This is a genomic window from Spirosoma arcticum (genome assembly GCF_054779955.1).
The window spans coordinates 230,686-288,356 of record NZ_BAAGXG010000002.1 but is presented as its reverse complement, the minus strand read 5'-3'; the positions used below and the strand labels follow the sequence as shown (position 1 = coordinate 288,356).

Here is a 57,671-nt window from a genome sequence, read left to right as displayed (position 1 = left end):
AGGGCTGTCCTTTACGGTTAAGCCAGTGGTGAGACCCGTTACGACGACCTCCTGAAGTAGTCCGGCTTCGGGTTCAAGCACAAAATCGGTGATCGTCTCGCCGTCGAGCAGCCGAACGGTACGCACCTGCGACTTGTAGCCTAAGTAACGGATTTGCACTTTATGAGAACCGGCGGGTACATCGGTTATCCGAAACCGGCCGAGCGTATCGGAGGCACCCCCTTTTTGCAAAGCGGGGAAATAAACCGTCACGCCATTGAGCGGTTCACGGGAGGCTTTGTCAGTGATGAGACCACTAAAAATGGCCTGAGCCGTCGCCAGGCCCGGTAGCAACGTAAAAAAAAGGAGTAGTCGACGCATGAAACATTGGAGAGCAGTTGGAGAATGAACCAGCCGTACGCACGCCCAGACCTTTCCTTCCCAGATTTCTGGTAGAGAGTAGTTAGGATGTTATACACACGGAAAATGCAGGAATCAACCCAAATGCACCGGTGGCCCCCGATGTCTGAACGCAACGTGCGTAGCCCCAAATGAAGCGGGTACGGGTGCTTCACCGTTCACCCTGGGCAACAGAATGACCGCAATTAACACATGCCAAGTGACAGGGTCCGAATTGGCATACAGCGCATTAGCGAATGCATCAAGCCAGATTAATTCGTCGCTGCTGTGGGCATGATTAGGAAACTGGGTGCCCGGCGATGATTTGTACGGGTGAGCGTGACAAATAATAGTTCCGTCAGCCAACCGGTGAGAATGGCGAAACACAACCCCGTTGACCAATACAGCAACGTACAGGCCAAGAAGAAGTCGGGCAATCCCAAACCGATATTGTTTCAGACGAAACACTCGAACGGTGTTAAAATTGATTGATGAACAAAAGTAAGATGATCTTACCAGTTCTTAACGTCTTGGTAAAATAACAGCTTTAAAGACCACTTTTGGCACTAAAATTGATGGAAAGCGTCGGATGAAGCGTAGACTTTAACAAGGGGTTATGTGAAACAACAAGTTGGGAATAGACAGTAAATTTTCTACCCTTCTCTTGGTTTTGGATTAAGTCAAGGTTAATTTTGAATATGAAAGGAGCACAGACAATTAACTAAGCCCAATTTGCCTGTTACGAATAAGTTACCGTATGCTTAACCATAAAAACCTTTGAGCTAATGAAAAATGTTCGTTTATACATGATCTTCCAATGGATCTTTTTCTTACCGGTCATTTTACCCCTTTGTTTAATCTATGGCGCGTTACGTGGTGCAGCCCAAATGGCGGAGCGCGTTTTAGAGCAGATACTTACGGATATCGCTCCGCAGCGTGAAGCACGCCCTACAATAGATTGAATACCATATTACAAAGGCAAAAGCCGGATACATAGTTAAATGTGTATCCGGCTTTTGCCTTTGTAGCATGTTTGTACCATGATAGACTACCCAAATATAAAGTCGATGTTCTTGTCTTTATAATTTTCATCATCCAACGCCAGGAACTCCTCCCAGAAGGGATCGGTTGGCAAGGCAGCTTTGCAAACGATAGGTCGGTCGGGCGCTCCGGCTTGTTTAACCGGATGCATGAAGTAAAGCCGCCGGGCATGTAAGTATATTTTCTTGTCAGGAACCGCTCGGTCGTATCCATACTTAACGTCACCCCGAATTGGGCACCCGATATGCGCCAGTTGAGCCCGAATCTGGTGCGGCCTCCCCGTGATAGGGTTTACCTCAAGTAGATAATGTTCATTTATTTTGCCCAGCATACGGTAGGACAATTCGGCCTTCTGCGAATTGGGAGCTTCATAATCGTACACCGTTACCTGGTTCTTCTGTTCGTCCTTCACCAGCCAGTTTATTAGTTTATCAGCATCTACGGGCGGTTTGCGCCGGACAATCGCCCAATACGTTTTTTGTACCTGCCGCTTCCGAAAAATCTCATTCATCCGCTCCAGCGCTTTTGACGTCCGGGCAAACACCACTAAACCGCTCACCGGCCGGTCGAGCCGGTGAACCAGACCCAGGAATACTTCCCCCGGTTTACCGTATTTTTCTTTAATATAATCCTTCAATACATCGAGCAGCGTTACATCGCCCGTGCGGTCGCCCTGCACCAGAATTCCAGGTACTTTATTGACAATCAGCAGATGATTATCTTCGTATACAACTTGAAAGGGATCTTTTTTCATAATCAATTCTATAGGATAAAGAATGAATAATGCATCTGTGGACGATCATTATTCATTCTACATTCTGCGTTATTCATTCTTTAGTAATCAACTCAATACGCTTCTTTCTCGTTCGGGAAGTCGTTGGCCTTCACATCGTCGACGTAATGCGCAATGGCTTCCGTCATAGTCGTGTGCAGATCGGCGTAGCGACGCAAGAAACGGGGCTTGAATTCATTGGTAATCCCCAGCAGATCATGCACTACCAGAATCTGCCCGTCGGCGTCCGGGCCAGCGCCAATACCGATAGTTGGAATTGTGAGACTTTGAGAGACTTTCTTCGTTAACACGGCCGGAATTTTTTCGAGTACTATTCCAAAACAGCCAATGTCCTCGAGCATGTGAGCGTCGTCCATCAGCTTTTGGGCTTCGGCGTCTTCCTTTGCCCGCACCGCATATGTACCAAATTTATAGATCGACTGGGGCGTCAGGCCGAGGTGGCCCATGACCGGTACACCCGCGCTTAAGATTCGGACGATGGACTCTTTGATTTCAAGGCCGCCTTCCATTTTAACGGCGTGTGCGCCAGACTCCTTCATGATCCGAATCGCCGACCGCAACGCTTCAGTCGAATTACCTTGGTATGAACCAAACGGCAGATCGACTACGACCAGCGCCCGTTTGACCCCCCGCACCACCGAACCGGCGTGATAAATCATCTGGTCGAGCGTGATGGGCAGTGTGGTTTCGTGACCCGCCATCACATTCGAGGCTGAGTCGCCCACCAAAATTAACTCAACCCCGGCCGTGTCGACTGCCCGAGCCATGGAGAAGTCATAGGCTGTCAGAGCCGAGATCTTTTCGCCTTTATTCTTAAGCTCCTGAATAGTATGCGTCGTAACGCGCTTGATATCTGGGTTATGGATGGACATGGAAGGCAGTCATGGGGTTGTTTAGTCGATCAGTCAACGAAGACTGACAAAATTACGCCAAACTTACTGACTTACTGACTGGCCAACGGTGTAAGTCATCTTGGAACGAGCCACGATTCCGGATTGAGTTTTGTGAACTCTTTCCAAATCTGGAACTGGACTTCCGATACGCCGTTTTTATCGGTCGCTACGGTACCGATTGATTCGCGGGCTTTTACGCGTTGCCCCGCCCGAACCGATACACTGCGCAGTTTAGCATAGATCGTGAAGTAATCGCCGTGCTGAATGGCCACCACGTTGTTCATACCCGGCATACTGGTCACATCCTGCACAATGCCGTCGTAGACTGTCCGGACACCTTCGCCCGCCGTAGTTTGAATATCGACTCCCTGATTTTCGACGTAGATTCCTTTAAGAACGGGGTGCGGCTTGCGGCCAAACCGGTCCGAGATGAATCCTTTTGTCACAGGCCAGGGCAGCCTGGCCCGTGATGCGGTAAACGACGACGCGAGGGCCGTTTCCTCATCGTTCAAATTGTTATTTCGGCGTTCGTCGGCTTTGCGGGGGGCGGGTTCATCAACCGGCTCAATGGGGCGCTCCGCTTTTGCTACATCGGCGGGTGCGGGTTTCTCACCCGCTTCTTTAGCAGCCGCCACGGCTTCTTCCGCCCGTTTCCGTTCCGACGCCCGGCGGGCCACTTCTAAGCGAACCACCCGCTCCCGTTCCCGCCGTTCAGCGCGTTCGCGGGCTTCACGCGCAGCCCGCTCCCTTGCCTCGCGGGCAACAATGCGGGTAATCATGGATTCGAGCCGGTCGACAGCCCGCCGACTTTCGGTTAGTTCGGCACGGAGTTCTGTTTCTTTTTGACTTAACTCTTTCACTACCTGGTTTTTCTCGCCTTTAAGCGTCTCCAGCTTCTGAGTTTCCTTTACTTTCACAACCAGCGTACCACGCTGTTGCTGGCGCTTACGCTGAGTAATCTGCTGCTTGTTTTGCAGCATCGTCTGGACGCTGTTCATCTGGCGCACCTGAGTCTGACGAGCGTCGGAGTATTGCCGCAGATACCGATACCGGGCCACCAATTGGTTGAAGTTGTCGGCGGCAAATAGAAAACCCAATGGATTGACTTGCTGACGGCGCTTGTCGGCTGCGTAGATCATTGAGCCGTATTCGGCCCGGAGTTTGTCTAAGTCGCGCGTGAGTGCAGTACTGGTCTGACGAAGTTCGGCAATTTCAGCTTCGGTCAGTTGTAGGTCTTTGTTGAGCAACCCAATTTGCTGCGATTGCGCCTGAATCTCCTGGTTTAAGGCTTTCAACTGACCCAACCCCACCTGTTTTTCGGAAGCGGTTCGCTTCAAAACCGTCCGAATCTGATTCATCTTTTCTAAGTTCTGCTTCTTCTCTTTCTCCAGCATCTGTCGGCTGCGTTGTGTTTGCTGCGCCCACGCTGGTGTCAACAGCCATGCGCTACCGACGAGCAGTAGTACTACCCATTGACTAAGGCAATTAAAAAGCGGATTACGGGTGTGCATAGATACTAAAACCACGAATTACTTAAGGTCGACGGGAGTAGTTGACCGGAATAGTAAATGGAAACCCCGGATTCTTGTCGACCAGTTCAACTTTATTGTGCTTTATGCGGAGCAGCGTCTGGTAAAACTGGCCATCTGTCTTGGATTTGTAATCTAACGTTACCAGGCTGGTATACGGAAACAGAAAGTTGTTGAGCGAGGTAAAATCTTCGTAATCCAGCCGCAACGTATTTTTTGTCGGCTGCTCGGTTACCATCAATTTTTTGAGCTTCCGGTCCTGCTCACCAATGTAGTTTTCGACTAGAACCTTTCCTTCGCTTTGGCGCAGTAACAGGTAGTCGCGTTCGTTCTTGATTTTTTGCGCCGGGCGTTTGGGCAAGGGAAGATTGCCAACGATAAGCGCCTGCAAGAGAGCGAAATTCATCTCGAAATTGAACTGACGGCTCAGTGTCGGAAAGTCGTAAACGGCGTATTCGCGGTGAATTTTGTCGATAATTGTGATTGAGTCACGCGTGATTAGCCCCCGAACGGCTTCAATACCCAACTTATTGACCGACAGCCAGATCAGACTGTCCTTACGGACCCGAATATTAATGTTAGCGTTATCTATATCCTGTTCCGGGCTTTTAAACGAGATTTTCGATTTGGCAGTCAGATACCGAAAATCAATTTCGGCAACGTTGGTACGGGCTTCTTCAATGCCGGGCCGGGCCGGACGGTTCAGGCTAGAGTCAGTAGGGGTTGTTTCAGGTGGGGTAATACCGGTAGAATCCGTTCTGGTGGGGCGGGGTGCTGACGCAACTGGCCCTTTTTCTGCCGGTACAGCGCCTGTAGTCTGCGTTTGCGACAACCGCCGACGTCGGCAACCGTCCGAATAGAGTAATACGCTCAGCAGCAACGCATAGAGCAGAAATTTATTCATACAGTTTTCCGGTAGCGATTTTCTTGTCTAAGTTGGGACCAGCGCCACCTTTGGTTTTTGCCAGCTTCCACTGTTCAACCGCTTTGGGAATCTGTCCAAGCTGATAGAGAACGTCACCGTAGTGTTCAATAATTGTCCCGCTAACACTGGCCGGGTTAGCTAAGGCCTTCTCTATATACTGTTTTGCTTTGGGGTAATCCTTTGTGACGTAAAGCACCCAGGCGTAGGTATCCAAATAGGTAGCATTGGTGGGATTGCGCTCCGCTAATTTTTGCGCCAACTGCACCGCCCGTGACAGGTTTTGCTTCCGCAGCGACAGAAAATAACTGTAATTGTTAAGCACGTGATCGTTCAGCGGGTCCACTTTTAACACCGCTTCATAGGCCTCATCCGATTTGGCATGTTCACCTAAGCCATTATACGCATCGCCCAACTGAGCACCAATTCCATTTTTCAGTTCATCATTGGTTGTGGCCACCAATAACTTCTGGCTTTCTTCAAGAGCGTCGACTGCTTGCTGATAATTGCGTTTGTTGAGGTTTGCGGATCCATTAGAGTACCAGAACAGTCCCTGCGTCGGGAACACGTCAAGTGCCTGCTGAGAGTGGCTCAGTAAGCTGTCTACCTGGTTTAGTTCGTGATCCAATTGCAACAGTGCCTCCCATACTTCGTAGATCGAACCATCTAAACGGGCGGCTTTGGCGTAGGCGTCGCGGGCCTCTACTTTTTTTCCCTGCTGCATGAGCAGGTCAGCCATCATCACCTGTGTTTTGGGGTCGTTGGGGGCTGTTTTGGCCAAGTTCTGCGCCATCGTCAACGCATCCTGCTGAGCCGCCGGGTTCTCGCCCGTTATGCCCGCGTAATTCGACAGAATCCGCGCTTTCAGCCCTGCTTCAAGGTTGGGACTGGCAAATACCTGATTCAACTCCTTCGTGACGCGGGCCATGTCGCCCTTCTTACGGTAGATATCGGCCAGCAGAACGTGGGCCTGCGGCAGATCGGTCGTTAGTTTCAGCGCCCGGTCAATCCAGGCGATGGCCGGGTCGGGGCGGTCGTTGGCAATGAGTAGTTCGGCCCCTTCGAGCAGATAGTCCGGGTTGCCGGGTTCTGACTGCACTAACTTTTCAGCTTCCTCAATAGCCTTATCGATTTTATTCTGCTTGAGGTAAATCCGCTGCTTCTGACGAATAATCTCTTCGTTCAGGCCTAATTCGCGTTCAACCTTGTTGTACGTATCCAGCGCTCGGTCGGGCTTTTCGTCAAACAGGTAGATAGCGGCTAACTCAACGCCGTATTCCGCATTCTCAGTACTCTTTTTGAGCAGCGCTTCATACAGTTCTTCCGCTTCGCCGTAGCGCTTTTGTTTCACGAACAGTTCAGCCAGCAACAGCGCGTAGAACTTGTTGTCAGCATCCAGCGAATGTGCTTTGGCCGCATAAGGAACCGCTTCGGCAGTTTTGCCGGTTTTCGAGAGCGCAGTGGCGGTGGCATACTGCGCAGCCGCATTGGCCGGATTCTTCTGCAGCACCTTACCAAACTGGGTAATTGCTTTCGTCGGCTCGTCGGTGATCAGGTAACGCATTCCCTCAGCAAACATCGTTTCCTCTTCCATCCGGACCGTCGTTGTTGAGACCGAACTGGGTTTAGTAGCAGGACTATTTGTTTTGTCGCGTTTGCGTTGCGCTACTGCGGGTGTCATGCCAAGCCATAGCACGAATCCAAGACCACCGACCCACCCAAGTAGCAGCCGGGTCCAATGCAATCTGTAATGTATAATCATGCTGGTCAGCATATTGGAGTGCGTATGTATGAAAACGCGGCTCAACTCGATCTATTGCGGCTTTGGGGTGATTGAGCTTATCAAACAAAGGTAGTTCAAAATCTTGAATCAGAAATCTGTGAACAAGTGAGCGTTATGGGGTTTATACGGTGGGGATTTGCGGCAAACGGCTCTATGAAACAGCCACGCAGTTCCCATCGGAATATCCCACAAAAAACAAACCAATAACACATGGAAACGCTGTATACTGCCACCGTCAGCAATGTCGGTGGGCGCGAGGGTGACGTTAAATCACTTGATGGTGTCTTGGAATTAGACGTAAAACGACCGGTCGAGATGCACGGTACAGGCGGGGCCACTAACCCCGAAATGCTGTTTGCAGCGGCTTATAGTGCCTGCTACAACGGGGCGCTGATGGCGGTGGCCGAACGCCGTAAAGTTATCCTGCCAACACATGCCGTGGAAGTGAGCATCTCGCTGAACAAGGACGGCAACAACATGTTTTTGTCGGGCAAAATAGTCGTTAAAGCGCCTGGCATGGATCACGATCAACTTCAGCAATTAGCCGAAACGGCCCACGCCGTCTGCCCCTACTCTAAAGCCATAAAAGGCAACATGGAAATGGGTATTGAGGTGATGGTGTAAAACCAGTCGTAAGTAGCTGACGCATTCATTATTCGCGCGTCAGCTACTTACGACTTATTCTACGACTTACGACTAATCTTCACTAACTCACTGCATCATACACCTGCACCCGGTTCCATAAATGGGCGCATTCGGCCACAAACTCTAAGTGAACTGGGTGAACCTGGTACGCATCGTGCGCGGCCCGGTCAGCGAAAACGAGTGTAATCGAGAAGTCGTAAGTGTGATCGATAACCGAGCGTCGGGTGTCAGCCGGTTTACCAATGTAAGCCGTGGCGATGTGGTTTACGCCTTTCAGTGATTCGAGACCGGCGCGTAGGGCATCGCGGTCGGATTGACTTTCGGGATGGGCAAGCCAGAAGAAAACGGTATGAACGAACATAGACGATTAGTTGGTCGGTTAATAAGTCGATCAGTCGGCAAGTTAGTAAGTCACTGATTAACTGACCAACTCACTGACCCACCAACTGAGCGAAACTGATTAAATGAATTTCTCCAACTGCTTCACCAATGTGCCAAAATCCTTGGGGTAAGGTGCCACGAACGTTTGCTCAGTGCCGTCCAATTGCTTAAACGTCAGCGAGTGGGCGTGAAGGGCAACGCGGTTAATCAGTGGTAGTTCTTCGGTTCCCTGTTTCAGATTAAACTTGCGTTTCACATCCGACAGAAAAACAGGTTTCCCGCCGTAGGTAGCATCATTAACAATGGGCGCTTTCAGGCACATTAAATGCACCCGAATCTGATGCATTCGCCCCGTAATGGGCATACACTCTACTAACGTTGTATTCCGGTAGGCCTGCAAGGTGTTGAAAATTGTTTCGGCTACTTTACCATTTTCCCGGTCGATCCGCACCGCCGTACCGTCTTTAACGGGCGAAATGGGTAAGTAAACCGAAATGCCTTCAAAATCATGCACTCCGTTCGTAATCGCGTGGTAGCGTTTCGTGACTTCACGATGTTCAAACTGCATGGCTAAATGCCGGTAGGCTTCCGGGTTCTTGGCGATGGCCAGAATGCCCGACGTTTCTTTATCTAAGCGGTGCCCAAGCTGCGCATCAGCATGATACGCTTTGGCCAAACGCAAAATACTTTGGCCGCTTCGGTCGGTGGTGCGCTCGTCAAGTGAGGCAACACGGGGCGGTTTGTTGATGAGTATGTAGTCATCGCTTTCAAAAACGATGAGGTCTTCAAAATTTAGTTTCACAGTTAATGAGTCGATGAGTCGGCGAGTTGATGAGTCGGTCAGTCAGTGAGTGGCTGACTGACCGACTCATCAACTCGCCGACTGTAAACAAACACAAAAAGCCTCCCCCAATCGGAAGAGGCTCACTACACGATATGTGGTGTAAACGGTTACAGCGACAACGTGCCGCGCTGGTGGGCCTTGCGAAGCGTGGCTTCCAAACCGTTCTTATTGATGGTTTTAATGGCCGACGTAGCCACCTTCAGCGTGATCCATTCGCCCGTCGATTCAACAAAGAACCGCTTCTTTTGCAGGTTCGGGAAGAATTTACGTTTCGTCTTATTGTTAGCGTGGGAAACATTATTACCCGTCCGCGTGCGTTTTCCTGTGATCTGACAAACTCTGGCCATTACCGTACTATTTTCCGTATGAGGGCGCAAAAGTAGCTAATTCTCTCGTACTGTGCAACTCATCATCAGCTTTTCTTGAATCCGTAGGGGCAGTGCCGACACCCGTTTTTGCAGCAATAGCCGCGTTTGCTGTGGTAGGAAGCCGTAAAAACGATGAATCCTTCCGGTGTGTAATAATAGTCGTCGTCGGCTAAGCCAGGTAGTTTCTTTTTCTTCGGGTGGGGTTGCATTAGTCGTTTGGGCGTCTGCCGGAGAAGCCTTATTTTTGAGAGAAACGGACCAGCTTTCCCGTTGGTTGCAAAGTCCGCATCTTTCTTCATCAACGCAGCCTCAGTTACTAAATTCGCTACATACCATGGAAACGATACTGCCACTCACCGCCACCGACCAGGCCATGCAGTTGGAATGGAACTACGGTGCTCACAATTACCACCCCATCCCGGCTGTGCTGACGCGGGGCGAGGGCGTCTACGTTTGGGATGTGGAAGACAAACGTTATTTCGACTTTCTGTCGGCCTACAGCGCTGTGAGCCAAGGGCACTGTCACCCGCGTATTATCAACGCCATGATTCAGCAGGCTCAGCGCCTGACGCTTACCTCACGGGCTTTTTACAACGATAAAACCGGCCATTGCGAAAAATACCTCTGCGAGTTTTTCGGCTACGATAAAGCGCTCATTATGAATTCCGGGGCTGAAGGTGGCGAAACTGCCCTTAAACTCACCCGCAAATGGGCGTACTTAGTCAAGGGGATTCCGCAAAATCAGGCGAAAGTCGTGTTCGCAGCTGGTAATTTTTGGGGACGTACGCTCGCGGCTATCTCCTCATCCACCGACCCAAGCAGTACCAACGACTTCGGGCCGTTGCTGCCAGGTTACGTAATTATCCCCTACAACGATTTGAACGCCTTGGAGGACACGTTTAAGCGCGACCCAACCATTGCCGGTTTCATGGTTGAGCCAATTCAGGGCGAAGCGGGGGTGGTGGTGCCGCACGAGGGATATTTAACCGGTGTTCGCGACTTATGCACCAAATACAATGTGCTGTTTATTGCCGATGAAGTGCAAACGGGTATCGCCCGGACGGGCAAGCGTGTTGCCTGCGACCACGAAGGCGTAAAGCCGGACCTGCTGGTGCTGGGCAAAGCGCTGTCAGGCGGGACCATGCCGGTGTCGGCCGTGCTAACGTCAGACGAAGTGATGTTGACGATTAAGCCCGGTGAACATGGCAGCACCTACGGCGGTAACCCACTGGCCTGTGTGGTCACTATGGAAGCCCTACAAGTGGTGGAGGACGAGAAATTAGCCGAGAACGCAACTACAATGGGCGAAATTTTCCGCACCCGCATGACAGCCCTGAGTCAGAAAACGGAGTTGGTAAAGTCTGTGCGGGGCAAAGGGCTACTCAATGCTATCGTAATCACCGAGCGTCCCGATCTTGGCCACGAAACGGCCTGGGAAATCTGCCTGAAACTGAAAGATAATGGCCTGCTCACCAAGCCCACCCACGGCGACAAAATCCGCTTTGCGCCCCCACTCGTCATTAATGAAGACCAGATGCACGAAGCGTGCGATATAATTGAGAAGACGGTAATGGAATTTTAATGTAAAATGAACGATGGTTAATGTATAATGTGAGCTAATGGGTCCCCGAGTAGCTCACATTATACATTAACCATCGTTCATTTTACATTGTCTACCTCACAGGCTGGCCGTTTTTGAACATACCCGCAATGCGTTCCCCATCGGCGAACGTGTAGGTACCTTTACCGTTGGGTACGTTGTTTTGAAACCAGCCCGCGTATTTATCGCCGTTGCGGTAGAAATATACCCCATAGTCGGCGCGGAGGTTATCGCGGAAGTTGCCCTTATATTTCAATGTGCCATCGGCGTAATATTCTACTCCCTCGCCGTGCTTGTCGCCCTCTTCAAACTCGCCGACGTAGCGCTCGCGGGTTGGATAAACAAATACCCCTTTCCCGTCTTCGCAGTCGCCCGACAGGCAACCCACCGTGGCCCGAATCGGAGCCTTCGGCAGAACGACGGGTCGGGTTGCTACGGTAGTGTTGGACGCGGTTGAGATAGGTTTAGGCGCAACGGCAACCGCCGGTTTGGTCGTCGTGCGGGACTTTGGATACATAGCTTCGGCCTCTAACCAACCCTTGCGGATGGCATCGACGCGGGCGGGTTTGGCGGGGTGCGTGGCCGTAGCGTGTTCGTCGCCCAGCGCCCGGACGGCTACCACCGACTCATTAAGCGACGCGCCCAACTGGTGCAGCACAAATCCAGAAAACTTGTCGGCCTCGATCTCTTTGATGGGCTGCCCACCGCGACCGTCAATGGTATGTCCCTGCAAATGGTGACCAATTTCGTGCGCCATGATGCTGATCGCTGACCAGTCAGTCTCGGTTTCCTGCACAATTTTCGACATGAAAGCTCCGTCATACACAAGAAACCGCTGTCCCTTCAGCACCGTGGCAAAACAGTTGTCGGTATTGGAACACTCAATCACTTTAAAATTGCGCATCAGTCCAATGGGGCGTAGGATGCGATCTACAACCTTTTCAGCGTAACCATTGGATGGCGTTTTGGGGGAGCAAACCACCTCAGGACTCATGCCCCCGCCGGTATAACTACAAATAAATGCTCCGGTCGGCGTTCCGACGGTTGGCGCTCCGGCCATTGGCGTTCTGACTGGTTGCGCCGGCAACGGGCTGCTGAGAGCCGCACTAAGCAGGAAGAGAGAGAAAGATAGGGCCGTTTTCACTGGTATAACCGGGTGGGTTAATCGTTCAACACGGCAGAATAACGACGAAAAGCGGTTGAGGATTGTAGGCTTACTTTAAAGTCAGCAGATTGCCCGCGCAGGATTAGCGAAAAACCTGTTTGCTAACTTTTCCCTTCGCTCCCACGGCATAACAAGTGGCTTTGGCACAGGCAACCGAATGATAGCCGTCGGTGTCGAGCGCCTGCCACGTTTGTCCCTGATCGGCGGAGAGACTCGTGCCTGATGGCCCTACTGTTAGCAACCGGTCGCCGGGGAGCAGGGCAACGGCTTCTTTCAGGCCGGGTGGGTTGGTGGGATTGACCGTCTGCCAGGTTTGGCCGCCATCACGTGTGATGGCCGCGTTTGGGCCGGGCTGTTGCTCCTGCTTGTAGTTGCCACCCACCACCATACCCACTTTGACACTAAAAAACCGCATTCCGAACAGTCCCGTAGCTTCTCCGGCGGGCAGGGGCGTGGTACTTACGGCCCATGTACGGCCTCGGTCCGTAGAGCGAAACACCCGCCCAGATAGGGCTCCACCCGACGCAATCCAGACGTTTCGCTTACCCTGCACTACCAAACTGGTGCCACTGGCCGCAAAGGCCGCTTCGTTAGGCTGCATGAGTGGCAGCGCGGCTTCGGGTACGCGTTGCCACGTTTTTCCGCCGTTGGCCGTCGTCAGAATATACCACTTGTTATCAATCGGGTCGCTGAACACCAGGCCATTGTTCTTATCCCAGAAATCCATTCCGTCGAAGAATACCCCTACCTGTTGCGTTTGGTAAAGCAGCGACCAGGTTTGGCCGCCGTTGGTCGTTTTATAGAGCCGGGCCTGACCTTTTTCGGCGGGTCCGGCACTCATCAGGTAAGCCGTTTGGGAGTCGATAGCCTGAACATCGCGGAAGTCGCAGGTCAGCGCGTCGGGTACGGTGCCAGTTTGCCATGTTTGACCGCCATCAACGCTACGGAGAAACGTCCCCTTTGTCCCCCCAATCCAAACGACATCCGGCCCGGCAACACTGACCGCCCGAAAACTGGCATCGGTACCAACTACCTGCGGCTGCCACTGGGCGAACGTGGGGAACTGAGCCAGCAGCAGGTTGACAAACAAACATACAAGGGCGTGTTTCATGAACGCAAGATAGGCACTCAGCAACGAATCAGCCGCGTAGTGCGCCTGCCACTCCATTAACCCACTGTCGGCTACGGCGTTCTGCCGCGTGGCAGCGGTGCCAGTTGCTGCACGTCGGCTTTGAGTCGCCTAATCTCCTGCTCCTGGCTGTCGGATTTAAAATAATAATAGAGACCAAGAATAAGAAATACTTTCGACAGGATGAAGATAGCAATGAATGCCGTTCGCCAGTTTTTATGCACCCGAATATGGGTGTTGCTAACCTCAACGTCGATATAGCTCGGCCGGGGTGATTCCGTATCGGCAGTCGGCTGGTCAAACCGGGTGTGAACATCCGGCTCTTTTTTTTGAATCTCAGTCCCGTAGATGCGTTGCTCAATGGCAACTTTTATGCCCGGTGGCGGGGGCACGGCATTGGTCAGAAAATACTGCTCCATCTGGACTTCGAGTTCATTGAGTTCGGTCAGCACGTCTGGGTCGGTGATTAGCACTCGCTCCAGTTCATCCTTTTCTTCTTTGGATACCAAACCCAGCAGGTAACCTTCTATAATGCCACTTGTCAAATACTGATGATTCTTCAATGTCGGATAATTAATGGGTACGCATAAACTTAACATGTTCGCGCAGGGCTTTTAGCACATCCCAATACGTCATCTCCAATCGCTCAGCAAGGGCTTCCGGGTTAATCCCTCTAATAAATGATAGATCGAAAATGAGTTTTGGTAAGTTGTCGGTAGAGCCGGACTGAGGTTCAGCGCTAATCGATACGGACGACTGTGCTGATTTTGCTTCAAGGGCTTTCATCCGCGCCATACGGACAATGGCGCAGGCTGTGTTGGTTGGCGATTCACGCACCAGTTTTACCTGCGTTGAGGTGAATAAGTCAATGAGCACGGTCTGGGCAATAGCTGGCTGGGGAACGATTTGTATAATAATACCATAGGCCATTGCTCCGTACTGATCGTACAGCGTCAGTTGGTCAGTATACGAAACGGGTTCATTAGCAATTGATTTTCTATTAAATCGTTTTAGAAACCACATAACTTCACTAGTGTCATTGATAAAACACAGGTAAAGCTAAAAAACCAATTAAATCATTCCAATTAAATGCGTAATCAGAACTATCAAATAGCGTTAAAGTTTATCCAAAAGTTCATATGTAAACTTGGGTTCTATTAAGTATTATACATTCGCCGAATATTGGTTGATAGCAACGCGTAAACTTCGGCTAATTGGGGCTGAGTTGTTAACAACGACAAATGCGATTCAATGGTCGAAAGATCATTTCGGCGGGCGGGGCCAGTTTGTACGTCAGCCGGATTGTCAGCGGCCAGACCTTTACGCAACGTTTCCCGGATAAGGGGACGGAGCAAGTCGAATTCCAGTCCGTCGCCTGTGGTCAGGTCGTGGGCAATGGCAAGCAGGTGATTCGTGAAGTTACAGGCGAAAACGGCCGCTGTATGCAGTACTCTTCGCTCATCGGACGTAATCAGGTAAACAATATCGCTGATTTCCTGCCCGATGCCCACTAACTCATCTTCAACTACTTTTTCGGCTGCCTCAATGCAGATCGGAATCTCGTCAAAGGCCATAAACGGTTGCCCTTTTGTGAACGTTTGAAGGGTATAGAAAACACCCGTGTAAACCGGTACATCGCTGTAAACGGCCATCCAGCGCGTGAGGTCGCTCAACGGCCGACTACCTGATGTGTGCGCAATCCGGGCGTTCTCGGGCAATACTAACCGGGAGCATACACCTTCGAGGGCGTCGTCGGGAATGGCCAGCACGAACAGTTTCGATGGACTATTGGCAAAGTTAAGATCGGAATGGGTCTGGGCGTCGTACAGATTACTGACCAACTGACGGGCGTGCTGAAGTTGCCGACTGTACACTTCGCTGATGTGATGTCCTGCGTTTTCGAGGGCTGGTGCCAGGTGCCAAGCCAGATTACCCGCGCCGATAAAGGATATTTCCATTGTCAAGTATACTACATTTCAATTAAACTCAGCACCGTACCTTTGGGATTGAGTAGTCGTAAGTCGTGGAAGTAGTAAGTCGGTAAGTCAGTCGCTTAGACTTCTGTGACTTCTACGACTTATAACTTCTACGACTTACGACTATTTTGATTTTGGCTTCCATTCTTGTTATCATTCCGGCGTTCAACGAAGAAAACTCCGTCGGCAATGTCGTGCGCGACATTCCGGCTGGCCTGGTGGATGAAGTTATTGTTGTCAATAATAATTCCAACGATCAAACGGCGGTAGAAGCGGCCCGCGCTGGGGCTACCGTTTTAGACGAACCCATTCAGGGCTACGGGCGGGCGTGCCTGCGCGGGATTACCTACGCTCAGAATCGGCAACAAAAACCGGATGTGGTTGTTTTCCTTGATGCTGACTACTCCGATTATCCGGGCGAAATGAAGGCGCTGGTAGCCCCTATCCTGTCGGATGAGGTAGATATGGTAATCGGATCGCGGGCGTTGGGCAACCGGCAGCGCGGCTCCATGACCCCTCAGCAGGTAGTTGGCAACTGGTTAGCCACGACGTTGCTGCGCTGGCTCTATGGCGTTCGGTACACTGATCTGGGTCCGTTCCGGGCCATTCGGTTTGAGAATCTGCTGGCGCTGAATATGCAGGATAAAACCTACGGCTGGACGGTTGAAATGCAACTAAAAGCCGCTAAACAGGGATTACGGGTTAGAGAAGTGCCGGTCAGCTATCGCAGGCGTATTGGTTTTTCAAAAATCTCAGGGACAGTTAAGGGAACGGTGCTGGCTGGTTACAAGATCATTACAACGATTTTCAAATATTTATAGCGGTTAGTCAATCCCCACTAAATTAAATTCCGGAGAGCGTATTACTAACGCGTACTCAGTTGATAATTGAAAAGGACATCGGATAAGTAAGTGAACTCAACGCAAAGAAAATTTCGTTTTTCGTCAACATGGAAGTTTTGGTTCTAATTCTGTACGGGCTGGCTTTGTTGCTGTTGTTTCTATACAACTGTGGTCAGCTAAGTCTAATTATCGTGTACCTGCGCTCGGAGCGAAAACGCCGGGCGGCCGCAGTATCAGTTGCCATCAACCCCGCTGATTTACCGCGTGTGACGGTACAGTTGCCGGTGTATAATGAACTCTACGTTATCGAACGCCTGATCGACGCAGTAGCCTCATTAAACTACCCCCGCGATAAATTTGATATTCAGGTTTTGGATGATTCGAGCGATGAGACGGTTGGGGTCATTGCCGCCAAAGTAGCCGAGTACCAGCAACAGGGATTGGCTATTGAGCACATCCAGCGACCGGAGCGCACGGGCTACAAAGCGGGGGCGTTAGCCTACGGAACGGCGTTTGCCAAGGGTGAGTTTATTGCCATTTTCGACGCCGACTTCGTGCCCGATCCAGATTTCCTGCTCAAGACCATACCGCACTTTAGCGACCCTAAAGTGGCCATTGTACAGACCCGCTGGGAACACCTGAACCAGGACTTTTCGCTGATAACGCAGTTGCAGGCATTTGGTCTCAACGCTCATTTCACCATTGAGCAGAGCGGGCGATACGCAGGCGGGTTCTTGGCTAACTTTAACGGTACGGGCGGTGTCTGGCGTAAAGCGGCCATCGCCGATGCGGGCGGCTGGCAGAGCGATACACTTACGGAAGACCTCGACCTCAGTTACCGCGCTCAACTGCGCGGCTGGAAATTCGTTTACCGCCAGGACATCGGCTCTCCGGCCGAATTGCCGGTGGCCATGAACGCCATGAAGTCGCAGCAATATCGCTGGATGAAAGGCGCGGCCGAATGCGCCCGCAAGTTGTTTAGGCAGGTTCTCCGAACGCCGGGCGTATCGCTGTCCATGAAAATTCACGCGTTCTATCACCTGTTCAGCAGTGCTACGTTTATTCTCGTGCTGTTGCTGGGTATCATGAGTGTACCGTTGATTTACATCCGCAGCCGACACCCGGAATGGGAATGGGTCTTTTTCATCATCAACCTGTTTCAATTCAATCTGTTGATTCTCCTGCTATTCTACGGCATTCCGTTCTGGCTGCTGAAAGAAAATGAGAACAAAGCCAAACTGGCCTGGTACTTCCCTCTGTATTCGTCATTGATGATGGGCTTGTCACTGCACAACACCATTGCGGTAATCGAGGGATACCTTGGCCGTAAAACGCCCTTCGTCCGAACGCCTAAATTCAACGTTAAGGCTTCTACTGATAACTGGGATGCGAACAAATACGTCAGCCGTCAGCTTGGCTGGCTGGCTGTTGCCGAGGGGTTGCTGGCTATCTATTTTCTGGGTGGGCTGGCACTGGCCTTCTACGTTAACGACTTCCGAATGTTCGCCCTGCATATCATGCTGATGATTGGGTTCGGAATGGTGTTTGGTTATTCGTTCATGCACGCGGGTCGTCGCCGTCCGGTTGGTCAGCAGGTTGGTTCCCCGCCGTTGCAGTCGGTGAGCGCATGACCGGCGATTGGCCGGAGCTGTCACGTTGGATGAGGTCGCGAATACCAGCGTCCATGCTTCGTATTCTTTGGCTTATTTTATCAGCCATCTTTTATCTCGTACTGGCTTATGGCGTACCCCGCCAGCAATTCGGTCTGTTGATCGGTTTGCTGGCGGGTTTGTTTTTGGGGTATGGCTGGGTAACGCGAGTGGATGGCGTGATTGACATCGACCGCTTTCTATTTCTATCGGCCATCCTCTTCCGACTGTCACTGCTTTTCGCTATCCCGCAACTGTCCGACGACGTATACCGCTTCGTGTGGGATGGCCGGTTAATGGCGCACGGTTATAATCCATACCTGTACCTGCCGAGTCAACTCCTGAACACACCCATTGCGGCCGTGTGCGGATTAGACGAATCGCTGTTCCGGCAACTCAACTCACCCAATTATTTCACCGTCTACCCACCGGTCAACCAAGCCCTGTTTGGCTTGGCCTCCTGGTTCTCACCGAATAGTCTATTAGGGAATATCACCTGGTTGCGCCTTCCAATCATTCTGAGTGAAATTGGGTCGCTGTGGCTAATGGTAAAGCTGTTACGTCGGCTCGGGGTGAAACCGAATCTGGCTCTGCTCTACGGCCTGAATCCGCTTGTGATTATTGAACTGACCGGCAATCTACATTTTGAAGCCGTCATGATCTTTTTCTCCCTCCTGGCAGTCTGGCTACTGATACAGAATCGACTCGTTCTGTCGGCAGGGGCGCTGGCACTGGCCATCGGTACCAAATTACTGCCATTGCTGCTGCTGCCCCTGATTGTTCATCATATAGGCTGGCGAAAGGGGATTTGGTATGCCCTGCTGGCATGTATACTGACGGCAGCACTGTTTATACCCTTTGCGAGTTTGGAACTGGTTCGCAACGTGTTTTCAAGTATCAACCTGTACTTCCAGAAATTTGAATTTAATGCCAGTGTGTATTACGTACTGCGGACCGTTGGCTACTGGATCAAGGGTTACAACGCCATCGAACGAATCGGCTTCTGGCTGTCGATCACCACAACGCTAAGTGTGCTGTGGATTGCCTTCCGCTGGCGTACCGTCCCGGCATCGGTTCAGTTATTAGCCACGCTGACGCTCTATTTCGCCTTCGCTACAACCGTTCATGCCTGGTACATCACGACACTAATAGCCGCTTCGGTGTTCACCCGGTTCCGCTATCCGATAGTCTGGTCGGCCCTAATTCCACTAAGCTATTTTACGTATCACGCACAGCCGTATGCGGAAAATTTATGGTTAACAACGGCTGAATACGGTGTTGTAGCGGTCGTGATGATTGTTGAGATATTGATATACCCAAAGCATTACCCTACTCCCGGCCGAAACGTCGGAGGTGGGGTAGATTAATATCGATCAGAACGAGTACCGGGCACCCAACTGCACCGAGTAGGGCGTACCGTTCCGTTGCGTGGTGCCCACATTTTCATTGACCCGGTAGTTGTATTGGCGGGTTGTGGCATTGAATCCTGATGGTATTAATAACGTTTGGTTAGCAAGGTTAAAATTACTACCCCAATTGCGCCCCGAGGTCGCTTCGGCCCCTCTCGTCACGACGCCATCCAGCGTTTGACCCAAGAGATTAGCGAAGTTGAAAACGTCGAGCGATAGCTCCAGCTTCTGCGTTTTGAAGGTCCTAAAAATCTTCGAGAGCCGCACGTCAAACGTTCCCGAGAACGGGTTCTCACCACCATTCCGGTCGGCAATGGTACCAATGCTGCTGCGGATGTACTCAGTAGCCCGGTTTTCCGGATTGTCAAGCACCCTTTGCATCGATGTACGGACGGCCTGAGCCACTTCCGGGTTGTTTGGATCGAAGACGAATGCCAAGTCATTGTCGTTGCCGGGACCACCCACGAAGTCGCCGTTGATGTCGCCATCGACCAGCAACGAGTAGCGCGTACCGCCGAGACCCGTGAACCGAACACTGAGCACAACGCCCCCGACGGCGGGCGTCGATCCGTAAGCGACCAGTTTGTGCCGGAACTGGTTGTCCGAGTAGTTGATCTCATCTAAGTTACGCGGGTCGCTTTTGATCGGCCGGAAGGTCGATGTGTTGGCCACGTTACCATTGTACGAGGTGTTGTCTTTGGCGTCGTTCCAGGTATAGCTGAACGTCAATGCACCATCGCGGGGTAACCGAATTTCGCCATCCACAACGAACGAAAGCGTTTGCAGTTTAGCCCCGTTCGTCAGCATCAGCGTCCGGCCAACGGCCTGCGTTTTCCGACCGAGTACATTGTTCGTCTGGCCACTGTTGGTGGCAATGGTGTTGGCGGGCACAAACACGGCCCGGTTGGCTTCGTTACTCAGCGTAAAAGCCGGTTGATCGACTATATTTTGATCGATATAGACGTAATTATTTACCGTTCGGCTGTACAGAAAGTTGACGCCCAGCCGGACGTTATTCCCGAAAAATCGGCTGTACGATGCATTGGCTTTATAAATGGTCGGCACCTCAAAATTTGGGTCGTTGAGGTTGATCGTGGAAACCGGAACGGTTGTGCCCCCCGCCAGCGCACCCGGCGCGGTATTGGGGTCGTTCCGATAAGCGACGAAGTCCGGTCTTGGCACAGGATTGATAGCAGTCGCATTGGCCGGGCGCGTCACGTCGGTAGCCAGTACTTTGGTACCACTATTCTGGATGTTGTTCACCTGCGCGTAGTTGATGACGTAGGCGGAAAATACGCCCCCACCAACCCGGAACACACTCCGGTTCCTGCCACCCGGATTCCATGTCAACTGAACGCGGGGTTGAATATTATCCCAGTCCGTTGGGTTCGCGTCCGTGCGCAGGCCCAGTTCCCGCTCAACCACCGGGTTGTAGTCGCCTTTAGTCAGGTAACTGGTCAGGTCCCAGCGCAAACCCGCCTGCACCGCCACGTCGGGGTGCGGATTAAACTGCATCTGCCCGAACAATGACGCATTCAGCACGTACTGTTGCACCGACGGGATGCCGTTGGTGGGCACCTCACGGGCGTAGCGCGATGGGTTCAGGTTGTTGAATTCGCTGAGACTATTGAAGATAAATCGCCCGTTCTGCTCATTGGAAATGTAGGTGTCCAAATAGGTAAGCGTGTTGTCTGTGCCGAACGTGAAGTTGTAGCGTCCCCGGTTCCAGTACACCGTGTTGGCTAATTGAATTTGATTCTCTAAGTTGCGTTCCGGGGTAAACCGCTGACCGCCCAACTGAACAGACGTGCTGCTGGTTCGGCCGTTGGGCAACAGGGAGCGCACCGTCACAATGGCACGCGGAATGTTGGCTGATGGCAGCAGGCTGTTCGCTTCGTAGTTCCGGGTCGCCGACTGATACTGTACCTTTAGCTCGTTGATGAGCGTTGGTCGGAGCGTCGAACGGAGTGACACCAACGTGCTGTTCTCCCGTGACTTAAAGTTGCCGTATACCTCAAACAAGTTGATGGCCGAATTGTCATTGTTGCTGTTGGGATTGTTCCAGTTGCTGAAATTATTGCGGATTGTCAGTACATTTTTGGGGTTGATTTGCCAGTCCAACCGGGTAAACAGCGTGTTGGCGACGGTTTCGCGGCCAAACTCACCCACCTGCTGCGCATTGCTCAATCCGTATTTCTGACGGCCGATTGTGACCACGCTGTCCAGCACGGCCTTGCTGATTCCGAGCGCGTTGGCATCGGCATCCGACCGGATGTCGGCAATGTAAAACGGGGCCGATTCCGTTTGCCGGTCCAAAGCCACGAAGTAGTGCAGCTTGTCTTTGATGATCGGCCCACCCAGACTGAAACCGTACTGAAACCGGGTAAAGTCGATTGCCCGGACGTTGCCCCGAATGTCACGGGCGCTCGACAAACCGTCGGCATTATAATAAGTGAACGCAGTTCCGGTGATTGTATTCGTCCCTGATTTGGTAACAACACTGACCGAACCACCACCCTGACGCCCTTTCGTCACGTCGTAGTCATTGGTGCTAATCTCAAATTCACGGATCGCTTCGAGCGAAAGTGAATACGGACCATTACCTAATGCGCCACTGGTTAGGTTGTTACGGGCACTGGCCCCGTCGATCAGATAGTTGGTCGATGACGGTAGCTGGCCACCAACACTACCGCCGTTGCTCAACGGCGACAGGGCCAGTAGGTTGGTAAAACTCCGATTGTTGATCGGCAGTTTAGCGATGTTGTTCGCCGTAATGGCCAGAGAAGCCCCCAGCCGGTCGGTACGGCTTTTGAGCGCATTTTCCGTCACGTTCACTTCCTGAAGTTCGCTGGTGTTTTCGGCCAGATCGACGTTGACCGTTAACTGGTCGCCCTGGTTGAGCCGGTAACCGGTGCGGGATTGATTAGCAAAGCCAACGTACGAAACGGTGATCGTGTAGGGACCACCCAGCGGAGCCTGACGGATACTGAACCGCCCGTCGACGTTAGAAACGGTATTGGTCTTGAAGCCTGTGGATTCGTTGCGGGCGGTGATTGTTGCGCCCGGAAGCACCTCGCCGGTGTTGCCTCTTACGAGACCAACGATGCTCGCGTCGGTTGTCTGTCCAAAAGCAGTGACCGATATTAGCAGTGACGACCAAACGCTAAAGCTGACTAAGTTGAGGAGACGTTGACACATAATAAACGTTGCTGAGTTGATATTTACCACCAAAACTCCAGCTACGCGTCAACATAGACATGTTAAAATTTAACATCTTCTCACTTATTCATAAAGGCTTTACATACGAACGAAAAACTTAACAATATGCTATTATAGACGCCTGGACCAAAGAGCGTTTTTTTAGTACGAAACCAGTTCCAGCGCGTCTCTTAGCTTTTTCGAGACGGTTTGGCGGGTGCTGCCCGTGAGATCGGCAATAACCTGATGCGACAGCAGGTCAAACACGTTGTGCTGTCGTCCTTCGCTGTCGTGAATGGCTTTGTCGTATTCATTTCGGAGGTTACCCAGCCGTGCATCAATGTCGCCACGGGTCATGTGAAGGAGCCGGGTTTCGGCCTTCCACCACCGCCGGACAACGTTACCATTGAACCACTCAGACAGGCCCGGATCGTGGACAATGGCGTGTCTGAAAAACGGCAGGGCGATGGACAGCACGGTAATGCTGGTGATGGTTTTGGCAAACTCGAAGAACTCAATGCCGTTGCCAAGGTAATTTAAGTCGCCAAAAAATTCACCCGGCTGCAGCACATCATACACAACCCGCTCGCCGTCTGGCGAATAGCTGCCAATTTTGACGATGCCTTTTTCGATGAGGTGGATATGCGTCTGTTCGTCGCCGGGCTGATATACGTAGATTCCTTTGTCAAACTTTCGGATGAATACATCGCCGGGCGCTTTGGCCTGCCTAAGCCAGTCGTTATGGATTAATATCTGCATACAAACTGAGCCAACAACCGTCCTGAAACCGGACCTGTTGAGTCAACCCATTTTCACGGACTAAGTTATGCCCACCAGCGGGGAGAAACCCGAATTTAACGAAATGATAATAAGTCGTAAAACTCGCTATTTCATCTAAAAAAATCCACCGAAAGCGTCGAGGTCGTCGGATTTCTGAATTTTATAGGTCTTCAGCCAGCCTTTCAAATACGCCGGGTCCGACAGCTCTTTCACTTCGCGCTTCACCTCTTTCACACTTCGTTTCAGCGCCCGAACGTCGCTGTTGAAACTTAACTCCAGCCCCACTGCCGAGCCGACCATTATCAGCGGTTTGCCGAGTGCGGCCGACAGTTGGCTTTGCAGCCCGAACAGTTCCTCGCCGAGTTCATCGGCCTGTTGTTTCAGAATTTTGTTGTAATATTTCAGTTGGTCTTCGGCCAGCGTTTCGAGGTGCGCCTGGTCAATGCGGTTGTACTCTAACTGGAGCCGGAACAGGGCCAGCAGGTCGCTTTTTTCGTAGGCTTCCGTAATGCGCTGCATGATCCCGGTTTTGCGGGCTTTCTCAGCTTCGTCAGGTTCTCGGTCAGGATGAAACGCCTTCACCAGGTCCATGTACAGCGTCCGAACGGCCTTGGTAATATTGCGTTCCTCAATCTGCTTTTTGGCTTCGCGCTCCTGCTGCTTGGCCGATTTGGGCTTTTTCGCTTTTCGCTCTTCCGTTTGCTGCTGACGTTGCTGGTCATCGGTATGGCGGGCCTGCATCTGCTCATCTACGTAGGACATGAATTTTTCTTTCGTGCTGACATCGACGTTTTCATCGAATTTTATGCCGTACATCGACGCGATCATTTCTTTCATCACCTCCGAAATCTGACCGTCAGCTTCGGCGTCAGTCGCATCAAAACCGTCGGCATCGTATTTGTCGAAGATTGGCTTCAACTCGTCCATGCCGTGCTGACTAATGAGGTCGTAGGTTAAATTAACGATTAAATCGATTAACTTTTTTCGCTCCGTTTTGGTGGCTTCGGGCCGGTCGTGCGCCCGGTCAAACACCCGTACCAGATTGGCCCGGTGTTCGTTATAATCCCGCAATAGCGGCACGTATTCGGTTTGAATGCGCTGCTGAACAGTAGTGGCAGTCGTCCGAAAGCCGCTCAGTTCAGTTTCCAGTTCGCCAATTTTCTTAGTTAGCCGGTTAAATTCTTTCTGCGATTTGGAGAGTGGAGTTTTGTCCGGGCCAGGTGTTGGAATCCTGACAACCTGTACTTTTGTCATTCGTTGAGGGTAGTTTGATAAAGCAAAATAATGATAATGGCCTTATAAAAGTTTAGTTCACCCCGTGAAGTTCATCGCCTTTCTACTCTTAGCCCCTGCCCTCCTGTTTGCTCAGCGGCTATCGTTCACCCTGAACCATGACCGTGTTGAGACCAATAAATACGCCGAGATCACCCTTCATCTGCCACCAGTCAAGTCGGAAAATCCCTGTATGAGTACACTGCTGACTGGTCTGTTTATTAGCCCGACGAATGACACCACCCGTGCGGAGGGTTTCTGCGATGCCCTTACTGGCAGCACACACCGGATTCGGTTCATGCCCACCACACCCGGAACGTATCGGTTTATTGTCAAAAGTTACTCCATTCACCGGCGTCGGATAAAAAACGTCCTGACCACCGGGCGGGCGCAGACAGGTAGCTATTCGGGAACGCTCACGGCCACGAAAAGCACTAAAACACGGGCAATCAACGCCAGCCACGCCCAGCCAGACGTGCCATAATGCTCATAATGCTATTTACAGAAGGGCTTATTTAACCCAGGTCGGCGCATCCTGCTCAATGGCGTGGCGGACTTTAGCAACGATATCGTCGACATCGTCGTCGGGGCCAAACTGGAGGGGTTCTTTGAAGCGAACAGTCAGCAGCGTGTTGCGTTTTTTGAAACGTAGTCCTTTTTTATCAAAAGCCCGCCGGAACCCATTGATAACTACTGGTATAACAATTGGCTCATTATTCTTGATCAAATAACCAGTACCCTTCCGAATGGGGGCGTAGGGGCTGGTAGTACCCTGCGGAAAACTGACCACCCAGCCGTGAGCCAGGGCCTGACCAATTTTATCGTTGGCCGTTGTATCCACTTCCCGCTTCACCTCCCGCCCTTCGGCTCGCCACGAGCGTTCGATAGTGAGCGCCCCGCCCAGTGCAAAAATTTTGGGGATAATGCCTTTACTCATCGTTTCGGAGGCCGCTACGTAGTACTGCCGCGCTCTGGGGCCAAGCAGGTACATGGGCGGCAACAATGTATTTTGAAAGCCCCACTTAACCGCGCAGAATATCTGAAAAAACGCAATAACGTCGGCAAAGTACGTCTGGTGATTCGACAGGAAAAGGACATTGTTGATCGGTAGGTTCTCTAAGTTCTCCGTGCCCTCGATCTGAATTCGATTGACTACCGTGTAGCGGGCGTACGTTAACCAGCCAACCATGCCGATAATCAGCCGCCTGACTAACAGCGAATTGCCAAACGGATCGCGCTCAAACACGCCGAGTATATCCAGCGGCATGAGGAATCTGGGTAAGTAGCTAAACGTAGTGGGCTTAACGTATTTCATGTTGGAGTAGGGTCGCAGGTAGCTGGTAAAGTTACAGGACTGCGGCCCTATTATCAACAAAAGGTGCCAATGCCAGACCATACCAGAAATTCTCCGATAAACCGTTTGTACCCGAACCTGTCCAAAACCGGTAGACTCTGCTTACTCTAAAATCTTTTTCGATTCAGTTAATCCTTCGCCAACCTGCGCTGTCAAACCATCAAATCGCACAAAACAACGCAGCCTATCGCCAACGCTTTACACAACCTGGTTCATGTTTACCTTTTTAACTTTTCTACGATTACCGTCATGAAACGAATTGTGCTTGCCAGTGTCGCTGTGTTGGGTTTGTTAGTTGCTCAGTCGTCTTTTGCCCAGGTTCAGGTGGGTATCCGGGGCGGGGGCAACTGGGGTTTTGCATCCAAACCCGCTTTCTTGGGTAGCCTCACACCCACGCTTCATCCGTCGGCTGGTCCTACGGGTGCCCTTTTCTTAGACATCCCCCTGAGCGACCGTTTTTCGTTCCGTCCCGAGCTTGCTTATGTGCAAAAAGGATTTGTTGTCCGGGAGGGTCTTGACATTAATTTGGGTGGGTTCAACCTGCCAATTGGCGCGAGAATTGCTTATCAGTCTCATGCACTTGAAATTCCACTGTTGCTTAAAGTGAATCTGAGCGACGGCGCGGTTCAGCCCTACATCATTGCCGGTCCATCGGTGAGTTACGCCCTCGACGGCCGCATTCGGACCCGCGCCACGGCCCTGTTCACGACGCAGCCGTACGACGTTGACCTGAACTACGGGGGTATGCTGAATCGCTGGGATGTCGGTGCCGTTGGCGGCCTGGGACTGGCCATGGACGCAGGCGCGGGCAAGTTCTTTATTGAGGGCCGCTACACCCACGGGTTTACCCGACAGGTGCAGGTGCCCATCGTCAACGTCGATGTTCGTAACCGGGGTATTGCCGCTTCTATCGGCTATTCGTTCCCCATTGGCTATTAAGTGGAGCAGGTGAGGGAGGTACGGTATTGTTCATAGGTGTCCCACCATTCATTCCTATACGTGCTACGCCACCTCACCTACCCCACTACCAGCCAGTTCTACTATTCACTACAGCATTGTTGAATCAACCTGAATTAGTAAAGGCGGAGCCAGTTGGCTCCGCCTTTCTTGTTGATATGATAACCCAATAATAGCTTCGACGTCGACTTGTCAGGTGGTAAGCTAAACAACTGTCAAAGAGCGAATTTCCCCTTCCCCGCATCCAGAAACGCCACAAAATTGGCAACGCTCCGGTCATAATTTTTTGGTGCCACCAGCAGTTTTCCATCGCTGTCAATCAGGCAGTAATGTGGCTGTGCGTTGTTATTGTACTTCGTGATTTGCAAATCAGCATTTTGAGCACCAATGGTTTTTTTGACTTTGCCGTCATACGTCGAGGTGTACCAGTCGGCTTCGGGCAGCTCGGTTTTGTCATCCACATACAGCGCCAGCATCACATAATCAGTTTGCAGACGCGACAGCACCGCCGGGTCAGACCAGACACGGGCTTCCATTTCGCGGCAGTTTACACACCCATGTCCAGTGAAGTCGATGAAAACGGGTTTGTTTACTTTTTTGGCGTAAGCCAGGGCTTGTTCGTAGTCAAAAAAGCCCTGTAAACCACGCGGAAACTCAAACAGGTCCGCATACTTAGGCGTCTCGCTCAACTGGTTAGCGGCTGATGCAGTTAGGGCAGCCGGGCTGTTGTGCAGGTTAAAGTCCTGAGAGGTTTCGGGGGGAAGATAACCCGACAACGCCTTCAACGGCGCGCCCCAAAGGCCCGGAATCATATACACAACAAAGGCAAACGTAGCAACGGCCAGCATTAACCGGGGAACGCTGACAAACTTTGTCTCGCTGTCGTGCGGCAAGCGAATTTTGCCCAGAAAATAAAAGCCGATCAGGGCGAAAAGAACAATCCACAACGAAAGAAACACCTCGCGGTCGAGCAGGTTCCAGTGATATACCTGATCGGCAACGCTCAAAAATTTCAGCGCCAGCGCAATCTCCAGAAAGCCCAGCACCACCTTCACCGAATTGAGCCAACCACCCGATTTTGGCAGGCTTTTCAGCCACTGCGGAAAAGCCGCGAACAGCGTGAACGGAATAGCGAACGCCGATGAAAAAGCGGCCATGCCAATAATTGGCTTTATGATTTCCCCGCCCGCTGACGCCACCAGCAAACTACCGACGATAGGCCCGGTGCAGGAAAACGATACCAGCACGAGCGTAAAGGCCATAAAAAAGATGCCCGCAATTCCCCCCTTTTCCGACTGGGCGTCCGCTTTGTTGATGAGGGCATTAGGCAGCACAATCTCGAACAGGCCCAGAAACGACAACCCGAATATGAAGAACAGGGCAAAAAACAGCACATTCGGCAACCAGTGCGTGCTGACGAAATTGGCAAAAGCCGGACCGTTGACCCGCGATACAACGGTGCCAATCAGCACGTAGATACCAATAATGAACGCGCCGTACAGCAGTGCTTTCCACTGTCCACCCTGCTGATTCGTGAAGAAACTCACCGTGGCCGGAATGATCGGAAATACGCAGGGCGTCAACAACGCCACCAACCCGGAGAGAAAAGCCGCCACAATGAAGCCCCATAACGACCCATCGGTTGGGGTAGCGGTTTCGTTCAAATTCGATTCAGGAACCGTAGCCACGTTCGTGGCCATCGGCTCGACTCGATTTATTGGTTGTGCTTCGGCCAGCGTTGCCGACACGGGTACCGTTGCTGCGGCAGTTTTCGATGATGGACCAGAAACGGTTGATAATACCGCTGGAGCCGACGCAACAACCGACACGGTGGTTGTTGCCGTTGGTCGGGTAGGGGCGGATACCGTTAGATTCGCAATGGTGAAGTCCTCCTCGCCGGGGATACACTGCCCGTCTTTGTCGGTACAGGCCTGGTAGCTGACCGCACCGCTGATTTGTGGATTGGGAGCGAGAATGCGAACCTTCTGCACAAACTTAGCCGCTCCATGCATCAAATATGTATCACCTTCAAAAGCTTCTTCATACTTGGTTTCAACCTCACTCGCGGGCTTTACCTTACCAACCAGTTCAAATGTGTTGTTCGGCGTGAATGAAAAGACGGTCGGGAGCGGCCCGTCAATTTTAGGGTTCGATTCTGACGAGTAGATGTGGTAGCCTATTCGCACGTTAGCGACAAGACTCAGATCGAGCACATCGCCAACCTTAGCTGTCGACTTAGCCGCTGAAAACGTCCAGGTGACAGGCTTGAGAATTTGAGCATACGTCGCCAGTGGCAGCAACAGCCAGACGACGAGCGCAGTGAGTAATTTCATACGGCGTTTTGGAAACGTGACGATTTAAAAGAAGAACAAGTTTAGAACGAAAACATTTCCTAAAATACGGTATCCGTATTGTCCAATCCGATAATCAACCGCTGAATGGACAAAAATACGCCCGGCCAATCGACCGGGCGTTCGTGTAATCAAGCTTTAATGAAACAAAGAATCAGTAACTAAACAGCACGGGGTTTAACTCATCCTGCGGGTGGTTGCCAACCGGCACGTTCGCTAACCATTTAGCCCAATCGGCAACCTGAAACTGGTTTCGTGGCTCAGCAATTACCTGATCTTTATCCATGTAAATCATAGTCATCACCTTACGGGGCTGGTCGGACGCATTCGGTCCGGCGCGGTGAAACGTCCAGCCCGCGTGGTAGCTAACCTCGCCGAGGTCAAAGGGCGTGTCGTTCAGGGGAAAGTTCTGCTTTTGGAGTTCACGGGCCAAGATTGCTTCGCTGTCATCACTAATCTCAATATCCCGGCCGATTTCAACGTGCTGACTACCTTCGGCGAAAGCCAGTGGCCCCATCTCCATTGGTGTTTCCTGGAGTGGAATCCAGACCGTAACGGTATTCGGCGACGCCAGAGGCCAGTAGAATTGATCGGCGTGCCAGGGTGTAATGCCGCCGGATGGTTCTTTATATAACGCCTGATCGTGGTAGAGCCGCACACCCTGAACACCCATCAGGTCAGCAGCAATTTTGGCCAAGCGCGTTGAGAAAACAAACTCTTTAGCCCGGTCGTCCTCCCGCCAGAGGTTCATAATTTGCAGAAATGCCCGCTCATAGGTGGTGCGCTCTTCCATGGGTTTAATGAGCGTGTTGAGCTTAAAGACCAATTCCGTAACAATGCGGCCGTAGTATTCCAATAGAGCTGGACTAAACACCTGCCTGAGTTTAACATACCCATTTTTACGGTAGAATGCAATGGCATCCGGGCTAAGGACATAAGGTGCTTCCAATTCGTGCGATAGTGTCTTCTGCTCAATCGTTGCTTCCATGCCTACATCATCTTTATAGTGAAACAGTACTTATTCCCTGACAGAATAAAACAAAAGTAAGTTGCATAGTGCGTTGAAAGAAGGTATCTCTTTTCTAATTTATGTGTAATTTTGACATTCATTCCATTGTAGCGAGCGGCAGTGTGTCAAAATAGCGCATCAAATGAAAGCTCTGTTCGAGAAAATCACCATTAGTGAGCAGAATTCGCTGTTGGTACGCCGGTTTCAAATGCCTCACTTCGACGTACCCTGGCACTACCATCCCGAGTACGAACTGACCTACATCACACGGGGCGACGGCCGTCGGTTCGTGGGCGATCACGTAGAGTCGTTCATGGCTGGTGATTTAGTGCTCATCGGGCCAGACATGCCTCATTTCTGGCGGAGCGATGAAGACTATTACCAAGGCGAGTCAACATTGCAGGCCGAATGGGTAGTAGTCCAGTTTCCCACTGCGTTTAGCGAGGACGTGCTGGCTAACCTGCCCGAAGCGGCTGCCGTGACGAGTTTACTCAATCGCGCCCGTTATGGGTTACGGTTTAGCCCCGACGTATCGGCCCGGATGGCTCAGGAAATTGATCAGTTGCCTACTCAGACGGGTTTGACCCAGGTTCTGAGTGTACTGCACATTCTGGACCAGTTAGCGGCCGACCGCGATGCCCACTTATTGGCGAGCGATGGTTGCCAATTAGCCCCCGGCACGGCCGAAACCGAGCGCATGAAGCGGGTATTCGAGTTTATACTAAACCACTTTCGGGAAGAAATCCGGGTGGAGCAAATTGCGTCGATAGCGGGCTTAGCACCAGCGGCCTTTTGCCGGTATTTTAAACGACGTACCCGAAAATCATTTGTCGAATACCTCAACGAACTGCGTATTGGTCACGCCCGCAAACTGCTCAGCAATGTCGATTTGAGCGTAGGGCAGATTGGATTGGAGTGTGGCTTCAACAACGTGTCGCATTTCCACCGGCAGTTCAAACTCCACACCGGCATGACGCCCCTGCGGTATCAGGGCGTGTCGCGGAGAAAATAGCACTCAGGCGTAGTTCGTCACACCTTTTGACGCCGGAGACCGCGCCATTTCTACCGTTTTCTCCCGTACCTTTGTACCTTCAATTGACTGTTTAGCAGTTTATACTTGCCACAGTCAGCTACCGAACAAACGGCTTACCAAAACCGCTCGCAGCAATGACGACCGAAACCATCACCGCCCGCGACACGCAGGTGTTTGACCTGATTGCTAAAGAACAACACCGGCAGGAGTCAGGGATCGAACTGATCGCATCCGAAAACTTCGTGTCGCCCGCCGTGCTGGAAGCAGCCGGTAGTGTGCTGACCAATAAATACGCCGAAGGGCTGCCCGGCAAACGGTACTACGGCGGCTGTGAAGTGGTCGATCAGGTAGAGCAGATTGCCATCGACCGGGCTAAAGAACTTTTTGGCGCGTCGTGGGTAAACGTCCAGCCGCATTCGGGAGCCAACGCCAACACGGCGGTGTTCGTAGCGTGTCTGCATCCGGGCGATACCATCCTAGGATTTGACCTGAGCCACGGCGGGCACCTGACCCACGGGTCGTCAGTGAACATCTCGGGCAAATATTTTCGTCCGACATTCTATGGTGTGGAGCGCGAAACGGGTGTTATCAACTATGACGTCGTTGAGGAAACGGCTAAACGCGAACGGCCCAAAATGCTCATTTGTGGCGCTTCGGCCTACAGCCGTGACTGGGATTACGCCCGGCTTCGTGCCATTGCCGATGAAGTAGGTGCGCTACTACTGGCCGATGTGTCGCATCCGGCCGGGCTGATTGCTAAAGGACTGCTGAACGACCCACTGGCTCATGCTCACATCGTGACCACGACGACGCACAAAACGCTACGCGGCACGCGGGGTGGCATGATCATGATGCGGAACGACTTTGAAAATCCGTTTGGCATCAAAACGCCCAAAGGCGAAACGCGGCTGATGTCGTCGCTGCTCGATTCGGGCGTGTTTCCGGGTACTCAGGGCGGGCCGCTGGAGCACATTATTGCGGCCAAAGCCGTTGCATTCGGCGAGGCCCTCACCGACGACTTTTATGACTATACACTCCGAGTGAAAGCCAACGCCCAGGCAATGGCCAAAGCGTTTACCGACCGGGGTTATTCCATTATTTCGGGCGGCACGGACAATCATCTGATGCTGATTGACCTGCGCAGTAAAGGCCTGACGGGTAAACTGGCGGAGAATACGCTTATCAAAGCTGACATCACGATCAATAAAAACATGGTTCCCTTCGACGACAAATCGCCAATGGTGACCTCGGGCATGCGGGTGGGTACGGCGGCCATGACGACGCGGGGCCTGAATGAATCGGATATGGAACAAATCGTCGTATATATCGACCGGGTGCTAATGAGCCACGACGACGCAGCTACGCTGGCAACCGTAAAAGAAGAAATCAACGAGTGGATGAAAGCATTTCCGCTCTACAAAAGTTAAAAATAAAGAGTGAAAGAGTGAAAGAATGCGAGCGCAACTGTCCAACGCTTACGGCATTTTTCACTCATTCACTTTTTCACTCTTTCGCTCTTTAGATACAATGCCACTCGACCAACTGACTGACGAAGAAATTGACCAAGAAGGAAAGGAGATGTCCTTTTTGGATCATCTGGAAGAACTCCGCTGGCATATTATCCGCGCTGTCGGGTCTATATTCGTGTTTGCCGTAATCGCCTTTATCTTCATTGAAGATATTTTCGATAAGGTAATTCTGGCCCCAAAGCGCCCTGATTTCTGGACGTATCGGATGATGTGTAAATTGTCCGAAGTAACGGGTTATAAAGACTTATGCGTTGACAAGTTGAACTTCACCTTGCAGGCGCTGGGCATGGCCGATCCGTTCACGATGGCGTTGACGTCGTCGCTGATTATTGGGTTAAGTTTTGCGTTTCCTTATGCATTCTGGGAAGTATGGCGTTTTATTAAGCCGGGTTTAAAAATGACCGAGAAAAAGGCTGCGCGTGGTGCCGTGTTCTTTGTGTCGCTCCTGTTCTTGTTAGGTTTGCTTTTCGGTTATTATATCGTCTCCCCATTAGCTATTAACTTCCTGGCGAACTATCAGATTTCGCCCGAGATAAAAAACCAGTTCGACATCACGTCATACGTCGGTATCTTGGCGACACTATCGTTGGGGTGTGCGCTCGTTTTTCAAATGCCGATGGTAGCCTTTGTACTCTCCAAAGTAGGAGTCTTAACTCCAACATTCATGCGTGAATACCGCAAACACGCCTGGATCGTGATTTTAGTGGTGGCCGGTATTATTACCCCCTCGCCCGATATTTACAGCCAAGTACTGGTGGCGCTGCCACTGGCTATGCTGTATGAGATCAGCATTCTGGTGTCGGGGTCCGTTCATCGGGCACGGTTGAAAGAGGAGCAGGCGCTGATGAATTCGTAGTCATCTGAGTTTACGTATGAAGGTCCGTTCGCCCGAGCGGACCTTTTTGCTTTGTGAGTGGTTCGTGTATCTTTACTAAAAAGAAGATAAGCTTATGCAAGTTCTGGAGAAAGTACGGCTGAGTGATGAGCAGGCAGCGATGCTGGAGGGCGGACAATCGGTCATAATCTCGGCATCCTGGGAGGAATTTGACGGGTTCTTTACCGAAACCGACTACCGTGCGGACTATCACAATGGACAGATTATCATCATGGGCTTAGCCACACTTATTCACGAATTGTTAGTTGGCCGAATCATCTACATTCTTACCGGCATTTACTTAGGCCAACCGGTTTATGTAGCGGGTAGCAATGCGGGCATTCGCAAAGAGGAAAAAAAAGGTCATTACAACGGCGATGTATTGGTGATAAAGGGAAAGCCTGTTTATCAGGGCAAGTCCCGGTCTATTATCACCAACCCGTATCTGATTGTCGAAGTACTTTCTGAATCGACCAGCGACTATGACCTCGGAGCCAAGCGTCGAAAGTATGAGCAAATGGATACTGTTCAGGAAATCGTTTTTGTCGACCCCCTCGACCGCGAAGTGCTGGTTTGCCGGCGAACTGATCAGGTTAATGCCTGGCTTGAGACGACGTATAAGGAACCGAACGAGTCGGTCATGATTGACGGAAACCCGGTTCAACTCGATACCATTTTTGCTAATCTACCCGAAGAATAGATACCGATGCAATACGACTTCCGTCGATACCACATTCGCTCCATCAACGTGGCCAACGATGCCGAACGAGCGGTCATCAATCAGGAGTTGAAAGACTTATATGCGTCGTTATCCGACGACGAAAAAGACGAGTTCAATCGGCAGCTTCAGGCATTTCTAACTACGGAGATGGGCCGCATTAAGTCCGACTATGAGTCTGTGAAGGGAAAAAATTAATCAGTATCCCAACGCTGAAGCGGTGGGATACGTTGAGAAATCAAATCATACCCCGCGCTTTCAACTCCAAATATTTATTCACTGTACTAGCCGTCAGGTCTTGCGGAGCAGTCAGGATCGTTTGAATACCATATTGAGTTAACTCCTTCACAATCTGCTTTTTCTCGAAAGCAAATTTCTCACCAATCGTTTTCAGATAAACCTGTTCCGTATCAATAGCGGGCTGGTCGAGGAGACTGCGCAACTCGGTGTTCTCGAAGAAAATAATGAGCAGCAGGTGATCTTTCGCCAATCGACGTAGGTACGGTAGCTGTCGTTGCAGAGCGCTCATCGTCTCGAAATTAGTAAATAGCAACAGCAGACTACGCTGCCGAATGTGCGTTCGGACGCTGGCATACAGGCTTTCGTAATCCGTTTCTCCAAACCGTGTCTTCTGGCGATACAGCAGTTCAAGGATCTTGAGCAGATGCCCCGACCGGCGTTCGGCGGGTAGAATCTGACCGATATGGTCGGAGAAGGTTAGGATACCGGCACGGTCCTGTTTCAGCAGGGCAATGTTACTTAGTACTAAACTGGCGTTGATGGCATAGTCGAGCAGCGTTAGCCCCTCAAACGGCGATTGCATCACCCGGCCTTTGTCGATCAGGCAGTATACCGGTTGTGACCGCTCGTCCTGGTAAGCGTTGATCTGCAACGAGGCCCCACGCGGGTCGGCAGCGGTTGCCCCGGACCGACGGGCGGTAGCTTTCCAGTTTATGGTGCGGACGTCATCGCCGGTGGTATAGGGCCGAACCTGCTCAAACTCCATACTATGACCCAGCCGCCGGATGCGTTTTACGCCCACTTCGTTCAGGCGATTTGTGGCGGCTAAAAGCTCATACTGCCGCATCTGCAAAAACGACGGATATACCGCCACCAACCTGTCCTGCTCAAACTGATAGCGTCGTTTGAGCAAGCCCAACGGCGACAGCACAAACACATTAACAGCTCCAAAACTATACTCACCCCGGCGCGTAGGTCGGAGTTCGTACCGAATCGCCTGCGTTTGGCGCGGGCCGAGCCGGGCATGGAACAGCACATCCCGTCGTTGAAACTGGAACGGGATTTCGTCAATCACCTCCGCATCGACTCGGAACGAATAGCGATTTTCGAGGTAAATGGTCAGCGGATTTTCATCGCCGTTGGAGAGCCGGTCGGGCACGTCGCGTCGGGCAAAAAAACCGTTTTTAACCCGAAAAAGCAACCACCCGTCCAATCCAATCAGGAGCATGAACACGATAAAACCAATTTGTACCAAGGGAAACAGAACGGGAAACGCATAAGCTGCCACGAACAGCAGCACGAAGGTCACAAGCGCAACCCACAAGCGCGTGGCCACGAAAAGCGAGCGGAGGAGAGTCAAAAGATTAGTTTTTAATAGCGTTTAGTAATTCTTCAATCTGTCCTTCGTAGGCCCCATTGGGCTGTTCGTAGTAATAATCCCGCTCGAACGGCTCACTCCTGACAAAGAACAGCGCATTCCGAAACGAATCACGGGCTTCGGCTATTCGCTTGAGTTGTTGCAACGCCCGGCCCCGGTGATACAAAGCCATAGCACTTTTAGGATTGTTCGCCAGCGCTTTATTTAGATCGCTCAATGCGTTTTCCGGTTGATTTAGCGCCAGATAAGTAACGGACCGCGCCACCCAATAGCGGTAGTCAACCCATTCGGGACCATGCCGATTTTGACGGTTGTCGATAGCGATTGTGTAGGCGGCAGCGGCTTCTTCATACCTGCGCAGACCAGCGAGGGCACGGCCTTTAAGGTAATTTACTGAATAGTCGTCGATGGGATCATCGTAGTTAGGTGTCAGCGCATCGAATGCGTTCAAGTGCATCAGCGCACGCGGGTAGTCGCGCAGCAGGAACAGGTACCGCCAGCCAATCTCACCCCGACTTTTGGCACTCAGTTCAGCAGCCGCTTCGTAATCAGCAAACGCCAGATCGTAATCACCAAGTTTGAGCGGAGATAGCGCCCGGGATATAAGCCAGTCTGCCCGCTCAACGCTATCTGTCGTTGCGTTGATCGTGTCCGACTGCCAGGTCCGTAATCGCTGACTACCCTCCCAGGTAACGGGTGTTCTGTAGCGGGCATTTTCGGCCAGCATCTGGCTCAGATGCGTAAATGCGTTTTTATCCTGCGCCGATACCAACGTTGTGAGCAGGAATAGTGACCCTGACAGAAGAGTTCTCATGGGAAGATTTCGGTTATTAAGCCATCTTTCAGCCGAAATGTGAGCAGGCAAACCGTATCAACAGGCTCTGTCTCACCGTTGGGTTTACCCGGTTCCCAGCCCGATAGCTTTCGCTGGCATATGTCGCTCAACTGATTAATAATACGCGGGTCGAACGAACACTTCTTATAACTTTCGTCTACTTCCAATACCTCGAACCGACCAGCTTCACCCTGGCAATTCACCACAAATCGAAACCGAACCAGGCCCGACTGCCCCGCCAGAGGAAGGGGTTTAAATTCACGTTCAACCACCTGCCGGATGTCGAAAAGCCGTCCCCGCCGGTAAGCAAAATAGGGATACAGGTTAAATGGAGGAAAAATGTATGTTCGGCAGGGCTGAAATCCTTTTGGTTCACAACGTGCATCAGTCGACAAACGCGCTCCGCGTCGGAGCAGCAAACGGTCGTTAACTCGGGGGCCTCCTCCCTGGCATTGTATCTCATCACCCGACAATCGCATAATTTGCAGCGGGTATTGAAAATTACCATTGCAGTCGGTTTGATTACCTTTAATCACAATAAAGGCCGAGCGGCCAACCTGAGCCAGTCGCCAGCAATGCACGGCTACGTCGGCCGTTTTCAGATTTTTCAGACAAGCAGAGCCGTCAGCGTGGAAGTGATACGATACACTGTCAGTAATCCAACTATACCCAGAAAGCGCCTGATGAACAGTTGCCGAATCCATTGGCAACTCAGCCAGTCGCCGGAACGCCATTGGGTAGGCAGCCGTTAAGCGCAGTTCGTTTTGGGAAAGCGTCCATTGACTCAATGCGTACGTGCTTGTATCAAGCCGCACTGTTTGCCCCTTCATCGACCACGTCGACCGCTGAACGGGCGAATTGGCGTCAATCAAACCGAATGAATAGGTACTATCTGAACCGAGCGTTATGTAAACCGGATTAGGCCGATAAAATTGCTCGTCATACTCCACCCGGATACCAATCCACGTCCCCACCAACTGTTCCCGTGTTGGTGGTTGAGCCTGGGATAAATGGATACTGCATAATGTACAATGAATGACGACGAGCCACAACTGCCAGCCGGTCTGTCGAGCGTCCTGTCTCGTCTTCCTTTCCGGGCCGCCGGGTGGTACATTCTTCACTATCCATTTTACCGTAAATTTCATCGCGGTACTTCTATCTTCTGCACGATCTGCGCCACGACTTCGTCGGCGGTGCCGCCTTCCATTTCGCGCTCGGGCGTGAGCAGAACGCGGTGGCGCAGCACGGATGCGGCTAACTCCTGAACGTCTTCGGGCGTAATAAAATCGCGGCCCCGGAGCGTGGCGAGAGCTTTTGCACTGTTTAGTAACGCCACCGACGCCCTCGGCGACGCTCCCATATATAGTGATTTATTGGCGCGGGTTGCCTGCACAATCTGCGCAATGTAATTGAACAGATTATCCTCTACATGCACCTGATGTACCTGCCCGCGCAGGGTTGCCAACTGCCCGGCATCGAGTACTGCGCTAACGGCGTCTACGGCATCCGAGAGGTTCCGACGCTGATGATGCCCCCGCAAAATGTCCACTTCTTCAGCCGGGTCTGGATACCCGATCACGATCTTGAACAGAAAGCGGTCTAACTGGGCTTCGGGCAGGCGATACGTGCCTTCCTGTTCAATAGGGTTTTGCGTGGCCAGCACCATAAACGGCTCATTGAGTCGGTACGTCGTGCCATCGTTGGTTACCTGCCGCTCCTCCATCACCTCAAACAGAGCGGCCTGTGTTTTGGCGGGAGCGCGGTTAATTTCGTCAATGAGCACGAGGTTTGAGAAGATAGGCCCCTGTCGAAATGAGAAATCACCGGTTTTGGGTACGAACACCGACGTGCCGAGCACATCCGACGGCATCAGGTCAGGCGTGAACTGAATCCGGCTGAAACCTACCGACATTGTCTTAGCCAACAGTTTAGCCGTTAACGTTTTAGCGACGCCCGGCACGCCTTCGATCAACACATGGCCATCGGCGAGCAGCGCTGTCAGCAGCAAATCGACCGTTTGGTGCTGGCCAACGATGACTTTACCCACCTCAGCGCGGATAGCATCGACGGCCGTAGTGAGAGTACCAAGATCTAATCGGGAGTTGGTTGTATCCATAAGTAGTGTTTGAACCAAGATTTTGACAGGATTAAAGGATTTACAGGATTGTTGCTAACGCCCTGTAAATCTTTGAATCCTGTCAAAATCCTGGTTCAAACGATTTGGTTGAATTTTTCGATAGCCGCATTAAGGGTTAATAAATCATACTCCGACAGCGAAATACGTTGTTGCGCATTGCGCAGGAGCCGCACCAGTTCATCGGCATCTTCGCGGGAAACCCCGCTTTTATGGGCCAGTGTTTCGGTAAACTCTTTATCCAGACTAATTGTGTTCAATCCGTAACGCTCGCGGAGGTCGGCCAGGAAATACTGAATCTTCTTGCGGGCGAGGTTATCGTGATTACCTTGTTGAAAATACAATCGACCAACGGTTTTCACAAAATCCACCGACGTGTTCCGGGGCATCTCAACCACCGGAATTACCCGTTGCGTCCGCTTTCCGGCAAAAATTGCGTAAAAAATTAGCCCAAAGACGACGATATAATACGCCCAGTTGAGTGCGGGCTGACTCCAAACGTAGCGAAGAATGGATTGCTGATCTTCATCGAAACGTCCCTGCTTTTGGTACTCGTCCCAATAGGTTGGCAGGGCGGGCAGATAAGCCAATGCTTTGGCCGCATAATCCGACGTTTTAGTGTCCAGCACATAATAATTGGTGAACGCCAGCGGCAAATTATGCACCAGAAACTGACCTTGTCCGTAGCGTATTTTGATAAATATCGGTTCGTTGCGGTCGTTTCGACCCAGCACAGTTATGTTGTTTGCCTTCCTAATCATCAGAAAATTTCGGCCGTCGTCATGGAAAAAATTATAGCCACCCGGCTTTTTGAGTTGCCCATTCACAAAATTCTGGCGCAGGGTTGAATCGGTTTTGGTCGGGTCTTTCACTTCGGCTTTGAAGCTTAGCGTTGCACCGAGTGTATCGGGCAGGTTATAGGCCGAAATCAGTACGTTGTTGCCCCGCCGGACGTAGCTGAGCAGGTGCTTCAGATCTACGGCATCGGCTTTAAACGCTTGACAAACAAACACGTAATTGCTTCGGCCTGCTAATTTCGTCTCCGTCAGGAAATTATAGATCGGCAATCGTACGGCCTTAACCGTTGGTTGCTGCATAACGCTGGGCAACAATTCATAAAGCGCCTGCGTACCGAACGGAATTTTGTCGTCGTTCTGGTAGGTTGGCGTCCAGTTGAGCGGCTTAGGGCGGTAGTACTCAAAAAGCACGTAAGCTGTTACAGTCGCCAGCAGAATCAGGAAGTATTTATTGGGTTTCAAAGCCGGGCGTTCGCGGAGGACTCCGCGCGATTTAGAGGTTCTCGCTGCGACACAAACGGGCGGGTGAACGACTGAAACTGTTCATGGAGTGGTCTAAATCGGGCTTCGTCTATCGGAAAGTCGCCGTACCAGGCAAATTCAAACTGGCGGGTCAGTTTTTCAAAATCAGACTGTAGGGGCGAATTAGCCAGTTCGTACACGTACTGCCGGTTCGTTTTGTCGGGTTTGTACTGAATCCGGTCCGCATCGGTTAGTCGCTTCAGCGTTTGCAGATACAGCAAGCGCACCGCCAGCCGGTAGTTACGCTGGTTAACAGCTTCAACGACGGCAGTGTCGAAATCAATGGCGTGAATATTCTCCGCCAGATTTTCGTAATCCAACTGACTCGACTGCGCCCGTTGCGGAAACAGGAAACCCAGCACTTCAGCTTTCATCAGCAGATAGATAACCAGCCCGGCAATGGCTGCCAGCATAACGTATTGCCAGACGTTCTGATACGCCCTACTGCTCAAAAATTCACTGATTTTGCGCCACAGCCACGTCCAAAACCGGGCCAGCGGGTTTTCGGGCGGAGGAACGTCGCGGCCATATTGGTAATCGCGGTCCGTTTGCAGTTCGCGAAGCCGGTCCGGGGCGGGGTAGCGAACCCGAACCGGCGAACGGTCGTCAGGGGCAGCAACAGTTTTTGTTGGCGGTTTGAGTTGCGCCGATGCAGTAAACGGACCAATGGAGGCCATAAGCAACAAACTGACCGCCAATGCCTTGTTCAGTATCCATTTGTTAGTACTCACCATCATTCTGCGTTCGGGGTTGCGTTGGGGCACCAATGCTGTCAACGGCCGAAATCAGGCCCCGCCCTTCCTGCCGCTCCACCAGATTGGTGTATTGAAAGCCAATAGCCATGTAAATTACCGCATTGAGCAACGTCCGCCCAACGAGAGCAATAACGTTTCCCAGAACCAACCAGACCGTCGATGCGTCGGGCAACATTTTTGCACCAATGAAAAAGGCGATAATGGCCGTGGGGATAGCGAAAATCAACCCCACAATCACCACAATAATTGCCATAACGATGATTAACCCGAACGTGGACCACCACTTGTCGCGAATCAATTTAAAGCAGCGGTCCCAGGTTCCGCCAAAATCCGTGCCCTCGAACACCGTAACGGCCAATGCCAGCGATAGCACAACAGCGACATAAATGCCGGGAATGAGTAAGAATAGCGCGGCAACCCCCGTAATGACCGAGACAAGCAGCGAAATAACGATGGCCCGCCCAATAACGGGTTGCACCTCCGCCCAAACGTCGGCAACGGAAATGGCGTTGGTTTTGGCCCGCTCATACACCTTCATGTGGGCGTAGGTGGTCACAACAACAGCCACGTTGGCTAACAGACTAAACAGCGTGGCGAGCCAGAACGTCGGCGACGTAAACTGACTCAGTGCCTGAAGCGCGGCTAATGGATTATTGGCCTGTGTTCCGGTGGACTCGCCCATTAGTTTGAGCATATTCGATTGCATCACTCCCGATGCTATTCCCGCTACCAAGGCCACCGGCCCAACAATGTAGAGCAGAGCCAGGCCCAGGCTGCGAAAATTCTGGCTGACGTACTGAAATGTAGCGTTGATTTTGTTACCAAAATCGCGTTGCTGGAAGAGTTGAATCATGGCTTGGTTCTACGGTTTAAGGTGATTGGATACAAAATAAAATACCAGATGATGAAAGCGGCTGAAACGCCGATAATACTACCACTCACAAAAGGTGGCAGCGTCAGCCGGGTGACGAAACTCTCCAGGAAACCGGCCATGATGAAAATAGGCACCAACCCAATAGCAATTTTCAGTCCTTGCTTAACGCCCCGTTTGAAGGAATCGAGCCGCGAATAGGTACCCGGAAAAAGCAGACTATTGCCCACCGTTAGCCCCGCGCAGCCTGCAATGATGATGGCCGAGATTTCGAGCGTACCGTGAATCCAAATCTTCAACACCGAGTCGAGCAGCAGCCCCCGCTCATAGAAGAAATATTGAAACGACCCCAGCATCACGCCGTTGTAAAACAGCATGGCTACGGTGCCAAAAGACGCGAATAGCCCAAAAATAAACGTTCGAAACGCTACGTAAATATTATTGGCGGTGATTTGCACAAACATCGTCGCCTGATCACTGCTGTTATAGACGCCGAGCGGATCACCTTTTTTAATGTTTTCGAGCGTCATATTCACGTACTGATCGCCCAGAATCAACCGCACGAAGGTATTATCGTGAGCCGCCGATACCCAGCCCAGGATGCAGGACGCCAAAAAAATACCGGCCGACACCGCCAGCAGCTTATGCGACTGCCGGAACAGCAGGGGCAATTCGTATTGCCAGAACGTGATGAACCGGCTGCGGTCGTCGCGTCGATTTTGCATCAGGCCGCGGTGCATTTGTGCGGTTAGTCCATTCAGGTACCGCGTCACCTTTGAGTCTGGGTAAAACGTGCGGGCGTAGGACAAATCGTCGGTCAATTCCACAAAGCGCTCCGTCAGCTCGTCGGGGTCGTTCGATGGCTGCTGCTCAATGGCCTGCCACTTGTCGGTGTTCCGTTTAACAAAAAGCGATTCGCGCATAGAAACAGTTGAAACAGTCAGAAAGTTAGTGAGTCGGTCAGTTGAACTCAATAACCAGCACAAAGCGAAAAATTGGCGAATAATGTGGTAAAGGCCAACTATCTGGATGTTAATTTTGAAAACTAATCAGGCGCAACCCACTGATTCACTAATAAACTGACCGACTCATTAACTTTTATACATGTCCGTTGCAATCCGCACTTCTCAAAATGTTCTGCTCGAATACGAACCCGCCAGCATTGGTGACCGGATTCTGGCCACGCTGATTGACTACGTCGTGTTTTTGGGCTGGTTTATTCTAACCTTAGCCGTACCGGCAGCGGTGGGCATTCGGTCCGGCACCTATTACACCGTTTTGGTGGTCGTGTTACCGGTTGTGCTTTATGACCTCATCTGCGAATGGCTGCTCAACGGTCGCAGCGTTGGTAAACTGGCCATGGAAATCCGTGTGGTTATGCTCGACGGATCGCAGCCGGGCTTAGGCGCGTACCTGATTCGGTGGCTGCTCCGGATTGTGGAATCCGTTTTGTTTTTTGGCGGTGTCGTACCGGTTGTCACGGTTGCAGCTAACGGCAAGGGACAACGCCTGGGTGATATTGCGGCTGGCACAACCGTCGTTAAAGTTAAACCCGCCGTTTCGTTGAACGACATACGGGCACGACCCTTGTCTGATACGTACCGTGTTCACTTCCCCGACGTTCGTCAACTGTCGGACCGCGACATAACCGTGGTGCGGGATGTGCTTCAGCGGGGCGATGCTCAGGTATTAACCCGCACCGCCGACCGGATTAAAGCAGTAACGGGCATTGACAGTACTATGGAAAGCCGGACGTTTTTGGAAACGATTGTCGACGATTATCAATTCGTATCAACACAATGACGTGGGGTTCTGGATGGCCACATCCGGGCGTAATTTACTCTTTCTTTTACCCGGATGTGGCCATCCAGGATCCCACGCGGCATCTATGCTCGACTCCATTAAATCACTCGCCCAGCAATACTCGGCCGATCTTATTCAAACCCGCCGACACCTGCACGCCCACCCCGAATTATCGTTCCAAGAGCGCAATACGGCCCGCTTCGTCGCCGATCAGCTCAAAGCCATCGGTATTCAGCCACAGGAAGGTGTTGCCGACACCGGTTTAGTAGCGCTGATTGAAGGCCAAAAAAGCGGCAAATCGGGTTCTAACCGGGTCGTTGCGCTCCGGGCCGACATGGATGCGCTCCCTATTCACGAGGCCAACGACGTACCCTATAAATCGACTGTCGAGGGGGTTATGCACGCTTGCGGTCACGATGCGCACACGGCCAGCCTGCTTGGGGTGGCCCGTATATTGCACGTGTTGCGCAATGAGTTTGACGGTACGGTTAAACTGGTTTTCCAGCCCGGTGAAGAAAAAGCACCCGGCGGTGCGTCGCTGATGATTAAAGAAGGTGTTCTGGAGAACCCCACACCAATGAGCATGATCGGGCAGCACGTAGCGCCAAACATTCCGGTGGGCAAGATTGGCTTTCGCGAAGGCATGTACATGGCCAGTACCGACGAATTGTACCTAACCGTGCGGGGCAAAGGCGGTCACGCGGCCATGCCCGACGGGTTGGTCGATCCCGTGTTAATTGCATCGCACATCATTGTGGCATTGCAGCAGATTATCAGCCGAAACTGTCCGCCAGCCAGCCCATCGGTGCTGTCGTTTGGGCGCTTTATCGCCGACGGCGTCACCAACGTCATTCCCAACGAGGTGACTATTCAGGGGACGTTCCGGTGCATGAACGAAGAATGGCGGGCGGAAGGCAAACGACGCATGGTCAAATTAGCCGAAGGCATTGCCGAAGCGATGGGCGGCACCTGCGAATTCACCATCGTCAATGGGTACCCATTCCTGAAAAATCACCCAGAATTGACCCGGCGCGTACGGGCGCAGGCCACCGAGTACATGGGAGCCGACAATGTAATCGACCTCGATTTATGGATGGCGGGCGAAGACTTTGCGTTCTATTCGCAGGTGGTGGACTCGTGTTTCTACCGGCTCGGTACCCGCAACGAAACGCGGGGCATTATATCGGGCGTTCATACACCAACGTTTGATATTGACGAGACTGCGCTGGAAACCGGTGCCGGGCTAATGAGCTGGCTGGCCGTTCGTGAGCTGGCCGTTATGTAAGTAAGCTATTGAGTTGGCCCATGAACTATCGACCACCGTTGAGACGATTAAAGCCATGAGACACAGTGTTCTTCAATTCATTTTGTTGCTAATACTAACCGCATTCTTGTCCGGTTGCAAAGGCACAAATCAAGAGTTTTCACCCGGCGCCGGTGATTCTCGAATCGTTGGTACGTGGCGGTTACAGGAGCGTCGGTTTCCCAGGGATTCGGTCTATACCGTCAGACAGGACACCACTATTTCCACTCGGGACACATCGTTCTACGTAACAAAGCGCTACCCGGCTATCCCTCCCCAGACGCTGACCTTCGGCAGTGATGGCAAGTTGTCGGCCAGCGGCACTGAATTAACCTATTACTACCCTATCCGCTACTTTCGTGTCGATTCGACGCTTCGGGATAGCTCGGGGGTCAAACTCGGCGTCAACCTGTACATCACTACGAACCGCGCCAACGTTCCTTTTCAGCAACGGGTGGAGTTTTTGCGAGATACTTTAGTCCTAAGGCAACAGTGTCAACAGCCCTGTTACTTAAAATTCCTGCGGGTGCAGTAACGTAAGCCGAAGCTTCAGTTGTGCGAGTTTACAATAGCCAAGAATCCCGGCAGATTTCAGCGGTTCATTGCTAAAATCTGCCGGGATTCTTGGCTATTGTATTTTTACTTTTACCCCTGAACGTTCTCCGACGTCAGCTTAGCGCCTAAATACTCGCGGTTTAGGCGGGCAATATGATCGAGCGAAATCGACTTTGGGCACTCAACCGAGCAAGCCCCGGTGAACGAACACGCACCAAATCCTTCGGCGTCCATCTGGGCAACCATCCGTTCGGCCCGGACCACACTTTCGGCCTGTCCCTGTGGCAGGACCGCTAGGTGCGACACTTTAGCCGCTACGTAGAGCATAGCCGATGCGTTTTTGCAGGCTGCTACGCACGCGCCACAGGCAATACACTGCGCTGCATCCATTGCCTCATCGGCCATGCCCCGCGGAATGAGCGTTTCATTTGCATCGCGGGCCGAGCCAGTATTTACCGAAACATACCCACCCGCCTGAATAACACGGTCGAACGCTGACCGGTCCACCATCAGGTCTTTAATAACCGGAAACGCCCGCGACCGCCACGGCTCAACAACGATTGTATCGCCGTCGCTGAACGAGCGCATATGCAGTTGGCACGTTGTAGCGCCGGTTTGGGGGCCATGCGCCCGACCGTTAATATACATACTACATGAGCCGCAAATGCCTTCGCGGCAATCGTGGTCGAAAGCAACGATCTCCTCTCCTTTTTTGGTCAGTTCGCCGTTCAACACGTCAAACATCTCCAAAAAAGACATGTCGGGCGATATTTTATCCAACTGATATTCAACCAGTTTGCCTGTCGTATTACTATTTTTCTGTCTCCAGACTTTAAGTTTGATCTTCATGGCTTCAGTTAGTAAGTCGATGAGTCACCCAGTTAGTGAGTCAGCAAAATGATGAACTGTCAACGACGGCACTCAATGACTGACCAACTGACTGACTCACTAACTGTTATTTATAGCTACGTTGGGTGAGTTTGACATTCTCAAACTCCAGCGGCTCTTTGTTCAGCAATGCGGGTTTGTTTTCGCCCTGGAACTGCCAAGCGGCTACGTAAGCGAAGGCAGCATCATCGCGTAACGCTTCGCCTTCTTCCGTTTGGAACTCCTCGCGGAAGTGACCTCCGCAGGATTCATCCCGCGCCAGTGCATCGTCGACCATCAATTCGCCCAGTTCGATAAAGTCCGCTACGCGACCCGCGTGTTCGAGCGACTGGTTCATCTCCTCGTTTTCTCCCATTACCCGAACATTGCTCCAGAACTCCTGGCGCAGGTCCTGAATCAGGCCTTTCGCTTTTTTCAGACCTTCCGCATTACGCGACATACCGCAGTATTCCCACATGATGTGGCCCAACCGCTTGTGGAAACTGTCAACCGGCTCCGTGCCCTTAATCGACAGGAACCGCTCTGTCATGGTCGATATGTTGTGTTCAGCTTCCTTGAAAGCCGGGTTATCCACCGCCACTTTATCGGCGGGACCAATCGTGGCTAAGTAGTCGCCAACGGTATACGGAACCACAAAATAACCGTCGGCCAGACCCTGCATCAACGCCGAAGCACCCAACCGGTTCGCACCGTGATCGGAGAAGTTCGCTTCACCAAGTGCGTATAAACCAGGAATGTTAGTCATTAGGTTATAATCGACCCACAGCCCCCCCATTGTATAATGAACGGCCGGGTAAATCATCATCGGCATCTCATACGGATTGTCGTCAACGATTTTTTCGTACATCTCAAACAGGTTACCATATTTGGCTTCGATTGTTTTCTGCCCATCACGCTTGATGGCATCCGCGAAGTCGAGGTACACCGCCAAGCCCGTCGACGCTACGCCCCGGCCCTCATCGCAAACCTGCTTGGCATTACGGGAGGCTACGTCGCGCGGCACTAAGTTACCGAACGACGGGTACCGGCGCTCCAAAAAATAATCACGCTGGTCTTCGGTCAGGTCAGTTGCCTTCATCTGACCTTTACGGATCTTCTCGGCATCTTCCTTCGTTTTTGGCACCCACACCCGGCCGTCGTTCCGAAGCGACTCCGACATCAGCGTCAGTTTGGACTGATAGTCGCCCTTAACCGGAATACACGTCGGGTGAATTTGAGTATAACAGGGATTAGCAAATAAAGCGCCCCGCTTGTGCGCCCGCCAGGCGGCCGTCACGTTGGAGTTCATCGCATTGGTCGACAGGTAGAATACGTTACTATAACCACCCGTGCACAGCAATACAGCGTGGGCCGAGTGCGACTCTATTTTTCCCGTGATCAAGTTCCGCGTAACAATGCCCCGCGCCTTTCCACCTTCTACCACCACATCGAGCATCTCGGTGCGGGTAATCAATTTCACCTTACCGTTGGTCACCTGCCGACTCAGCGCTGAATAAGCACCCAGCAACAACTGCTGACCGGTTTGACCGCGTGCGTAGAACGTCCGCGACACCTGCGCTCCGCCAAACGAACGGTTCGCCAGTAACCCGCCGTACTCACGTGCGAAGGGTACGCCCTGCGCTACGCACTGGTCAATGATGTTTACACTGACCTCGGCCAAGCGATACACATTTCCTTCACGGGCACGGTAGTCACCCCCTTTGATTGTGTCGTAGAACAGCCGGAATACACTGTCTCCGTCGTTCTGATAATTTTTTGCTGCGTTAATGCCACCCTGAGCGGCTATCGAGTGCGCCCGGCGGGGGCTGTCATGAAATGTAAATGCCTTAACGTTGTAGCCCAGTTCGGCGAGTGACGCAGCCGCCGAAGCACCAGCCAGACCCGTACCGACTACGATTATGTCGTATTTTCGCTTGTTGGCCGGGTTCACCAGCTTCAGTCCAAACTTATGCCGGGACCATTTCTCGGCCAGCGGACCTTCAGGGATTTTAGATTCCAGTTTCATAAGTATTAATTGCGAATGTGTGAATGAGAGAATGAGATTAGCAGGAAACTACTCGCTGAATCGCTCATTCGCTCATCCACTAATTAAATTATCCCGTGAACTTGCAAAAACACATAAATAGGCATCGCGGCAAAGGCCACTGGAATGACTAACGCAAAGAAATAACGCCCCACAAATTCAATCATCGGTGTGTACTTGGTGTGACGAATTCCCAGTGATTGAAATCCGCTTTGAAATCCGTGTGCCATATGAAACCCAATGGCGACCATCGAAATCACGTATAACAGCACATACCACCACTGCGAAAACGCTTCCTTTACCACCGCGTACAAGTCCTTATACTGTTTACCATCGTATTCGGCCATTGGCACCGATCCAAAGTGCATCTCGTACCAGAACGTCCGCATGTGAATGATAATAAACAGCAACAGGACCGTTCCCAAAATACCCATGTTGCGCGACGACCAGGGACTGTTTGCTTCCGGCCGTGAGTAGGCGTACTTAACCGGCCGTGATGCCTGATTATGCCGCGTCAACACCACGGCCATCAACGCATGAACCAGAATGGACGTGTAAAGCAAATACGATACAGTAAGAATGAGCGGATTATGTGTCATGAAATACGTGTACTCGTTAAACGCCCGCCCATTATCGCCCTTAAAAAGCTGAAGATTGCCCGCCATATGAACAATCAGAAATGAACTTAAAAACAACCCCGTCAACGACATGATGACCTTGCGGCCGAGGGAGCTGGACAGTGTTTGTGTTACCCAAGCCATAGGATGAACGACACGAAAATTTAGTGGTTAACTAATTGAAAAAAGCCGGTTTAAACGGTGCATCAAAACTAAAGCACAAACCCGACGGAAACAAGATTAGTCCACTCTTTCGGCAATTAAGCGTCTAATAAACAGACCGAAAAAGTCAACAAGCCTACCTATTTGCTAACAGCATGTGTCGATTTTTTGTTTGTTCTCAGCACTGCAATTCGGGTCGTGTTACTGCATTTTCGGTGGGGTGATCAGACGAGTCATCATTTGGCTGTAGAACATGCATCGACGGCCTGCCTTGACCGGGTCCGATTAAGGGGCTTACTTTGCACCGTCGATGGATAGTTAGTAGTCGACCCCTTACCTATGAATGCATACGTTTTCCCCGGACAAGGGTCCCAGTTTCGCGGCATGGGACTTGATTTGTACCAGCAATCAGAAAAAGCCCGTCAGTTATTCGATCAGGCGAATCAACTACTGGGTTATGAGTTGACCCGTGTTATGTTTGAAGGAACTGACGAAGACCTTAAACAAACTATCTATACCCAACCAGCGGTATTTTTGCACGGTGTGGTGATGGCGCTGACTACCGATTCGTTCAGACCCGATATGGTAGCAGGCCATTCGCTGGGCGAACTTTCAGCGTTGACGGCCGCTGGTGTACTGTCATTCGCCGACGGGCTGCAACTAGCTTCTGTCCGGGCTACCGCCATGCAGCGGGCCTGCGAACTGATTCCGTCGGGTATGGCGGCTGTTCTGGGTCTGGCCGATGAGGTGATCGAACAGATTTGCGCTGACATCACCGCCGACACGTCAACTCAGGCTGGCGAAATTGTTGTTCCGGCGAATTACAACTGTCCCGGTCAGGTCGTCATATCAGGTAGTGTTGCCGGACTACAAATCGCCGAAGCGCGTTTGAAAGCAGCCGGGGCTAAACGGGTTGTGCCTTTGGCCGTGGGCGGGGCTTTTCACTCGCCGTTTATGGAACCGGCGCAAACCGAATTTGCCGAAGCCGTTGATCGAATGCCATTCAAGGCTCCCCGTTGTTTCATCTACCAGAACGTTGACACACTTCCAACGACTGACCCCGACCGTATTAAAGCGAATTTGATTGCTCAGCTAATATCACCTGTACGCTGGACACAATCCATTGAGCGCATGATAACCGATGGTGCTGTCACGTTCACTGAATGCGGGCCAGGCAAGGTTTTACAGGGACTGATAAAAAAAATAAATACGTCCCCGGTGGTCTCGGGACTATAGGCTATACTTTGTACTATCCGGTGATTTCACTGATTAGCGGAAAACTCATTGCGCGTTAGCTGTATTGTCAAAAAAAGAAGCCTGGGCTTGTTTTTACCAGTACTCGCCTGTTATCTTTGCACTCGCAAATGATGAAGGCCCGATAGTATAAGGGTAGTACGACAGATTTTGGTTCTGTTTGTGGAGGTTCGAATCCTTCTCGGGCTACAGCGTTAAAAGTCACCTAACTCAAGTTGGGTGACTTTTATTTTTTATTTGCTATCTATTCCTTTACGTTTAATAGCTTTTCCCTATAAATTGATTGTATTTTTTTGCTTATTTTTTAAAAATGACTTTCTTTGCTGTAGACAACCTATAGTGACTTATTGTAAGCATCTAATCATTATTGTTTTACTAAATCATACGATTTCCGTAAACTAAAGCGATCTGATTAGTACATATAGGGCGGTGAAAGATTGAATTTCCTTTGATTGATGTTACACTTTCTGGTTAACAGTATTATACAAGGTGTGACCTTAATCGAATATAGTAGTCAGATAAGTTATGAATCCCTGAATTTAAATAAATAACCCATTAAATGGAGAAGGACGAAAAAGTAAGACGAAATCGAGCAAAGACCACTCAACGCATTGTTGAAGCCTTGGAAGAGGTCATTGCTGAGCGGGGTCTCGAAGGTGTGGGCGTGAACCGGGTGGCCGAAAAAGCTAATGTTAGCAAAGTACTGATTTATAGATATTTTGGAGGGATGGAAGGCCTTTTGGAATATTATGTAAAAATGGGTAAGCTATTTCCTGTTTTTAACCCTGCGGTGCTCGATCAGATTCGTCCTCTTCATGAATCAGACGTAGCCCGGATCTGGTACCGTCAGGTTATTCAAACGTATCGGTATTTTCGTACATTTAAGGCGGCTCGTGAGATTCTGAAAGCAAGCGTCATTGAAAACGACTCGATTGCTGAAACAACCGCCCGTGCTCAGGATGAAGAAATGACACGGCTTGTTGATCAGTTGTCGTTCGTGAAGGGAGCTGACACGCAGGCTATTTCGGCGGTTGTGCTGGGTGCAATGACCTACCTGACCATTATGGCCCAAAATGACCGTACCATGATTAGTATCGACTTGAGGAGCGAAGAAGGCTGGAAGCGTATAGAAAGCGCGGTGAAGGCTATTTATATTGCGCTGAACCGAATGGCGATTCAATCTAAAGAAGTTGATCTGGAACTACAATCCGTTCAACTGCCCATAGCACAGTGGTAACGAACATAGGCATCAACCGAAACGAGCCGTTGGTCTTTATTGACCAACGGCTCGTTTCGGTTGATGCCTTCAGCTACTGAATCTGTACTGTTTTTAATTGAGGTCCAACGCCTTTAATCGTTAGCGATTTCCATTTTTTGGGCAACTTCGCCTTTACTTGCGTAATGCCGCTATCGTTGATGTCCAGCCCACCAAAGCCACTCAACACGGCCTGCAGCATACCCCCTGCACCAGTGGCAAAGTAAGGATTAGTACCGCCCGCCGTTTCAGACAATACGCCAAACGGTGGCACTTCGTTGGGTTTATAACTCTTCACGAACCAGTCATACGCTTTGTCGGTATTACCCAATCGCGCGTTAAGTGTTGACAGAACCGACCAGCCCATTGCCGGACCATCGGGCGAATATTTCGGTTCGTAGTACGCCAGATCTTTGCGCATAGCGGCTTCTCCCGTCACTATAGTTAGTGGAAAAGAAAGCAGATTCACGTCAGCCTGCTTAATCGTAACGCCCGTGTAGGTTCTATTCTCTTTAGTTGTCCCGTCCGGAAACTTGAGAATGGGAATGTTATCAGCAACTAATTTCCAGTCGGGATTAGGCGTCAGACCTAACTCCTGAGCCGCCTGACTGGCATAGTCCAGCGACGTTTTGGCCATACCGTTCGTAAACGCGTTATCGTCGATGTTTTCCTGCCACTCATTGGCACCAATGACGTTGTTGATATGGTACTTTCCAATCCCTTCACGCTCTACACGGCTGGACCAGAAATCGGCAACTTCCTTCAGCATCGGGTAACCCCGGGTCCGCAGCCATTCTTTATCCTTCGTTACCTGATAATATTTCCAGAACGCCCAGCCCACGCAGCCCGTGATGTGGTGCTGAAACGGTCCTGTCAGGGCCCAGACCGGAGTAGCTTCCTGCCCATCGGCGTCAGACTCCCACGGGAACATGACACCCGCGTAGCCGTGACTGAACGCGTTTTGTTTGGCCATCGCCATCCGCTCGAAGCGGTATTCGAGGATTGATTTGGCTATCTCGGGCTTAAGCATCAGAATGGGCGGGTACATCCACAGTTCCGTATCCCAGAAGACGTGTCCATTGTAGCCTAAGCCCGACAGGCCCATCGGCGACAGACTGTAACCAGTACCTTCCCGGACAAACGAGTACAGGTGATAAAGCGCAGAACGCACAGCCCGTTGCGCGTCGGGATCACCATCGATGACGATGTCGCTCCGCCACAGCTTGACCCATTCGGCGTTGTGGCGCATTAAGAGCCGCTCGGTGCGTTCGAGGGCCGCGAAGATCGTTAGCCGCTCGGCTTCGTTGTGCGGATCGGCCGTGTGCGCCGTCGATGACACCGAACCAACCACACTGAACCGGTACGTTTCGCCCGCTTTCAGCTTCTTCTTGAACTTGGCGAGGTGCATGTTATAGTCCCAGTCCTCGTGGATAACATCGGGTTCCTGGCCGTGCGGTTCGTTGAAGATGAAACTGTTCGATGCTGCCACGGTATGCTTACCCGACGGACTCTTGGCTACGGATGTAAGCAGCCGGATGGTCACGTGTTCGCGGTCGATCTCGGAGTAGAAATTCTTGACCTCTTTCAGATTCTCCGGCGTTTCGATGACACTCATCGGAATGATCTCACAGTCTTTCCGGGCCGTGATCTCAACCATTGTCAGGGCTGAGTAAGGCAAGTGGCGCAGTGCCATTACCCTTTGCTGCACGCTGACTTTATCCTGAAAATCGAACGTAGTCGTCAGCACCGCCTTTTGCATGTCGAGCGTCTGCCGGTAGTTGCTGATTGTTTTGGGGCCAATCCGCTGACCGTCGACATCCAGATTCATATTCACAAAATTGAACACTTTCAAAATATTTGAAACGCGTCCACGGCCGTAGGTGTCGAAGGCGCCATTGAGCACCACGTCTTTTACCTTCATTGGTTCGGGCGACGATACCAGGCCAATCATGCCGTTAGCGACGGTGATGCCGTAATAATTAGCCGGGTTGATGTTCTGCCCAACGATTTGCCAGTCGGCAGAACTTGACTGTGCCTGAACGGGTGTCACGAGCCAATGCGTCGTGAATAGCAGGTAGTTTAAAAGAAGTTTTTGTTTCATAAGTACAGTACAGGTAAAGACAATGGTTAAAAGTAAGCGCGTTCCACAGTAGCGTCGTATAGATTAAGAAAAAAGGAATCCTGTATGGGCGGGATTCCTTTTTCTTAATCTATTTGGTGTTTGCTCATCGGGTGGCTACCGTCGATTTGCGGGCGCGGATTTTCTGGAGCACCCATTCGCCCACTTGCTGCCCCTGAACCTGACCGTTCACCAACGCAGACCGGTAGTGAATGCCGCCGTACAGCCGACTGATGGATGCTTCATCGGCGGCTTCGCGGAACGATTTGAACGACCGCACCCCATGACCGTACTTAAACTCGGTTGAATCCGTAAACGCAATGTTATCGCCCATCAGGTTTGTTAGCACGGTAGCAGCCGCTGTTGAGATAACACTGTGACCGCTGGGGTATTCGGGGAACGGGGGCGTTTGCAGAAAAGGCGTCCACTGCGGGTCAATGGCCTTGTTGATGACCGTTTCGGGCCGGACGGTGTTGCTGCGATACTTTTCGTCCCAGCACGAAATGAACCCATCCGTCAGAGCAAAGGCCGTTAGGGTGTAGGCTTCCACCGTCGGCATCAGTTTCATTTTTTTCTGCCGCGCTACCGTTTGGGCAATAGCCAGCCAATGCCCGCCCGGCGTCATTTTTTTGGAGGCATAGGACACATGCCCCGCCACGTTCATCACGAAGGCGTTGTCATCCCAGAAATAGGCGATATCCTGCTGCTGTTTGTCCGTGCGTTTCCCAACTTCATAAACCTCCTGAAGTTCTTTTTGATACGGACTTCCCTTGGTGAGACTATAGGGGTGAGGGCGGGGTGGCATAAACTGGTTGCACGTATCCATGGCCCAGCATCGAATTTTATTCCACTGCGGCTCAGCGGCATCCATGTAGGCCGGGGGCGTGGGCACCCACGTACCGTCGGCATTGGTGACGGTATGCTTAAATCCCCGCGTCTGCTTGTAATTATCTTTGGCACCATAGTCCAGCACATGCTTGGCAACGGCTTCCCCATACGCCATCGAGCGCTCGTAGACTTCGTCGGGCACACCGTCTTTTTTGTACTGCTCGTAAAAAGGCTTCTCAAACTCATCGTAGAACTCAACCGAGAATGTCAGGGCGCGGGCCACGGTCAGAAATGCGCGGGCACTGGCTAACGGGAAGCAGTATTCTTTCCCGGTTTCGGGCTGGGGGCCTGTCTGGAAACGCTTTAGTTTACCACCCAGCGACTCGTAATTCGGGTCGGACGGAGCCAGTGCTTCGTAGCCCGCCAGGTTAGCATAGGCATAAATCCGGCTGGCAACGGGGGGCGAAAAAATATCGTGGATAACCACCTGCGTCAGCTTATTGAGGGCTGCATTGTAATACTCAGGGTTGGCCGCTTTCGCGTTATACTCAGCGGGCGTGGCAGGCTTCTGACAACCGGCAAATCCGAGCAGAAGCAGGACCAGCAGACAGCCATATCGAAGCAATGAGTTCATAGAATTAAGACGAGTTAGAACGGAAATCTGACCATAATCTGGTCGGTCATGTTTACAAAATTAACAGAAAATATCGGACAAAACGAAGGTATGTCCTGCTTATAATCAGTTCACTGGCCTCAGAAGTTGCGCACCAGCCCCGTTTCGGGCGACAACAAGCAACGGACCCTGAGTGGTTTGTACTGGGCAAATATCCCGAATTTCACCGTTGAGCAAAAAACCACAGTCGACGCCTGACTCGGCCTTGAACGTTCCGCGCCCGTTATTGCGCAGCACCAATCCATAGCTGGCATCGTAGCGCCCCTGGTACATACTGGCTCCGTAGAAGTTGCCCCCGGCCAGCACGTCCAGATCACCGTCGTGGTCAACGTCGTACGGGCATAGGGCAAACAATTTGGAAACCTGCGCCAGCATGGGCAGTGTATGCACAACGAACGTTGGATCGCCCCCCCGTTCACTCTGATTTTCTAAATAAACCGACGCGAACTGATTGACCGTAAATTCCTCTGCCCCGTCCAGATCACTGCTGTTGAACAAATCAGTGATGGGTCTACCGGCAAACGACGAATAGTTGGTGAATCGCTTATTGATAATGCCCGGCATTTGTTTTCCCAATTCATCCTTTGTCGCCACCGGAAACCATTTATCCTCTTCGCCCGGAGCACTCCGGTTATACCCGATGATTTGCTCGCTGCGCTGATTCTTGTCAATATCCTTAACCCACATCCGCAGCGGTCCCTCGTGCGGTTGTGAACCCAGCACTTTCCGGAGTTTCGTATTCGTACCCAGATTTCCAGCCATGAAGTCAACATCGCCATCACGGTCAAAATCAGCCGCGACGATGCGCTGGTAAAATCCGTTTAATGGGGTCTCATCAGCCGTAATCGACTCTGTTTCCTCAAAGCTGCCTTTGTCGTTTTTGAAAATGCGTATGGGCATCCAGTCACCTACCAGTATTAAGTCAGGATCTTTGTCGCCATCGTAATCAGCCCAAAAGGCGTCCGTAATTAGACCCGCTTTGCGCAAAGTAGTTGCCTGCCTGTCCGTCTGATCCGTAAACCTTCCCTTTCCGTCGTTAATAAGCAGGTACGAATTGGGCGATTTGCCATAGTTAAAGCCCACGACTCGCCCACCTACGAATAAATCCTGGTCACCATCGCCGTCAACGTCGCAGGGCCGGGCGCAGCTCTTGATATCGTACATCGGCGGCAACGCATTGACCGACCGGCTGAAACCGCCCCGGCCATCGTTCAGGTACAGCCGGTCGAACTGCTCTGGCATCTTGCCGTAGAACTCGTTCCCGCCCGAAACAACGTACAGATCGAGGTCCTTGTCGCCGTCCGCATCGAAGAACACGGCGTCAACGTCTTCGCAAACCGAGTCATGGGCAAACGATGGTTGAGTCGTGCTGATAAACCGGCCATTGACTTGCTGAATGAGCAAACTACCTGCCTGATCCCGCGCTCCACCCGCGTACACATCATCCAGACCGTCGCCGTTCACGTCACCCACCGCCAGCCGAGGCCCTTCGGTAGACACTTTGAACGGCATCAGCGACTCCCGGACGAAATCATAATACCCGGTATTTTCCCGATGAACGTACGGAAAAACGGTTGTGTCAACGACCGGCGCAAACATCGGTCGACTGACCGGAGCGACGTGCCGATACCCCGTGCCATCGAGCCGGGCGTCGGTCTGCCGGAGCGTCAGGAGTTGATTGGTCTTGACGTTCGTCCTGATTTCCATTCGCTGATTTGGCCAGATGACAATCAACGAATCGACCGTCGTTCGTTTACCCAAGCCAAACAGCAGCTCTGGGGCCACCGCCGACTCGAAGCCCCGCGTTGGCATTAGTTGCTGCATCTGAAGCGAATTCTGACCTTTTAGCCCGCCATATTTAAGAATCACCTTTGCCCCCACGCCAAACGTATTCGGGGTGTTGCCCCGCAACCGGATGGTCAGGTGCCGGTTAGCTGGAAACAAGGTGTTGGCGTCGTTGCGGTATAGTCCGGCCGGGCCGTCGATGTTGTTGGTGACGAGGTCTAAATCACCATCATTATCCAAATCGGCGTAAGCGGCCCCGCAGGCGTAAGTCGGCATCTCGAAGCCCCACGCCTGCGATTTGTCCTCAAATTGGAGGGTTGGCGTTCCCCGATACAGGTAATTGTGCACCTTTCCGTCGGGCATCTGTGCAATGGCTTCGGCATCGCGGTCGCCCGGATTGTTCTCCAGATTCTGATCGGAAATGTATTTGACGTAATCGAGGTTATTGGGCC

The 57,671-nt window shown here is 51.7% G+C and carries 53 protein-coding genes and 1 tRNA gene (2 of these 54 only partly in view); 19 read left to right on the top strand and 35 right to left on the bottom strand.

The window, feature by feature from the left end; all coding sequences use genetic code 11:
* Positions 1 to 360, bottom strand: the beginning of a protein-coding gene (locus ACYVHB_RS05625; RefSeq protein ID WP_461050430.1) for a TonB-dependent receptor. It extends 2,070 nt beyond the left edge of the window; the window shows 360 of its 2,430 coding nt (coding positions 1-360); its start codon is at positions 358 to 360; the stop codon falls past the left edge of the window.
* Between the two features lie 803 nt (positions 361 to 1,163).
* Here ACYVHB_RS05625 and ACYVHB_RS05620 point away from each other — a divergent pair.
* Positions 1,164 to 1,340, top strand: a complete 177-nt coding sequence (locus ACYVHB_RS05620; protein ID WP_461050428.1) for a hypothetical protein — start codon at positions 1,164 to 1,166, stop codon at positions 1,338 to 1,340.
* Positions 1,341 to 1,426: 86 nt separating this feature from the next.
* On the opposite strand, the gene ACYVHB_RS05615 is transcribed toward ACYVHB_RS05620, so the two are convergent.
* The 5 genes from ACYVHB_RS05615 to ACYVHB_RS05595 all read right to left on the bottom strand — a co-directional run bounded on the left by ACYVHB_RS05615 (position 1,427) and on the right by ACYVHB_RS05595 (position 7,237).
* On the bottom strand, positions 1,427 to 2,173 hold the full coding sequence (locus ACYVHB_RS05615; RefSeq protein ID WP_461050426.1) for an RluA family pseudouridine synthase: 747 nt from the start codon (positions 2,171 to 2,173) through the stop codon (positions 1,427 to 1,429).
* A gap of 92 nt (positions 2,174 to 2,265) precedes the next feature.
* On the bottom strand, positions 2,266 to 3,084 hold the full coding sequence (panB, locus tag ACYVHB_RS05610) for a 3-methyl-2-oxobutanoate hydroxymethyltransferase (RefSeq protein ID WP_461050425.1): 819 nt from the start codon (positions 3,082 to 3,084) through the stop codon (positions 2,266 to 2,268).
* A 95-nt stretch (positions 3,085 to 3,179) separates the two neighbouring features.
* Complete coding sequence (locus ACYVHB_RS05605) at positions 3,180 to 4,616, bottom strand: murein hydrolase activator EnvC family protein (protein WP_461050424.1); 1,437 nt, start codon at positions 4,614 to 4,616, stop codon at positions 3,180 to 3,182.
* A 22-nt stretch (positions 4,617 to 4,638) separates the two neighbouring features.
* The gene (locus ACYVHB_RS05600; RefSeq protein WP_461050423.1) at positions 4,639 to 5,538 is read right to left on the bottom strand and encodes a DUF4292 domain-containing protein; all 900 of its coding nucleotides are present in this window, start codon (positions 5,536 to 5,538) and stop codon (positions 4,639 to 4,641) included.
* Positions 5,531 to 7,237, bottom strand: coding sequence for a tetratricopeptide repeat protein (locus ACYVHB_RS05595; protein WP_461050421.1), 1,707 nt, complete (start codon positions 7,235 to 7,237; stop codon positions 5,531 to 5,533). Before ACYVHB_RS05595 ends, ACYVHB_RS05600 begins: the two co-directional genes overlap by 8 nt.
* Positions 7,238 to 7,549: 312 nt before the next feature.
* Between ACYVHB_RS05595 and ACYVHB_RS05590 the strand changes: the two genes are divergently transcribed.
* The gene (locus tag ACYVHB_RS05590; RefSeq protein WP_461050419.1) at positions 7,550 to 7,963 is read left to right on the top strand and encodes an Ohr family peroxiredoxin; all 414 of its coding nucleotides are present in this window, start codon (positions 7,550 to 7,552) and stop codon (positions 7,961 to 7,963) included.
* Positions 7,964 to 8,045: 82 nt separating this feature from the next.
* Here the strand turns inward: ACYVHB_RS05590 and ACYVHB_RS05585 are convergent, their stop codons facing one another.
* From ACYVHB_RS05585 to ACYVHB_RS05570, 4 genes are all read right to left on the bottom strand, one after another.
* Positions 8,046 to 8,345, bottom strand: a complete 300-nt coding sequence (locus ACYVHB_RS05585) for a Dabb family protein (protein ID WP_461050418.1) — start codon at positions 8,343 to 8,345, stop codon at positions 8,046 to 8,048.
* A gap of 99 nt (positions 8,346 to 8,444) precedes the next feature.
* Positions 8,445 to 9,167, bottom strand: a complete 723-nt coding sequence (locus ACYVHB_RS05580; RefSeq protein WP_461050416.1) for an RluA family pseudouridine synthase — start codon at positions 9,165 to 9,167, stop codon at positions 8,445 to 8,447.
* A gap of 149 nt (positions 9,168 to 9,316) precedes the next feature.
* Positions 9,317 to 9,556: a 50S ribosomal protein L28 gene (gene rpmB / locus ACYVHB_RS05575; RefSeq protein WP_461050414.1), complete on the bottom strand. Its 240-nt coding sequence runs from the start codon at positions 9,554 to 9,556 to the stop codon at positions 9,317 to 9,319.
* Positions 9,557 to 9,621: 65 nt separating this feature from the next.
* Entirely contained in the window at positions 9,622 to 9,876 is a 255-nt protein-coding gene (locus tag ACYVHB_RS05570) for a DUF5522 domain-containing protein (RefSeq protein WP_461050412.1), read from the bottom strand.
* A 35-nt stretch (positions 9,877 to 9,911) separates the two neighbouring features.
* On the opposite strand from ACYVHB_RS05570, the gene rocD reads away from it, so the two are divergent.
* Positions 9,912 to 11,159 carry an ornithine--oxo-acid transaminase gene (gene rocD, locus ACYVHB_RS05565; protein WP_461050411.1) on the top strand — a complete coding sequence of 416 codons (1,248 nt, stop codon included), beginning with the start codon at positions 9,912 to 9,914 and terminating at the stop codon, positions 11,157 to 11,159.
* Between the two features lie 91 nt (positions 11,160 to 11,250).
* Here the strand turns inward: rocD and ACYVHB_RS05560 are convergent, their stop codons facing one another.
* From ACYVHB_RS05560 to ACYVHB_RS05540, 5 genes are all read right to left on the bottom strand, one after another.
* Positions 11,251 to 12,321, bottom strand: coding sequence for a M48 family metalloprotease (locus ACYVHB_RS05560; RefSeq protein ID WP_461050409.1), 1,071 nt, complete (start codon positions 12,319 to 12,321; stop codon positions 11,251 to 11,253).
* A gap of 103 nt (positions 12,322 to 12,424) precedes the next feature.
* A complete protein-coding gene (locus ACYVHB_RS05555) occupies positions 12,425 to 13,453 on the bottom strand; it encodes a WD40/YVTN/BNR-like repeat-containing protein (protein WP_461051023.1) in 1,029 nt (342 codons plus the stop codon).
* 71 nt (positions 13,454 to 13,524) lie between these two features.
* On the bottom strand, positions 13,525 to 14,034 hold the full coding sequence (locus tag ACYVHB_RS05550; RefSeq protein ID WP_461050407.1) for a hypothetical protein: 510 nt from the start codon (positions 14,032 to 14,034) through the stop codon (positions 13,525 to 13,527).
* A 10-nt stretch (positions 14,035 to 14,044) separates the two neighbouring features.
* Entirely contained in the window at positions 14,045 to 14,494 is a 450-nt protein-coding gene (locus tag ACYVHB_RS05545; RefSeq protein WP_461050405.1) for a hypothetical protein, read from the bottom strand.
* A 134-nt stretch (positions 14,495 to 14,628) separates the two neighbouring features.
* Positions 14,629 to 15,429 carry a Rossmann-like and DUF2520 domain-containing protein gene (locus ACYVHB_RS05540; RefSeq protein WP_461050404.1) on the bottom strand — a complete coding sequence of 267 codons (801 nt, stop codon included), beginning with the start codon at positions 15,427 to 15,429 and terminating at the stop codon, positions 14,629 to 14,631.
* A gap of 152 nt (positions 15,430 to 15,581) precedes the next feature.
* On the opposite strand from ACYVHB_RS05540, the gene ACYVHB_RS05535 reads away from it, so the two are divergent.
* The 3 genes from ACYVHB_RS05535 to mptB all read left to right on the top strand — a co-directional run bounded on the left by ACYVHB_RS05535 (position 15,582) and on the right by mptB (position 19,305).
* Positions 15,582 to 16,268 carry a glycosyltransferase family 2 protein gene (locus ACYVHB_RS05535; protein ID WP_461050402.1) on the top strand — a complete coding sequence of 229 codons (687 nt, stop codon included), beginning with the start codon at positions 15,582 to 15,584 and terminating at the stop codon, positions 16,266 to 16,268.
* 128 nt (positions 16,269 to 16,396) lie between these two features.
* Positions 16,397 to 17,920 carry a cellulose synthase family protein gene (locus ACYVHB_RS05530; RefSeq protein WP_461050400.1) on the top strand — a complete coding sequence of 508 codons (1,524 nt, stop codon included), beginning with the start codon at positions 16,397 to 16,399 and terminating at the stop codon, positions 17,918 to 17,920.
* A 53-nt stretch (positions 17,921 to 17,973) separates the two neighbouring features.
* On the top strand, positions 17,974 to 19,305 hold the full coding sequence (mptB, locus tag ACYVHB_RS05525; protein ID WP_461050398.1) for a polyprenol phosphomannose-dependent alpha 1,6 mannosyltransferase MptB: 1,332 nt from the start codon (positions 17,974 to 17,976) through the stop codon (positions 19,303 to 19,305).
* Between the two features lie 6 nt (positions 19,306 to 19,311).
* Here the strand turns inward: mptB and ACYVHB_RS05520 are convergent, their stop codons facing one another.
* From ACYVHB_RS05520 to ACYVHB_RS05510, 3 genes are all read right to left on the bottom strand, one after another.
* Positions 19,312 to 22,545, bottom strand: a complete 3,234-nt coding sequence (locus ACYVHB_RS05520) for a TonB-dependent receptor (protein ID WP_461050396.1) — start codon at positions 22,543 to 22,545, stop codon at positions 19,312 to 19,314.
* 162 nt (positions 22,546 to 22,707) lie between these two features.
* Positions 22,708 to 23,304: a Crp/Fnr family transcriptional regulator gene (locus ACYVHB_RS05515; RefSeq protein WP_461050394.1), complete on the bottom strand. Its 597-nt coding sequence runs from the start codon at positions 23,302 to 23,304 to the stop codon at positions 22,708 to 22,710.
* A gap of 135 nt (positions 23,305 to 23,439) precedes the next feature.
* Positions 23,440 to 24,579: a hypothetical protein gene (locus ACYVHB_RS05510; protein ID WP_461050393.1), complete on the bottom strand. Its 1,140-nt coding sequence runs from the start codon at positions 24,577 to 24,579 to the stop codon at positions 23,440 to 23,442.
* Between the two features lie 64 nt (positions 24,580 to 24,643).
* Here ACYVHB_RS05510 and ACYVHB_RS05505 point away from each other — a divergent pair, with 64 nt between their 5' ends.
* Complete coding sequence (locus ACYVHB_RS05505; RefSeq protein ID WP_461050391.1) at positions 24,644 to 25,081, top strand: DUF5060 domain-containing protein; 438 nt, start codon at positions 24,644 to 24,646, stop codon at positions 25,079 to 25,081.
* 27 nt (positions 25,082 to 25,108) lie between these two features.
* On the opposite strand, the gene ACYVHB_RS05500 is transcribed toward ACYVHB_RS05505, so the two are convergent.
* Positions 25,109 to 25,912 carry a lysophospholipid acyltransferase family protein gene (locus tag ACYVHB_RS05500; protein ID WP_461050389.1) on the bottom strand — a complete coding sequence of 268 codons (804 nt, stop codon included), beginning with the start codon at positions 25,910 to 25,912 and terminating at the stop codon, positions 25,109 to 25,111.
* A 288-nt stretch (positions 25,913 to 26,200) separates the two neighbouring features.
* Here ACYVHB_RS05500 and ACYVHB_RS05495 point away from each other — a divergent pair, with 288 nt between their 5' ends.
* Positions 26,201 to 26,890, top strand: a complete 690-nt coding sequence (locus ACYVHB_RS05495; protein ID WP_461050387.1) for a porin family protein — start codon at positions 26,201 to 26,203, stop codon at positions 26,888 to 26,890.
* Between the two features lie 233 nt (positions 26,891 to 27,123).
* Here the strand turns inward: ACYVHB_RS05495 and ACYVHB_RS05490 are convergent, their stop codons facing one another.
* Together ACYVHB_RS05490 and ACYVHB_RS05485 are read right to left on the bottom strand one after the other, a co-directional pair.
* On the bottom strand, positions 27,124 to 29,241 hold the full coding sequence (locus tag ACYVHB_RS05490) for a protein-disulfide reductase DsbD family protein (RefSeq protein ID WP_461050385.1): 2,118 nt from the start codon (positions 29,239 to 29,241) through the stop codon (positions 27,124 to 27,126).
* A gap of 172 nt (positions 29,242 to 29,413) precedes the next feature.
* Positions 29,414 to 30,247, bottom strand: a complete 834-nt coding sequence (locus tag ACYVHB_RS05485; protein ID WP_461050383.1) for a phytanoyl-CoA dioxygenase family protein — start codon at positions 30,245 to 30,247, stop codon at positions 29,414 to 29,416.
* Positions 30,248 to 30,410: 163 nt separating this feature from the next.
* Here ACYVHB_RS05485 and ACYVHB_RS05480 point away from each other — a divergent pair, with 163 nt between their 5' ends.
* From ACYVHB_RS05480 to ACYVHB_RS05460, 5 genes are all read left to right on the top strand, one after another.
* Positions 30,411 to 31,280, top strand: a complete 870-nt coding sequence (locus ACYVHB_RS05480; RefSeq protein WP_461050382.1) for a helix-turn-helix domain-containing protein — start codon at positions 30,411 to 30,413, stop codon at positions 31,278 to 31,280.
* Positions 31,281 to 31,435: 155 nt separating this feature from the next.
* A complete protein-coding gene (locus tag ACYVHB_RS05475) occupies positions 31,436 to 32,728 on the top strand; it encodes a serine hydroxymethyltransferase (RefSeq protein ID WP_461050380.1) in 1,293 nt (430 codons plus the stop codon).
* A gap of 100 nt (positions 32,729 to 32,828) precedes the next feature.
* Positions 32,829 to 33,686 carry a twin-arginine translocase subunit TatC gene (gene tatC / locus ACYVHB_RS05470; RefSeq protein WP_461051021.1) on the top strand — a complete coding sequence of 286 codons (858 nt, stop codon included), beginning with the start codon at positions 32,829 to 32,831 and terminating at the stop codon, positions 33,684 to 33,686.
* A gap of 94 nt (positions 33,687 to 33,780) precedes the next feature.
* Positions 33,781 to 34,404 (top strand): Uma2 family endonuclease, encoded by a 624-nt coding sequence (locus tag ACYVHB_RS05465; RefSeq protein WP_461050379.1) that lies wholly within the window; start codon positions 33,781 to 33,783, stop codon positions 34,402 to 34,404.
* 6 nt (positions 34,405 to 34,410) lie between these two features.
* Entirely contained in the window at positions 34,411 to 34,620 is a 210-nt protein-coding gene (locus tag ACYVHB_RS05460) for a hypothetical protein (protein WP_461050377.1), read from the top strand.
* A gap of 40 nt (positions 34,621 to 34,660) precedes the next feature.
* Here ACYVHB_RS05460 and ACYVHB_RS05455 read toward each other — a convergent pair whose 3' ends face one another.
* The 8 genes from ACYVHB_RS05455 to ACYVHB_RS05420 all read right to left on the bottom strand — a co-directional run bounded on the left by ACYVHB_RS05455 (position 34,661) and on the right by ACYVHB_RS05420 (position 42,877).
* On the bottom strand, positions 34,661 to 36,022 hold the full coding sequence (locus ACYVHB_RS05455) for a DUF58 domain-containing protein (protein WP_461050375.1): 1,362 nt from the start codon (positions 36,020 to 36,022) through the stop codon (positions 34,661 to 34,663).
* Between the two features lie 4 nt (positions 36,023 to 36,026).
* Positions 36,027 to 36,854, bottom strand: a complete 828-nt coding sequence (locus ACYVHB_RS05450; protein WP_461050373.1) for a tetratricopeptide repeat protein — start codon at positions 36,852 to 36,854, stop codon at positions 36,027 to 36,029.
* A complete protein-coding gene (locus ACYVHB_RS05445) occupies positions 36,851 to 37,849 on the bottom strand; it encodes a hypothetical protein (RefSeq protein WP_461050371.1) in 999 nt (332 codons plus the stop codon). Before ACYVHB_RS05445 ends, ACYVHB_RS05450 begins: the two co-directional genes overlap by 4 nt.
* 167 nt (positions 37,850 to 38,016) lie before the next feature.
* Positions 38,017 to 38,991, bottom strand: coding sequence for an AAA family ATPase (locus tag ACYVHB_RS05440; protein ID WP_461050369.1), 975 nt, complete (start codon positions 38,989 to 38,991; stop codon positions 38,017 to 38,019).
* Between the two features lie 95 nt (positions 38,992 to 39,086).
* On the bottom strand, positions 39,087 to 40,268 hold the full coding sequence (locus tag ACYVHB_RS05435) for a DUF4350 domain-containing protein (protein WP_461050367.1): 1,182 nt from the start codon (positions 40,266 to 40,268) through the stop codon (positions 39,087 to 39,089).
* On the bottom strand, positions 40,265 to 41,065 hold the full coding sequence (locus tag ACYVHB_RS05430; protein ID WP_461050366.1) for a DUF4129 domain-containing protein: 801 nt from the start codon (positions 41,063 to 41,065) through the stop codon (positions 40,265 to 40,267). Before ACYVHB_RS05430 ends, ACYVHB_RS05435 begins: the two co-directional genes overlap by 4 nt.
* On the bottom strand, positions 41,049 to 41,936 hold the full coding sequence (locus tag ACYVHB_RS05425) for a hypothetical protein (RefSeq protein WP_461050364.1): 888 nt from the start codon (positions 41,934 to 41,936) through the stop codon (positions 41,049 to 41,051). The genes ACYVHB_RS05430 and ACYVHB_RS05425 overlap by 17 nt, the downstream gene beginning before the upstream one ends.
* Positions 41,933 to 42,877: a stage II sporulation protein M gene (locus tag ACYVHB_RS05420; RefSeq protein WP_461050362.1), complete on the bottom strand. Its 945-nt coding sequence runs from the start codon at positions 42,875 to 42,877 to the stop codon at positions 41,933 to 41,935. Before ACYVHB_RS05420 ends, ACYVHB_RS05425 begins: the two co-directional genes overlap by 4 nt.
* A gap of 181 nt (positions 42,878 to 43,058) precedes the next feature.
* Between ACYVHB_RS05420 and ACYVHB_RS05415 the strand changes: the two genes are divergently transcribed.
* From ACYVHB_RS05415 to ACYVHB_RS05405, 3 genes are all read left to right on the top strand, one after another.
* On the top strand, positions 43,059 to 43,757 hold the full coding sequence (locus tag ACYVHB_RS05415) for an RDD family protein (RefSeq protein WP_461050360.1): 699 nt from the start codon (positions 43,059 to 43,061) through the stop codon (positions 43,755 to 43,757).
* An 85-nt stretch (positions 43,758 to 43,842) separates the two neighbouring features.
* A complete protein-coding gene (locus ACYVHB_RS05410) occupies positions 43,843 to 45,042 on the top strand; it encodes a M20 metallopeptidase family protein (RefSeq protein WP_461050358.1) in 1,200 nt (399 codons plus the stop codon).
* A 55-nt stretch (positions 45,043 to 45,097) separates the two neighbouring features.
* A complete protein-coding gene (locus ACYVHB_RS05405) occupies positions 45,098 to 45,595 on the top strand; it encodes a hypothetical protein (RefSeq protein WP_461050356.1) in 498 nt (165 codons plus the stop codon).
* A 110-nt stretch (positions 45,596 to 45,705) separates the two neighbouring features.
* Here the strand turns inward: ACYVHB_RS05405 and ACYVHB_RS05400 are convergent, their stop codons facing one another.
* From ACYVHB_RS05400 to ACYVHB_RS05390, 3 genes are all read right to left on the bottom strand, one after another.
* A complete protein-coding gene (locus tag ACYVHB_RS05400) occupies positions 45,706 to 46,464 on the bottom strand; it encodes a succinate dehydrogenase/fumarate reductase iron-sulfur subunit (RefSeq protein WP_461050354.1) in 759 nt (252 codons plus the stop codon).
* 106 nt (positions 46,465 to 46,570) lie between these two features.
* Positions 46,571 to 48,508: a fumarate reductase/succinate dehydrogenase flavoprotein subunit gene (locus ACYVHB_RS05395; RefSeq protein WP_461050352.1), complete on the bottom strand. Its 1,938-nt coding sequence runs from the start codon at positions 48,506 to 48,508 to the stop codon at positions 46,571 to 46,573.
* Positions 48,509 to 48,591: 83 nt separating this feature from the next.
* Positions 48,592 to 49,287 carry a succinate dehydrogenase cytochrome b subunit gene (locus ACYVHB_RS05390; protein ID WP_461050350.1) on the bottom strand — a complete coding sequence of 232 codons (696 nt, stop codon included), beginning with the start codon at positions 49,285 to 49,287 and terminating at the stop codon, positions 48,592 to 48,594.
* Between the two features lie 357 nt (positions 49,288 to 49,644).
* Here ACYVHB_RS05390 and fabD point away from each other — a divergent pair, with 357 nt between their 5' ends.
* The 3 genes from fabD to ACYVHB_RS05375 all read left to right on the top strand — a co-directional run bounded on the left by fabD (position 49,645) and on the right by ACYVHB_RS05375 (position 51,796).
* On the top strand, positions 49,645 to 50,541 hold the full coding sequence (gene fabD / locus ACYVHB_RS05385) for an ACP S-malonyltransferase (RefSeq protein WP_461050349.1): 897 nt from the start codon (positions 49,645 to 49,647) through the stop codon (positions 50,539 to 50,541).
* 136 nt (positions 50,542 to 50,677) lie between these two features.
* A tRNA-Gln gene (locus tag ACYVHB_RS05380) sits at positions 50,678 to 50,748 on the top strand.
* A gap of 370 nt (positions 50,749 to 51,118) precedes the next feature.
* Complete coding sequence (locus tag ACYVHB_RS05375) at positions 51,119 to 51,796, top strand: TetR/AcrR family transcriptional regulator (RefSeq protein ID WP_461050347.1); 678 nt, start codon at positions 51,119 to 51,121, stop codon at positions 51,794 to 51,796.
* 73 nt (positions 51,797 to 51,869) lie between these two features.
* Here ACYVHB_RS05375 and ACYVHB_RS05370 read toward each other — a convergent pair whose 3' ends face one another.
* The 3 genes from ACYVHB_RS05370 to ACYVHB_RS05360 form a co-directional block, all read right to left on the bottom strand.
* Positions 51,870 to 53,915: a glycoside hydrolase family 65 protein gene (locus ACYVHB_RS05370; RefSeq protein WP_461050345.1), complete on the bottom strand. Its 2,046-nt coding sequence runs from the start codon at positions 53,913 to 53,915 to the stop codon at positions 51,870 to 51,872.
* A 124-nt stretch (positions 53,916 to 54,039) separates the two neighbouring features.
* Entirely contained in the window at positions 54,040 to 55,395 is a 1,356-nt protein-coding gene (locus ACYVHB_RS05365) for a vanadium-dependent haloperoxidase (RefSeq protein ID WP_461050343.1), read from the bottom strand.
* 105 nt (positions 55,396 to 55,500) lie between these two features.
* Positions 55,501 to 57,671, bottom strand: partial view of a VCBS repeat-containing protein gene (locus tag ACYVHB_RS05360; RefSeq protein WP_461051019.1) — the 3' portion only. The gene runs 1,216 nt beyond the window's last position; 2,171 of the gene's 3,387 nt are visible here — the last part of the coding sequence; the start codon falls outside the window, past its right edge; it ends in the stop codon at positions 55,501 to 55,503.

Bases quoted from the DNA above. Each gene is read 5' to 3' on its own strand.
- ACYVHB_RS05395 (WP_461050352.1), bottom strand. From the start codon at position 48,508: ATGAAACTGGAATCTAAAATCCCTGAAGGTCCGCTGGCCGAGAAATGG.
- ACYVHB_RS05515 (WP_461050394.1), bottom strand. From the start codon at position 23,304: ATGCAGATATTAATCCATAACGACTGGCTTAGGCAGGCCAAAGCGCCC.
- panB (WP_461050425.1), bottom strand. From the start codon at position 3,084: ATGTCCATCCATAACCCAGATATCAAGCGCGTTACGACGCATACTATT.
- ACYVHB_RS05520 (WP_461050396.1), bottom strand. From the start codon at position 22,545: ATGTGTCAACGTCTCCTCAACTTAGTCAGCTTTAGCGTTTGGTCGTCA.
- ACYVHB_RS05620 (WP_461050428.1), top strand. From the start codon at position 1,164: ATGAAAAATGTTCGTTTATACATGATCTTCCAATGGATCTTTTTCTTA.
- ACYVHB_RS05415 (WP_461050360.1), top strand. From the start codon at position 43,059: ATGTCCGTTGCAATCCGCACTTCTCAAAATGTTCTGCTCGAATACGAA.
- ACYVHB_RS05585 (WP_461050418.1), bottom strand. From the start codon at position 8,345: ATGTTCGTTCATACCGTTTTCTTCTGGCTTGCCCATCCCGAAAGTCAA.
- rpmB (WP_461050414.1), bottom strand. From the start codon at position 9,556: ATGGCCAGAGTTTGTCAGATCACAGGAAAACGCACGCGGACGGGTAAT.
- ACYVHB_RS05375 (WP_461050347.1), top strand. From the start codon at position 51,119: ATGGAGAAGGACGAAAAAGTAAGACGAAATCGAGCAAAGACCACTCAA.
- ACYVHB_RS05530 (WP_461050400.1), top strand. From the start codon at position 16,397: ATGGAAGTTTTGGTTCTAATTCTGTACGGGCTGGCTTTGTTGCTGTTG.
- ACYVHB_RS05615 (WP_461050426.1), bottom strand. From the start codon at position 2,173: ATGAAAAAAGATCCCTTTCAAGTTGTATACGAAGATAATCATCTGCTG.
- ACYVHB_RS05440 (WP_461050369.1), bottom strand. From the start codon at position 38,991: ATGGATACAACCAACTCCCGATTAGATCTTGGTACTCTCACTACGGCC.
- ACYVHB_RS05370 (WP_461050345.1), bottom strand. From the start codon at position 53,915: ATGAAACAAAAACTTCTTTTAAACTACCTGCTATTCACGACGCATTGG.
- ACYVHB_RS05400 (WP_461050354.1), bottom strand. From the start codon at position 46,464: ATGAAGATCAAACTTAAAGTCTGGAGACAGAAAAATAGTAATACGACA.
- ACYVHB_RS05500 (WP_461050389.1), bottom strand. From the start codon at position 25,912: ATGAAATACGTTAAGCCCACTACGTTTAGCTACTTACCCAGATTCCTC.
- ACYVHB_RS05495 (WP_461050387.1), top strand. From the start codon at position 26,201: ATGAAACGAATTGTGCTTGCCAGTGTCGCTGTGTTGGGTTTGTTAGTT.
- ACYVHB_RS05390 (WP_461050350.1), bottom strand. From the start codon at position 49,287: ATGGCTTGGGTAACACAAACACTGTCCAGCTCCCTCGGCCGCAAGGTC.
- ACYVHB_RS05475 (WP_461050380.1), top strand. From the start codon at position 31,436: ATGACGACCGAAACCATCACCGCCCGCGACACGCAGGTGTTTGACCTG.
- fabD (WP_461050349.1), top strand. From the start codon at position 49,645: ATGAATGCATACGTTTTCCCCGGACAAGGGTCCCAGTTTCGCGGCATG.
- ACYVHB_RS05430 (WP_461050366.1), bottom strand. From the start codon at position 41,065: ATGATGGTGAGTACTAACAAATGGATACTGAACAAGGCATTGGCGGTC.
- tatC (WP_461051021.1), top strand. From the start codon at position 32,829: ATGCCACTCGACCAACTGACTGACGAAGAAATTGACCAAGAAGGAAAG.
- ACYVHB_RS05605 (WP_461050424.1), bottom strand. From the start codon at position 4,616: ATGCACACCCGTAATCCGCTTTTTAATTGCCTTAGTCAATGGGTAGTA.
- ACYVHB_RS05465 (WP_461050379.1), top strand. From the start codon at position 33,781: ATGCAAGTTCTGGAGAAAGTACGGCTGAGTGATGAGCAGGCAGCGATG.
- ACYVHB_RS05590 (WP_461050419.1), top strand. From the start codon at position 7,550: ATGGAAACGCTGTATACTGCCACCGTCAGCAATGTCGGTGGGCGCGAG.
- ACYVHB_RS05570 (WP_461050412.1), bottom strand. From the start codon at position 9,876: ATGAAGAAAGATGCGGACTTTGCAACCAACGGGAAAGCTGGTCCGTTT.
- rocD (WP_461050411.1), top strand. From the start codon at position 9,912: ATGGAAACGATACTGCCACTCACCGCCACCGACCAGGCCATGCAGTTG.
- ACYVHB_RS05410 (WP_461050358.1), top strand. From the start codon at position 43,843: ATGCTCGACTCCATTAAATCACTCGCCCAGCAATACTCGGCCGATCTT.
- ACYVHB_RS05425 (WP_461050364.1), bottom strand. From the start codon at position 41,936: ATGATTCAACTCTTCCAGCAACGCGATTTTGGTAACAAAATCAACGCT.
- ACYVHB_RS05460 (WP_461050377.1), top strand. From the start codon at position 34,411: ATGCAATACGACTTCCGTCGATACCACATTCGCTCCATCAACGTGGCC.
- ACYVHB_RS05450 (WP_461050373.1), bottom strand. From the start codon at position 36,854: ATGAGAACTCTTCTGTCAGGGTCACTATTCCTGCTCACAACGTTGGTA.
- ACYVHB_RS05485 (WP_461050383.1), bottom strand. From the start codon at position 30,247: ATGGAAGCAACGATTGAGCAGAAGACACTATCGCACGAATTGGAAGCA.
- ACYVHB_RS05540 (WP_461050404.1), bottom strand. From the start codon at position 15,429: ATGGAAATATCCTTTATCGGCGCGGGTAATCTGGCTTGGCACCTGGCA.
- ACYVHB_RS05490 (WP_461050385.1), bottom strand. From the start codon at position 29,241: ATGAAATTACTCACTGCGCTCGTCGTCTGGCTGTTGCTGCCACTGGCG.
- ACYVHB_RS05545 (WP_461050405.1), bottom strand. From the start codon at position 14,494: ATGTGGTTTCTAAAACGATTTAATAGAAAATCAATTGCTAATGAACCC.
- ACYVHB_RS05405 (WP_461050356.1), top strand. From the start codon at position 45,098: ATGAGACACAGTGTTCTTCAATTCATTTTGTTGCTAATACTAACCGCA.
- ACYVHB_RS05600 (WP_461050423.1), bottom strand. From the start codon at position 5,538: ATGAATAAATTTCTGCTCTATGCGTTGCTGCTGAGCGTATTACTCTAT.
- ACYVHB_RS05510 (WP_461050393.1), bottom strand. From the start codon at position 24,579: ATGACAAAAGTACAGGTTGTCAGGATTCCAACACCTGGCCCGGACAAA.
- ACYVHB_RS05555 (WP_461051023.1), bottom strand. From the start codon at position 13,453: ATGAAACACGCCCTTGTATGTTTGTTTGTCAACCTGCTGCTGGCTCAG.
- mptB (WP_461050398.1), top strand. From the start codon at position 17,974: ATGCTTCGTATTCTTTGGCTTATTTTATCAGCCATCTTTTATCTCGTA.
- ACYVHB_RS05365 (WP_461050343.1), bottom strand. From the start codon at position 55,395: ATGAACTCATTGCTTCGATATGGCTGTCTGCTGGTCCTGCTTCTGCTC.
- ACYVHB_RS05420 (WP_461050362.1), bottom strand. From the start codon at position 42,877: ATGCGCGAATCGCTTTTTGTTAAACGGAACACCGACAAGTGGCAGGCC.
- ACYVHB_RS05595 (WP_461050421.1), bottom strand. From the start codon at position 7,237: ATGACACCCGCAGTAGCGCAACGCAAACGCGACAAAACAAATAGTCCT.
- ACYVHB_RS05480 (WP_461050382.1), top strand. From the start codon at position 30,411: ATGAAAGCTCTGTTCGAGAAAATCACCATTAGTGAGCAGAATTCGCTG.